The 55,538-nt window shown below is 68.7% G+C and carries 51 protein-coding genes, 8 pseudogenes and 1 CRISPR repeat array (1 of these 60 running past the window's edge); of the genes and pseudogenes, 27 read left to right on the top strand and 32 right to left on the bottom strand.

All coding sequences use genetic code 11. The features are described 5' to 3' along the window. From cas7e to cas2e, 4 genes and pseudogenes are all read left to right on the top strand, one after another. Window positions 1–783, top strand: a pseudogene (gene cas7e / locus ACF1BE_RS31370) (type I-E CRISPR-associated protein Cas7/Cse4/CasC) (it extends 412 nt beyond the left edge of the window). 62 nt (window positions 784–845) lie between these two features. After that, window positions 846–1,019 (top strand): annotated as a pseudogene (gene cas6e / locus ACF1BE_RS31365) (type I-E CRISPR-associated protein Cas6/Cse3/CasE); the annotation flags it as partial. Between the two features lie 4 nt (window positions 1,020–1,023). Then, on the top strand, window positions 1,024–2,010 hold the full coding sequence (gene cas1e, locus ACF1BE_RS31360) for a type I-E CRISPR-associated endonuclease Cas1e (protein WP_392202384.1): 987 nt from the start codon (window positions 1,024–1,026) through the stop codon (window positions 2,008–2,010). Beyond that, complete coding sequence (gene cas2e, locus ACF1BE_RS31355) at window positions 2,007–2,354, top strand: type I-E CRISPR-associated endoribonuclease Cas2e (RefSeq protein ID WP_392202383.1); 348 nt, start codon at window positions 2,007–2,009, stop codon at window positions 2,352–2,354. Before cas1e ends, cas2e begins: the two co-directional genes overlap by 4 nt. Window positions 2,355–2,449: 95 nt before the next feature. After that, window positions 2,450–3,028: a CRISPR direct-repeat array (repeat unit 28 nt; unit sequence GTGCTCCCCGCGCCCGCGGGGATGGTCC). 38 nt (window positions 3,029–3,066) lie between these two features. Here the strand turns inward: cas2e and ACF1BE_RS31350 are convergent. Both ACF1BE_RS31350 and ACF1BE_RS31345 read right to left on the bottom strand, forming a co-directional pair. Beyond that, window positions 3,067–3,940, bottom strand: a pseudogene (locus ACF1BE_RS31350) (IS982 family transposase); the annotation flags it as partial. Between the two features lie 112 nt (window positions 3,941–4,052). Beyond that, complete coding sequence (locus ACF1BE_RS31345) at window positions 4,053–4,562, bottom strand: DinB family protein (protein ID WP_345584165.1); 510 nt, start codon at window positions 4,560–4,562, stop codon at window positions 4,053–4,055. A 219-nt stretch (window positions 4,563–4,781) separates the two neighbouring features. On the opposite strand from ACF1BE_RS31345, the gene ACF1BE_RS31340 reads away from it, so the two are divergent. After that, window positions 4,782–5,159, top strand: a complete 378-nt coding sequence (locus ACF1BE_RS31340) for a hypothetical protein (RefSeq protein ID WP_392202382.1) — start codon at window positions 4,782–4,784, stop codon at window positions 5,157–5,159. 211 nt (window positions 5,160–5,370) lie between these two features. Then, a complete protein-coding gene (locus ACF1BE_RS31335) occupies window positions 5,371–5,496 on the top strand; it encodes a LexA family protein (protein WP_392202381.1) in 126 nt (41 codons plus the stop codon). A 446-nt stretch (window positions 5,497–5,942) separates the two neighbouring features. On the opposite strand, the gene ACF1BE_RS31330 is transcribed toward ACF1BE_RS31335, so the two are convergent. Genes ACF1BE_RS31330 through ACF1BE_RS31300 form a run of 7 tightly spaced genes read right to left on the bottom strand, consistent with a single transcriptional unit; the run spans window position 5,943 to window position 16,855 of the window. After that, window positions 5,943–6,725 carry a hypothetical protein gene (locus ACF1BE_RS31330; protein WP_392202380.1) on the bottom strand — a complete coding sequence of 261 codons (783 nt, stop codon included), beginning with the start codon at window positions 6,723–6,725 and terminating at the stop codon, window positions 5,943–5,945. Further along, window positions 6,722–10,111, bottom strand: a complete 3,390-nt coding sequence (locus ACF1BE_RS31325) for a thiopeptide-type bacteriocin biosynthesis protein (RefSeq protein WP_392202379.1) — start codon at window positions 10,109–10,111, stop codon at window positions 6,722–6,724. Before ACF1BE_RS31325 ends, ACF1BE_RS31330 begins: the two co-directional genes overlap by 4 nt. Window positions 10,112–10,129: 18 nt before the next feature. After that, complete coding sequence (locus tag ACF1BE_RS31320) at window positions 10,130–11,683, bottom strand: MBL fold metallo-hydrolase (protein WP_392202378.1); 1,554 nt, start codon at window positions 11,681–11,683, stop codon at window positions 10,130–10,132. Next, complete coding sequence (locus ACF1BE_RS31315; protein WP_392202377.1) at window positions 11,680–13,032, bottom strand: TfuA-like protein; 1,353 nt, start codon at window positions 13,030–13,032, stop codon at window positions 11,680–11,682. Before ACF1BE_RS31315 ends, ACF1BE_RS31320 begins: the two co-directional genes overlap by 4 nt. Then, entirely contained in the window at window positions 13,029–14,336 is a 1,308-nt protein-coding gene (locus ACF1BE_RS31310) for a YcaO-like family protein (protein ID WP_392202376.1), read from the bottom strand. Before ACF1BE_RS31310 ends, ACF1BE_RS31315 begins: the two co-directional genes overlap by 4 nt. Beyond that, on the bottom strand, window positions 14,333–16,444 hold the full coding sequence (locus ACF1BE_RS31305; RefSeq protein ID WP_392202375.1) for a B12-binding domain-containing radical SAM protein: 2,112 nt from the start codon (window positions 16,442–16,444) through the stop codon (window positions 14,333–14,335). The genes ACF1BE_RS31310 and ACF1BE_RS31305 overlap by 4 nt, the downstream gene beginning before the upstream one ends. Before the next feature lie 57 nt (window positions 16,445–16,501). Further along, on the bottom strand, window positions 16,502–16,855 hold the full coding sequence (locus ACF1BE_RS31300) for a hypothetical protein (RefSeq protein ID WP_392202374.1): 354 nt from the start codon (window positions 16,853–16,855) through the stop codon (window positions 16,502–16,504). An 860-nt stretch (window positions 16,856–17,715) separates the two neighbouring features. Between ACF1BE_RS31300 and ACF1BE_RS31295 the strand changes: the two genes are divergently transcribed. Continuing rightward, on the top strand, window positions 17,716–19,083 hold the full coding sequence (locus tag ACF1BE_RS31295; RefSeq protein ID WP_392202373.1) for a hypothetical protein: 1,368 nt from the start codon (window positions 17,716–17,718) through the stop codon (window positions 19,081–19,083). A 310-nt stretch (window positions 19,084–19,393) separates the two neighbouring features. On the opposite strand, the gene ACF1BE_RS31290 is transcribed toward ACF1BE_RS31295, so the two are convergent. Further along, window positions 19,394–20,193, bottom strand: a protein-coding gene (locus ACF1BE_RS31290; protein WP_392202412.1) for an IS5 family transposase whose coding sequence is annotated in 2 segments (ribosomal slippage) — window positions 19,394–19,845 and window positions 19,845–20,193 — 801 coding nt in all. Because the reading frame shifts where the segments join, the coding sequence is not laid out codon by codon here. A gap of 36 nt (window positions 20,194–20,229) precedes the next feature. Between ACF1BE_RS31290 and ACF1BE_RS31285 the strand changes: the two are divergent. After that, window positions 20,230–20,709: pseudogene (locus tag ACF1BE_RS31285) on the top strand (transposase family protein); the annotation flags it as partial. A 130-nt stretch (window positions 20,710–20,839) separates the two neighbouring features. Here the strand turns inward: ACF1BE_RS31285 and ACF1BE_RS31280 are convergent. Together ACF1BE_RS31280 and ACF1BE_RS31275 are read right to left on the bottom strand one after the other, a co-directional pair. Then, complete coding sequence (locus ACF1BE_RS31280) at window positions 20,840–20,965, bottom strand: hypothetical protein (RefSeq protein ID WP_392202413.1); 126 nt, start codon at window positions 20,963–20,965, stop codon at window positions 20,840–20,842. A gap of 162 nt (window positions 20,966–21,127) precedes the next feature. Then, window positions 21,128–21,571 (bottom strand): transposase family protein, encoded by a 444-nt coding sequence (locus ACF1BE_RS31275; RefSeq protein WP_392202372.1) that lies wholly within the window; start codon window positions 21,569–21,571, stop codon window positions 21,128–21,130. Between the two features lie 72 nt (window positions 21,572–21,643). Here ACF1BE_RS31275 and ACF1BE_RS31270 point away from each other — a divergent pair, with 72 nt between their 5' ends. Continuing rightward, complete coding sequence (locus tag ACF1BE_RS31270; protein ID WP_392202371.1) at window positions 21,644–22,030, top strand: hypothetical protein; 387 nt, start codon at window positions 21,644–21,646, stop codon at window positions 22,028–22,030. 37 nt (window positions 22,031–22,067) lie between these two features. On the opposite strand, the gene ACF1BE_RS31265 is transcribed toward ACF1BE_RS31270, so the two are convergent. From ACF1BE_RS31265 to ACF1BE_RS31250, 4 genes and pseudogenes are all read right to left on the bottom strand, one after another. After that, window positions 22,068–23,963 (bottom strand): serine/threonine-protein kinase, encoded by a 1,896-nt coding sequence (locus ACF1BE_RS31265; RefSeq protein WP_392202370.1) that lies wholly within the window; start codon window positions 23,961–23,963, stop codon window positions 22,068–22,070. Window positions 23,964–24,331: 368 nt separating this feature from the next. After that, window positions 24,332–26,152 (bottom strand): annotated as a pseudogene (locus ACF1BE_RS31260) (ATP-binding cassette domain-containing protein); the annotation flags it as partial. Window positions 26,153–26,167: 15 nt separating this feature from the next. Next, a protein-coding gene (locus ACF1BE_RS31255) for an IS5 family transposase (protein ID WP_392202369.1) occupies window positions 26,168–26,976 on the bottom strand; the annotation gives its coding sequence in 2 pieces (ribosomal slippage) (window positions 26,168–26,656 and window positions 26,659–26,976; 807 coding nt in all). Window positions 26,977–27,161: 185 nt separating this feature from the next. Then, window positions 27,162–27,596, bottom strand: a complete 435-nt coding sequence (locus ACF1BE_RS31250) for an Rrf2 family transcriptional regulator (RefSeq protein ID WP_392202368.1) — start codon at window positions 27,594–27,596, stop codon at window positions 27,162–27,164. Between the two features lie 123 nt (window positions 27,597–27,719). On the opposite strand from ACF1BE_RS31250, the gene ACF1BE_RS31245 reads away from it, so the two are divergent. Continuing rightward, window positions 27,720–28,469: an SDR family NAD(P)-dependent oxidoreductase gene (locus ACF1BE_RS31245; protein ID WP_086741804.1), complete on the top strand. Its 750-nt coding sequence runs from the start codon at window positions 27,720–27,722 to the stop codon at window positions 28,467–28,469. On the opposite strand, the gene ACF1BE_RS31240 is transcribed toward ACF1BE_RS31245, so the two are convergent. The 3 genes and pseudogenes from ACF1BE_RS31240 to ACF1BE_RS31230 form a co-directional block, all read right to left on the bottom strand. Next, on the bottom strand, window positions 28,457–29,119 hold the full coding sequence (locus ACF1BE_RS31240; protein WP_392202367.1) for an FHA domain-containing protein: 663 nt from the start codon (window positions 29,117–29,119) through the stop codon (window positions 28,457–28,459). The genes ACF1BE_RS31245 and ACF1BE_RS31240 overlap by 13 nt on opposite strands. A gap of 35 nt (window positions 29,120–29,154) precedes the next feature. Continuing rightward, a pseudogene (locus ACF1BE_RS31235) lies at window positions 29,155–29,681 on the bottom strand (transposase). Continuing rightward, window positions 29,678–30,154 (bottom strand): winged helix-turn-helix domain-containing protein, encoded by a 477-nt coding sequence (locus tag ACF1BE_RS31230; protein WP_392202366.1) that lies wholly within the window; start codon window positions 30,152–30,154, stop codon window positions 29,678–29,680. Before ACF1BE_RS31230 ends, ACF1BE_RS31235 begins: the two are co-directional and overlap by 4 nt. A gap of 657 nt (window positions 30,155–30,811) precedes the next feature. Here ACF1BE_RS31230 and ACF1BE_RS31225 point away from each other — a divergent pair. Together ACF1BE_RS31225 and ACF1BE_RS31220 are read left to right on the top strand one after the other, a co-directional pair. Next, the gene (locus ACF1BE_RS31225) at window positions 30,812–33,235 is read left to right on the top strand and encodes an SdrD B-like domain-containing protein (RefSeq protein ID WP_392202365.1); all 2,424 of its coding nucleotides are present in this window, start codon (window positions 30,812–30,814) and stop codon (window positions 33,233–33,235) included. 300 nt (window positions 33,236–33,535) lie between these two features. Continuing rightward, window positions 33,536–34,216, top strand: a complete 681-nt coding sequence (locus ACF1BE_RS31220) for a hypothetical protein (RefSeq protein WP_392202411.1) — start codon at window positions 33,536–33,538, stop codon at window positions 34,214–34,216. Between the two features lie 7 nt (window positions 34,217–34,223). Here ACF1BE_RS31220 and ACF1BE_RS31215 read toward each other — a convergent pair whose 3' ends face one another. Further along, window positions 34,224–35,558 carry a right-handed parallel beta-helix repeat-containing protein gene (locus ACF1BE_RS31215; protein WP_392202364.1) on the bottom strand — a complete coding sequence of 445 codons (1,335 nt, stop codon included), beginning with the start codon at window positions 35,556–35,558 and terminating at the stop codon, window positions 34,224–34,226. Between the two features lie 87 nt (window positions 35,559–35,645). Here ACF1BE_RS31215 and ACF1BE_RS31210 point away from each other — a divergent pair, with 87 nt between their 5' ends. Further along, window positions 35,646–36,803, top strand: coding sequence for a Dyp-type peroxidase (locus tag ACF1BE_RS31210; protein WP_392202363.1), 1,158 nt, complete (start codon window positions 35,646–35,648; stop codon window positions 36,801–36,803). A 35-nt stretch (window positions 36,804–36,838) separates the two neighbouring features. Here the strand turns inward: ACF1BE_RS31210 and ACF1BE_RS31205 are convergent. Continuing rightward, window positions 36,839–36,940, bottom strand: a pseudogene (locus ACF1BE_RS31205) (VOC family protein); the annotation flags it as partial. A 261-nt stretch (window positions 36,941–37,201) separates the two neighbouring features. Between ACF1BE_RS31205 and ACF1BE_RS31200 the strand changes: the two are divergent. Next, window positions 37,202–37,510: a hypothetical protein gene (locus tag ACF1BE_RS31200; protein WP_392202362.1), complete on the top strand. Its 309-nt coding sequence runs from the start codon at window positions 37,202–37,204 to the stop codon at window positions 37,508–37,510. A gap of 605 nt (window positions 37,511–38,115) precedes the next feature. On the opposite strand, the gene ACF1BE_RS31195 is transcribed toward ACF1BE_RS31200, so the two are convergent. Together ACF1BE_RS31195 and ACF1BE_RS31190 are read right to left on the bottom strand one after the other, a co-directional pair. Next, entirely contained in the window at window positions 38,116–38,514 is a 399-nt protein-coding gene (locus tag ACF1BE_RS31195) for a hypothetical protein (protein WP_392202361.1), read from the bottom strand. Next, window positions 38,514–38,789: a hypothetical protein gene (locus ACF1BE_RS31190; RefSeq protein WP_392202360.1), complete on the bottom strand. Its 276-nt coding sequence runs from the start codon at window positions 38,787–38,789 to the stop codon at window positions 38,514–38,516. Before ACF1BE_RS31190 ends, ACF1BE_RS31195 begins: the two co-directional genes overlap by 1 nt. A gap of 279 nt (window positions 38,790–39,068) precedes the next feature. Here ACF1BE_RS31190 and ACF1BE_RS31185 point away from each other — a divergent pair, with 279 nt between their 5' ends. The 4 genes from ACF1BE_RS31185 (at window position 39,069) to ACF1BE_RS31170 (ending at window position 41,563) form a co-directional block, all read left to right on the top strand. Further along, entirely contained in the window at window positions 39,069–39,449 is a 381-nt protein-coding gene (locus ACF1BE_RS31185; protein WP_392202359.1) for a DUF6354 family protein, read from the top strand. Beyond that, on the top strand, window positions 39,446–39,850 hold the full coding sequence (locus ACF1BE_RS31180; protein WP_392202358.1) for a hypothetical protein: 405 nt from the start codon (window positions 39,446–39,448) through the stop codon (window positions 39,848–39,850). Before ACF1BE_RS31185 ends, ACF1BE_RS31180 begins: the two co-directional genes overlap by 4 nt. Next, window positions 39,847–40,839, top strand: a complete 993-nt coding sequence (locus ACF1BE_RS31175) for a hypothetical protein (protein ID WP_392202357.1) — start codon at window positions 39,847–39,849, stop codon at window positions 40,837–40,839. Before ACF1BE_RS31180 ends, ACF1BE_RS31175 begins: the two co-directional genes overlap by 4 nt. 100 nt (window positions 40,840–40,939) lie before the next feature. Further along, window positions 40,940–41,563: a hypothetical protein gene (locus tag ACF1BE_RS31170; protein WP_392202356.1), complete on the top strand. Its 624-nt coding sequence runs from the start codon at window positions 40,940–40,942 to the stop codon at window positions 41,561–41,563. A 44-nt stretch (window positions 41,564–41,607) separates the two neighbouring features. On the opposite strand, the gene ACF1BE_RS31165 is transcribed toward ACF1BE_RS31170, so the two are convergent. Continuing rightward, window positions 41,608–42,087 (bottom strand): HIT family protein, encoded by a 480-nt coding sequence (locus ACF1BE_RS31165; protein ID WP_392202355.1) that lies wholly within the window; start codon window positions 42,085–42,087, stop codon window positions 41,608–41,610. Between the two features lie 62 nt (window positions 42,088–42,149). Next, complete coding sequence (locus ACF1BE_RS31160; RefSeq protein WP_392202354.1) at window positions 42,150–42,425, bottom strand: hypothetical protein; 276 nt, start codon at window positions 42,423–42,425, stop codon at window positions 42,150–42,152. Window positions 42,426–42,875: 450 nt separating this feature from the next. Here ACF1BE_RS31160 and ACF1BE_RS31155 point away from each other — a divergent pair, with 450 nt between their 5' ends. Together ACF1BE_RS31155 and ACF1BE_RS31150 are read left to right on the top strand one after the other, a co-directional pair. Then, window positions 42,876–43,034 (top strand): hypothetical protein, encoded by a 159-nt coding sequence (locus ACF1BE_RS31155; RefSeq protein WP_392202353.1) that lies wholly within the window; start codon window positions 42,876–42,878, stop codon window positions 43,032–43,034. A gap of 37 nt (window positions 43,035–43,071) precedes the next feature. Then, entirely contained in the window at window positions 43,072–43,206 is a 135-nt protein-coding gene (locus ACF1BE_RS31150) for a hypothetical protein (protein WP_392202352.1), read from the top strand. A 34-nt stretch (window positions 43,207–43,240) separates the two neighbouring features. On the opposite strand, the gene ACF1BE_RS31145 is transcribed toward ACF1BE_RS31150, so the two are convergent. Both ACF1BE_RS31145 and ACF1BE_RS31140 read right to left on the bottom strand, forming a co-directional pair. Further along, window positions 43,241–44,467: a pentapeptide repeat-containing protein gene (locus ACF1BE_RS31145; RefSeq protein WP_392202351.1), complete on the bottom strand. Its 1,227-nt coding sequence runs from the start codon at window positions 44,465–44,467 to the stop codon at window positions 43,241–43,243. A 301-nt stretch (window positions 44,468–44,768) separates the two neighbouring features. Next, complete coding sequence (locus tag ACF1BE_RS31140) at window positions 44,769–45,380, bottom strand: class I SAM-dependent methyltransferase (protein WP_392202410.1); 612 nt, start codon at window positions 45,378–45,380, stop codon at window positions 44,769–44,771. Window positions 45,381–45,656: 276 nt separating this feature from the next. On the opposite strand from ACF1BE_RS31140, the gene ACF1BE_RS31135 reads away from it, so the two are divergent. Further along, on the top strand, window positions 45,657–45,914 hold the full coding sequence (locus tag ACF1BE_RS31135) for a hypothetical protein (RefSeq protein ID WP_392202350.1): 258 nt from the start codon (window positions 45,657–45,659) through the stop codon (window positions 45,912–45,914). Window positions 45,915–45,951: 37 nt separating this feature from the next. Then, a complete protein-coding gene (locus ACF1BE_RS31130; RefSeq protein ID WP_392202349.1) occupies window positions 45,952–46,332 on the top strand; it encodes a hypothetical protein in 381 nt (126 codons plus the stop codon). Between the two features lie 282 nt (window positions 46,333–46,614). Here the strand turns inward: ACF1BE_RS31130 and ACF1BE_RS31125 are convergent, their stop codons facing one another. Then, window positions 46,615–47,364, bottom strand: coding sequence for a transposase family protein (locus ACF1BE_RS31125; RefSeq protein ID WP_392202348.1), 750 nt, complete (start codon window positions 47,362–47,364; stop codon window positions 46,615–46,617). 354 nt (window positions 47,365–47,718) lie between these two features. Between ACF1BE_RS31125 and ACF1BE_RS31120 the strand changes: the two genes are divergently transcribed. Continuing rightward, entirely contained in the window at window positions 47,719–48,177 is a 459-nt protein-coding gene (locus ACF1BE_RS31120) for a hypothetical protein (RefSeq protein WP_392202347.1), read from the top strand. A gap of 12 nt (window positions 48,178–48,189) precedes the next feature. Next, a complete protein-coding gene (locus ACF1BE_RS31115) occupies window positions 48,190–48,429 on the top strand; it encodes a hypothetical protein (RefSeq protein WP_392202346.1) in 240 nt (79 codons plus the stop codon). 288 nt (window positions 48,430–48,717) lie between these two features. On the opposite strand, the gene ACF1BE_RS31110 is transcribed toward ACF1BE_RS31115, so the two are convergent. Together ACF1BE_RS31110 and ACF1BE_RS31105 are read right to left on the bottom strand one after the other, a co-directional pair. Continuing rightward, window positions 48,718–48,990 (bottom strand): hypothetical protein, encoded by a 273-nt coding sequence (locus ACF1BE_RS31110; RefSeq protein WP_392202345.1) that lies wholly within the window; start codon window positions 48,988–48,990, stop codon window positions 48,718–48,720. A gap of 266 nt (window positions 48,991–49,256) precedes the next feature. Then, a complete protein-coding gene (locus ACF1BE_RS31105) occupies window positions 49,257–49,601 on the bottom strand; it encodes a hypothetical protein (protein ID WP_392202344.1) in 345 nt (114 codons plus the stop codon). A 737-nt stretch (window positions 49,602–50,338) separates the two neighbouring features. Between ACF1BE_RS31105 and ACF1BE_RS31100 the strand changes: the two genes are divergently transcribed. From ACF1BE_RS31100 to ACF1BE_RS31090, 3 genes and pseudogenes are all read left to right on the top strand, one after another. After that, window positions 50,339–51,292 (top strand): NucA/NucB deoxyribonuclease domain-containing protein, encoded by a 954-nt coding sequence (locus tag ACF1BE_RS31100; protein WP_392202343.1) that lies wholly within the window; start codon window positions 50,339–50,341, stop codon window positions 51,290–51,292. 102 nt (window positions 51,293–51,394) lie between these two features. Beyond that, window positions 51,395–52,387 carry a DUF6924 domain-containing protein gene (locus ACF1BE_RS31095; protein ID WP_392202342.1) on the top strand — a complete coding sequence of 331 codons (993 nt, stop codon included), beginning with the start codon at window positions 51,395–51,397 and terminating at the stop codon, window positions 52,385–52,387. A gap of 1,099 nt (window positions 52,388–53,486) precedes the next feature. Beyond that, window positions 53,487–54,303, top strand: a pseudogene (locus ACF1BE_RS31090) (IS5 family transposase). A gap of 201 nt (window positions 54,304–54,504) precedes the next feature. Here ACF1BE_RS31090 and ACF1BE_RS31085 read toward each other — a convergent pair. Next, on the bottom strand, window positions 54,505–54,969 hold the full coding sequence (locus ACF1BE_RS31085) for a hypothetical protein (protein ID WP_392202409.1): 465 nt from the start codon (window positions 54,967–54,969) through the stop codon (window positions 54,505–54,507). An 8-nt stretch (window positions 54,970–54,977) separates the two neighbouring features. Next, on the bottom strand, window positions 54,978–55,403 hold the full coding sequence (locus ACF1BE_RS31080) for an IS5 family transposase (RefSeq protein ID WP_392202341.1): 426 nt from the start codon (window positions 55,401–55,403) through the stop codon (window positions 54,978–54,980). Between the last annotated feature and the right edge of the window lie 135 nt (window positions 55,404–55,538).

Here is a 55,538-nt window from a genome sequence, read left to right as displayed (position 1 = left end):
TCGACGCCCTGGCCCGCCTCGCCGTCGACGGCGCCGCCGACATCACGGCCTACTTGGGGGGACAAGAAGAACAAGGGCAAGGCCAAGCAGCTCGCCGACAGACACCACTCGGTCGACATCGCCCTGTTCGGCCGCATGGTAGCCGACGCCGCCGACATCAACGTCGACGCCGCCGTCCAGGTCGCCCACGCCCTCAGCGTCCACCGCGTGGACAACGAGTCCGACTACTACACGGCCGTCGACGACAAGAACACCGGCGAGGAGACCGGCGCCGGCATGATCGGCACCGTCGACTTCAACTCCGCCACCCTCTACCGCTACGCCGCCCTAGGCGTGCACCAGCTCGCCGCCAACCTCGGTAAGGGCCTGCGTGAGGACGAGCCGCGTACCGACCCGGTCCGCCGGGCCGTGGAGGCCTTCGTCCACGGCTTCGTCGCCTCCCTGCCCACCGGCAAGATCAACACCTTCGGGCACCACACGCTGCCCGACGCCGTGATCGTCAAACTGCGCACCACCCGGCCCGTCAGCTTCGTCGCCGCCTTCGAAGACCCGGTACGCGGCGAGACGGGCGGCTACGTCCGCGAGGCCTCCGAGCGCCTGGCCCAGTACATCCCCGACATCGAACGCGCCTACGGCGATGAAACCACCACGCTCACCTGGGTGCTCCGCGTCGGCCCCAACACCCACAAGCTCGCCGGCCTGGGCACCGAGGCGGCGAATCTCACCGAACTCCTCGCCGCCGTGGGCCAGGCCGTCACCGAACGCCTGGAGAAGCCCGCATGAGCGTGCTGACTCTCCTCCTGGCCGGCCCCCTGCAAGCCTGGGGGGCCTCGGCCCGCTTCACCCGCCGCACCAGCAGCCGCCGACCGCCCGTCAGCCTCGTCACCGTCACCTTCGACGGCCACCTCGAAGTCACCGACCCCCACCTGCTGCGCCGCGCCCTGACCCAAGGCATCGGCAAGGCCAAGGCCTACGGCTGCGGCCTGCTCACCCTCGCCCCGCTGCCCACGGCGAGGTGAACCGGTGACCACCGTCTCCCGACGCCCCGCACTCACCCCACGCCACCTCACCCGCACCGGCGAACGGCTCTCCTTCATCTACCTCGAACGCTGCACCGTCCACCGCGACGCCAACGCCATCACCGCCGAAGACGCCGACGGCACCACCCACATCCCCGCAGCAACCATCAGCACCCTCCTCCTCGGCCCCGGCACCCGCATCACCCACCAAGCCATGAGCGTCCTCGGCGAAACCGGCGCCGCCGTCTGCTGGGTAGGAGAACAAGGCGTGCGCTACTACGCCGGCGGCCGCGCCCTGACCCGCTCCTCCACACTCGCCGAAGCACAAGCTATGCAATGGGCCAACCCCCGCAACCGCCTCGCCGTCGCCCGCGCCATGTACCGACTGCGCTTCCCCGACGAGGACCCCATCGGCCTCACCCGCAAAGAACTCCTCGGCCACGAAGGCAGCCGCCTCAAAACCTGCTACCGCGCCCAGTCCGCCCGCACCGGCATCCCCTGGCGCGGCCGCCGCTACACCCCCGGCGACTTCACCAGCGGCGACCCGGTCAACCAGGCCATCACCGCCGCCGCCCAGTGCATGTACGGCATCGCCCACGCCGTCGTCGCCTCCCTCGGCTGCAGCCCCGCCCTCGGCTTCATCCACTCCGGCCACGAACTCTCCATCGTCCTCGACATCGCCGACCTGTACAAAACCGAAATCGGCATCCCCCTCGCCTTCGACATCGCCGCCCAGGACGAACAAGACATCGGCCCCCGCACCCGCCGCGCCCTGCGGGACCGCATCAACGAAACCGCCCTGCTCGACCGCTGCGTCAACGACATCAAACGCCTCTTGCTGCCGGAAACAGCCCCTGCGGAGACCACGAACGACGACCACGACGTCGTCACCCTCCACAGCGACGGCGGCCGCACCATCCCCGCCGGCCGCAACTACAGCGACGGAACCGACCCTCACGATGTCCACGACTACCCGGACCTCACCTGGTGACCGTCATCGTCCTCACCAACTGCCCGCCCGGCCTACGAGGCTTCCTCACCCGATGGCTCCTCGAAATCTCCGCCGGCGTCTTCATCGGCAACCCCTCCGCACGCATCCGCGACCTGCTCTGGAACGAAGTCCAGCAGTACGCCGGCCAAGGCCGCGCCCTCCTCGCCCACACGACCAACAACGAACAGGGCTTCACCTTCCGCACCCACGATCACGCCTGGCATCCAGTCGACCAAGAAGGCCTCACCCTGATCCGCCGACCCACCCAGAACCCGTCCAGCACCACGACCACGCCTCGGAAAGGCTGGAGCAACGCCTCCAAACGGCGGCGATACGGCAAGTGAAAATGCCCGATTCTCGGTTTTTATAGAGCTTCGCCGGAATCGGTGAAGTGGTTCACGGCAACCTGCCTGTATGACAAACCCGCAGGTCACGAAGAGTGCTCCCCGCGCCCGCGGGGATGGTCCCCAGTCGCCCCGGTCCGCGAGCGCTTCCTCCACGTGCTCCCCGCGCCCGCGGGGATGGTCCCAAGCGCGATCAGGCCCACCTCGGCCACACTCGGTGCTCCCCGCGCCCGCGGGGATGGTCCACCCCCCGGCGGTAATCGGTAACGGATCTCTTCGTGCTCCCCGCGCCCGCGGGGATGGTCCCTTCGGCGCCAGCAAGACGTACGCCTCGGTGGCGTGCTCCCCGCACCCGCGGGGATGGTCCCGCGTCCGGGTACGGGGTCGTCAGCTTCCAGCCGTGCTCCCCGCGCCCGCGGGGATGGTCCTCTCGGCCGCCAGGGCGGCCGAAGTGCGGGCGTAGTGCTCCCCGCGCCCGCGGGGATGGTCCCACGAACGAACTCGGCGCGTGGCTGATCAATGGGTGCTCCTCGCGCCCGAGGGGATGGTCCCGCCATGGCGGCACAGCGCTGACACCCCGGCTTGTGCTCCCCGCGCCCGCGGGGATGGTCCCGCGAGAAAGCCCCGGTGCACTCCTGCCCGGGGGTGCTTCCCGCGCCCGCGGGGATGGTCCCATCCCGTCGTGGCTAGATGATCGATTCCAAGGTGTTCGGTGGTCATAGGCGGTGAGTGCGCGTCTGGCCGTTTGGCCGGTGTGGTCGTTGTGCCTGATGGCGGCGGTGAGAGCGAGGATGCGCTGCAGGACGCGGACGGCCACGCCGCCGGGGGTGCGGCCGCGATGTCGTTCGAGGTCGAGCTGGCCCTTGAAGGGTCTCGTTGACCGACTCGATGACCTGCCGCAGCGGCTTGAACAGATGTGATCCGGGCCGCTCGGCCTCGCTCTTGCGGGTAGGCCGCAGCAGCCGGATGCCCAGATGGGTCAGGTGCTGCTCGAAGTCGCGACCGAAGTAGTTCTTGGCGCCGATCACGGTCTGTCCTGGCCGTTCGTCGGTGAGCTGTGATTCGACGGCGAGCAGGTCCAGCAGCGTCTCGCGCTCATCGGCCTTGGCTCCAGTCAGCGCGAAGGCGATCGGCAGGCCGTGCAGGGTGCACACCAGGTGCAGCCGTAGTCCCCAGAAGTAGCGCGAGTGGCTGGCGCAATACCCGTACTGGGCCCATCCCGCCAGGTCGGAGCGTTTGACGGTCTCGCGGGAGCGGCCGCATTCGACCGGCGTGGAGTCCACCACCCACACATCGTCGGTCCACAGCGTGGTGTCGCGAGCCGGCGTGCGGGTAAGGCGCCGGATCAGATCAGCCGCCTTACGCAACCGCTTGTTGTTGCCGGGCTGCTGGGGCAGGTAGGGAAACAAATGACGCAGGTGAGCGTGGGCGTGCCGCAGCCACCGGGCCTCGGAGGTGAAGCCCGACATGGCTTGCATCATCGCCAGCGTCACCAGCTCCGCGTCGCTGAGCCGCGGCGCGATGCCCACGGCCGGCCGCCACGGGGCCCACTGTGGCGATTCCTTCAGCAGATCGTCGGCCTTCACTTAGAGTGCGGTGGCGAGGGAGTCCAACTCTGTCTTCACACACTGACGTTGGGCCCCCTTTTTCCAGCCGCGCAGGCGATTCTCCGGAAAAGATCGGCACGCTCCTGCGGACTCAGGCGCCCACGGTCCCGTCGACACCCTCACGCAGAAAGTCTGCGTGCCCGTTGTGACGGCCGTACTCCAGGAGCACGTGCACCATCACCATCCGCAGCGAGACCTCCTCGCCCCATCGTGGCTGATACCCGGCCTGGTCCAGGGATTCAGCCTCCCGCTCGATGCGGCGCGAGTTCTCCACCTCGGCCTCCCAGGCTGTGAACGCCTCGTCCCTGGTCGACGCGCTCGCGTCGTACGCCGCCTGGAAGTCGATCTTGTCGGACCAGACCAGGGGCACGTCGTTGTCCTCGAACACTCGACGGAACCAAGCACGCTCCACCTCCGCCATGTGTCGCACCAAACCGAGCAGTGAAAGCGTGGACGGCGGCATCGACTGCTGTCGCAGCTCCTCGTCGGTAAGCCCTTCGCACTTCATGGCGAGGGTCGCGCGGTGGTAGTCGAGGAAAGCCCGCAGCGTGTCACGTTCGCTTCCGAAACTGGGCGGTCCTATGCGACTGTCGCTGGTCACTGGCCATGCTCCTTATCGGTGCCTGCATGCATGCAGGGCCAGTATCTACTCCCGTCGGCTGTCCCCAGACGCGGGCCGTCAACCCGACCTGACCGTCACCACGGAGGTCACCAGTCACAGGATCAGCAAGGCTGATCGCTCACCCGTAGCCAACCACCCCATGGAATCGATCATCTAGTCGGCAACGAGGCCATCCTGCGCGATGCACTGCTCAAAAGCATGCGGTTGTTGCACGACCGGGCCGCCGACTCCGGCCTCGCGTCCCGACCCGTCCTCGCGGTGGACCTCACCTTGGAGGTCTGGCGTAGTGGATATGAGCTGCCGGTGATCTCCTCCGGCAGCGACTGGATGGGCTGGGCCGTCCTGGCCGCAACGGCCCCTCGGCACGAAGAGTCCGGCACCATTGCAATCTACGATCCGCGATCCGGCAGCGCCATGACGGCGTCGCCCGGGCTGCCGTGGGGACGACAGTTCAGTATCCGCCCGAAAGCCGGGTTGTTGGCGGTTGCCCCCGGGTGGTTGACGGCGGCCGTGCAGCCCGTGGAAGCGGGGCAGACGGTGGCGGTCGTCTCCGCTCGCTCTGTGCACGACGTCTAACCTAATGGTTCTCATGGGCATCCGCGCTGATTGAATGGCGAGCCCACATATCGCGGGCCGCTCAGCCAGATCGGGCAACTCTTCGTGTTGGGGAAGCTCGCGATCCTTCGGCATGTGACGAACCCCCCGGGCACTCCTGCAGAGCTGGGCACAATGTCCCGCGGGTTTGTTCTCGAAGTGCAGCCGGATTGCCCGAACCCGTCGGTTTCCCGTGGCCGGTGACTCCATGAGCGACGCGACGATCTACGACGGCGACATCGTGACCGTACGACGGCAGGACAGCGCTGACCACGGCGACATCGTCGCTTCTAGCTGGGGCAACCGTCGTGCAGCGTGATCCGGTGAGGATCAGTGCAGCTCAGCAGCAGTGCGAAGGAGGTTACCGCCTGCAACAGGTGTGGCGCTATCACCCCATCAGGTATGGGGTGCGCCGTCCCAAAGAGGCCTGGCTCGATACCAAGGCGATGTGCATGCGCTGACCCCAACCAATCGACGAGTTCAACCGCCAGGCCATGGCCGACTACGGTTTGCCGCGCATTCCGCCGTCTTCCTCGGAGGCCCACGTCTGTTCTCGGCCTGGCGGACCTCGCTGCCGTCGGCGCGCAAATGCTTGCCGGCCGCCTGGGACTACGTTGCCGCGTCGCTGTGGCGGCGCGCCGGGCTGGGGATCGGCGAGACGAGACCGGGATGTTCGCCATCCGCGACTGGCGGCTCGACCTGGCGAGTACGGCAAGCTGCACGTCCGGCTGCCCGCGAAGGTGGCTGGCCTCCCGGCCCCGCCGGTCACCTCCGTGGCAACGCGAGCAGAGCTACCGTCTCCGCGCGGCGCCCGGCGTCCGTACCGCCGAGGCGGACGGCCTGGATGTGGCAGAGCCTGGCCACCACCGGCGTCCACACTTCCTCGGCCGGGACGCCGGCCAGACGGGCGACGCAGGAGGACCAGGTGTGCAGGCCCATCGCGAGTTCGACGGGCAGGCTAGGCCCGGGAAGTTGGGGGAAGACCGCAGCGGCGGGCGGCTGTGAGGGCGTGGGAGTGCCGGAAGCACGGTGGCCGACGGTGGCTTCGAGCCAGGCAAGGTGCCAGTCTGCCGCGGCGGACCGGTGGCGCTCCGGAGCCAGCCAGGAGTAGAGGCTCGTCATTTCGCTGGCGATCACGTTCTGCGGCGCGTACCCGCTCGGGCCACCGGAGCCGGACGTCAGGAGGCTGTGCGCACGGGTGCTGGTCGCCGCCAGCAGATCGCCCCAGACGAGAGGCGGGCGGCTATAGGGGAACATGCCGAGACTGCATACCGCCGCACAGGGACGGGGCTGCGCGGCGGTGACGAGTCCGCCCCGCAAGGCGTCGATGATCCAATTCAGTTGGGCGTCGAGGGGTTCGGCGATGGGGACGGCGACCTCCATCGAGGCGCCTCCGTCGAGCAGGTCGACCCAGAACCACGGGGTTCGCGCCGCACTGGCGACTAGGGCCAGCAGCCGCCCCCGCGCGGACGCCGACGCGCACCGGACCCGCCAGGCGTGCCAGCCTGGCCAGGAGGGCTGGGTCTGCCGGGTACGGGAAAGCGTCACGCGTTCTCGCCCCCTGGTACTTGTGAGCCGTACTCTTGGCGGTAGGCGGAGTCCTCGCACGGGGAGAGTCCGGCCCGCACCACCGGAAGGAGACGCTCGGGGGTGAGCGCCCATCGGTTCCAGTGGAAGAGCACCAGCGCTGTCGCCCAGGCCCGTACTGGGAAACCCTGCGCGCGCCGGAGCAGGGCGGCGGCGTCGCCCGTGCGTGCCGCCCACCGCCGGGCACGGACCAGGTAGGTGTCGGCCACCGCGTCACCAGTGACCGGCACTCGCCCCGCCAGAAGCGAGCTCGCTACAGCGGGGTCCACGTACGGCGGGCTGTCGGGGGCGACGTCTGGACCGCAGACCGTGCGCAGGGCGTGGTCGAGACGCAGCCAGAGGTCCCGGAGCTCGTCCGCGTCATCGGCGATCCTGGACAGCAGCGTCTGCGCGGTGACGAGGCCCACCAAAGGGACGAGCGAGGTTCCTCCGCCATCCGAGCAGGTGTGCCACGATGCGGCGAGGCGGCTGTCGGCCGCGCAGTGGGTGTGCGCCAGATCGAGACCGGCCGGTCCGCCGAAGCGATACGTCTCGGGTTCGTACACGCCGGTCGTCCGCAGCCCCGGGAGCCGGGCGGGCGGCGTCGTGTCCGCCATCGCGCGGCGCAGCGAGCCGGGATCCGGAGACTCCAGCCGCAGCCGGATCCCCGGAGGCTTGTGCAGGAACCACCAGCGGGAGACAAGCCCTTCGTCCTCCCAGCGCGCGACGCCCTCCCGCAGCCGGGACCACCCGGCCCGGTCGGCTGGCAGAGCGCAGTCGCACTGCACCCAGGGATCGCCCGCTGCCCGCAGGTTTTCCGGCCCGCACAGCGCGAGGTACGGATCGAGCATGGGCCGCTTGCCCGCGTCGGGGCGGTGCCCGGCGGGCGCTTCGAACGTACTCCATGCCACGGCCGCCTCCCATAGGTGTTCGCGTCGTTCGCCATCGACCAGCTGGCGCCGGGGGTCCTTCCGGCCGGACACAGGGGTGATGACTAGCGGTCCGGGGTCGGCCGGGGTCACCAAGGGCATGAGGGCGTCCAGGGCAAGGGGGCTCGACGGCGGCATGGCCAGGGGGGTGGCGGCCGGGTGCTCTGGACGGACCTGCACCAGGGCGGGCAGCCCCATGTGCCGTACCGCCTGTCTCCAGGCGAGGTAGCGGGCAGGACCGGAGAGGCGGATCAGCCCGGCCACCGCAGTCGGGGGGACGGTCCAACGGCGGGTACCGATGCGGATGCCGCCACGTGTCCTGACTTCGGGGTGGTGCCGCCAGACCTCGCGTTCGGCTGGCAGTGCTGGCAGCCCGAGCGACAGCCATTCCCAGCCGTGGCTCATGGCGGCCGTCCACAGCAGATGGCTGAGCGGATCCCGGTGGCCCGTCTCGGCCGCCGCGTTGTAGACCGGCATCAAGCGTCGGGATGGCTCCTGGGCGTCCACGCACCAGACGCGGCCGTCGTCGTCCACTGTGAGCATCCACCGGTCGGCCGAGGCCTGCCCGGCGGCCGTCAGGTCGAGCCGCGCGCCGGTCAGGTCGGGGCGGACGGCCGTGCCCGGCTCGGCGCAGTCGCGGCCGACGACCTCCACCGCCCGGCCGAGCAGCGCCGCACGGAACGCCGTCCGCTCCGCCGCTCCCGGCCGGTGCCGGGAGTGGAAGACAGCGGGCTGGGGACGTCCCCACAGGAAGGCAAGGCGCCCCCTGCCGTCCGCGGTAAGCACGGCCGCGCCCTGCCCGCCGCTCGTCGGGCGGGGCATCGCGGCGAGCGTGTGGACGGGGCGACCCCGGTCGGCGAGCAGACGTTCCTCCCACAGGTCGCAATCCTCCTGCACCCCCAGGGCGGTGAACGGCCGCGGGCCGAACCGTAGGTCGAGGACGCCAGGGCGGGTGTCCGGGCTGTCGGCGGTAGCGGGCCGTCCGCCGGGGTGGTGCCGTGCGGCCTGTATGGCGTCCCAGCGGCGCATCGCCTCTCCGAGCGGTACGGGCGGCAGGCCCGCGAGCGCCTCGGCCAGTTCCCCGACCGACGCGAGCCGGTACCGTTCGGCGGTCGCGTCGGCCCCCGCGTTCGCCAGCGCCTCGGCGATCGTCTCCTCGGCGGCGCGGTCGTCGGCCGCCGTCCAGGACAGGCGGAATGCGGCTCCTGGCTCCCAGTCGACGGTGACGACCGTGCCCTTCGGCGCGGGGACGTCCGCGAACGCGAACAGCTTGGCGGCCTCCCTGTCACAGGCCCGCACCCGTTCCCGCACCCGTCGTGGGGACCACTCGGCCAGGCCGAGTGCCAACTCTTCGCACAGCGCCCGGATCCGCTTTACCGACAGCTCCCAAATCTCCGCGTCCTCGGCCCCGAGTCCGGGGGTGACGGCCTCCAGGGCCTGCCACACGTTCTCCGCAGTGCCGGGGAGTCCCGCGCATGGTTGAAGGAGCCCGCGCGCCACCAGGGCCCGTAGGACACGTTCGAGTGGAGGCCGCGCCGCGGTGTCGTCCCCGGCCAAAGCGGCGAGCAGGTCCCCGGGGTCGACGGTCCGGCCGCCGTCGCAGGCGGTCAGGACGGCGTCCATCAGCGGCTGTCCCTCGACGCGGCTCCACTCCGGGCCGTCCGGCCCGAATGATAGCCACCACCAGGCGTCCCCCTCGCGGTGGACGCTCGGGTCGCGGCGCAGCCTGCCGCGCAGGGGGTCCCGGTGGGCGAGTGTCTCGGCGGCGGCGCGGAAGGGTGCCAGGCGCACCCCGACCTCGTAGCGGGTCCTTTCCGGGCGTTCTGCGCGATGCGGGTAGACCACCCCGGACCACAGGCCCTGCGGTGTGGGGCGGGCGCAGGCCCGGCTCAGAAGCCGCCAGAGGGTGTGCTCCAGCCGTCTGCGTCTGGCCGGGCCGTCGTCGCCGCGCCGCGACCGTTCCCAGGCGTCATAGACGGAGGGGCTGCCCGCTGCCAGAGCGGTCAGGAACCGGTCGGAGCGGGCGATCCGCCGCAGCAGGGCGCGCTGCCGGCTGTCCTCGGCCGTCCAGGCGGCGGCGAACTCCTCAGTTAGGGCGGCCAGGCGTCGTCGCTGCTCCAGGTCGTCCCGGATCCGCTGGCCCACGTCGCCGTGGGTGTCCAGGAGCGTGGTCACCGACGTGTCGCAGCTTACGGGCTCCGCGCTGGCGTGCAGGGCGCGGCGTAGGGCCAGCACGGCGTGGCGTTCGCGCCGCGGCAGATTGGGCACCACCGGGAACAGGGCGTCGGTGAGCTCACCGCTGCGGGTGGTGATCTCCTCGCGCAGCGCGAGGAGCTGGTCGGCCCGGCGGGCGAGAGCGTAGGCGGCGAAGGAGTCGAGCAGGTCGATCGGCCAGCCCGCGACTCGGAGGACCGGCGCGCCGATCACTCTCACGTCCATGTCCCGGTCCGTCCGCGGTCAGTGGACATCCGCCGACTCCGGTACCTCCTCCGGCCAGGGCCATCTGTGGCCGGGCACCCGCACCAGGCGGCGCTGGCCGCGCACCTGCGCCAGGGAGTCGCCGGGGCGCAGAAGACACACCTCCACGCCGGTGGAGCTCACCTGACCGTCGAGCAGCGACGAGCGGCACCGCGCCGTCCGCGCCACGCACTCGGGGAACGGGTCGATTCCAGCGATCTCTTTCCCGTGTCCGTCCAGCCTCGGTCCCAGACCCATGTTCCAGTGCCACGGCGCTCCGCCGTCGGCGTATGGGACGACAGCCCGCGCGCCCCAGCGCTCGGCCAGGTCCAGCGCACCGTCCGCGTCGGTCATCAGCTGCATGCGGCAAGCCCACAGCTCCGGTGGCACGAAGGGCAGATAGCGGGCGATGGAGGAGAACAGCAACTGCACCGGGTACATCCGCCAGCCGCGGTAGCCGGCGAAGACCAGGTCGGGACCGCCCAGCCGGGTACGTGCCTCAAGTGCCACATCGCGCATGTCCCCGCGGTTGTCACGCCCCGCGTCGGCGAGGAAGACGGAGCGGGAGCGCGGTGTTTCGACCAGATAGGTGTTCCCGACGTTGGTGATTTCCGGGTGCAGTCTCTTGGCGTCGGTGGGCTGTTCCCCGTAGAAGGGCAGGGCGGTCACCGTGATATCACCGACCTGCCATGACGTGTGCCAGGCGAGTGGTACGACCGTGGTGAAGCCGAGCTCGGTCAGGCGCAGGGCCAGGTCGGCGGTCAGGATGCTCTCCCGTTCGACCACGGGGACGACGACGGGCGTGTCCGGCGGCAGCCGGAGCAACGACGCGGGGTCGAAATGGTCCGGGTGACTGTGCGTCAGCAGGACCGCATCGACACGGCCGAGGTCGGCGGGCTGCATCGGCTGATAGGTCTCCGGGTAGACGGCGCGGCGGGCGGGGAGCCAGGGGTCGACCAGCACCCGCGCCTGGTGCCCCTGCGACAGGACGGTGTTGTGGCCGCAGAAGGTGACGTCCGCGTCGTCCAGTTCTGGAGCGCGGCAGCCGGGTGGCACCGTGGCAACCAGACCCTGTTCTCGCAGACCGGCCAGCAGGGTGCGCATGTCGGGGTGCAGCTCTCGGGCGGCCGCCTCGGTCACGCCGTCGTTGCTCAGATCGGCGATGAGCGCGTGGGCCGGCGCCCAGTGACTGTCCGGCAGGCGGAGCCTGACGAGTGCCTCGCCGTCTGCCAGGTCCTCGCGGCTCAGCGTGAGCAGGCGCGGCCGGGCCAGCGCAGGGTCAGGGTGGCGGACGTCCTCGTGTAGGTGCCAGTCGCCGTCGGCCGCCACGTCGGCGACCGCCCGGAACGCTTCTCCCCGTACCACCTCAGCCAGCAGCGCGGGGGCTGCCGCGACCAGCGAGGCGTGGCCATGGGTTTCGGCGTGCTCGGCGAGGGGTGCGTACAGCCGGCGCACAGCGAGTTCCGGATTGGCTGTGACCGGGCTGCCGAAGCGTGTCCGGTCCTCGTAGGTGACGTTGATGCTCACATCGGCACGCAGCCACGTCCGTTTCATGCGTTTTCCTTCAGGCTCCGGTACACCGCTTCGCGGGCCAGCATCCGCCGAAAGGCGTCCTCATCGCGGTGGCCAGCGGTCTTGGCCCACCGGTCGACATGGGACGGGACGGGGAGGCCGTGCCGATCGAACCACTCCCGGTACAGCTCCCGCGTGCCGCCTTCGGCCGCTTCGGCCGAGGGGTTCTCCAGACCGGCGGTGGCGAGCGTGCGCTGCTTGTCCTCGGCCCGTGCCGCAAGCCGGCCGAAGCGGCCTGTGACTCGGAGCTGGTCGGGCAGGTGAGCGAGGACATCCGCCCCGGCACGCGTGGCGACCAGCGCGGCTGCCGCGTCGGTCCTGACCATGGCGTTGAAACCGTCCAGGTCGAGGTGGTTGTGCACCAGCCAGGCGTCGAATGCTGCCTGGTCGGTCAGTCCGAGGGCGGCGCATAGGTCGTTGGCGTACTCGCGTACTGCTGCGACGTCGGGCCGCAGTGCGCAGCGTTCCGCCTCGGCGGAGGTGAGGGCGCGGATGAGGGCCCCGCGGTAGGCGTCGGTGAATTCCTCCGGCTCCAGGAGCAGTTCCTCCAGGATCAGGTGCATGGTGAGCGCGCCATGGTCGCCGGTGGCGGGGGCTGGGCCGGCGCTCCTTACGAGGTCGTCCCACCACAGGGTGTGCTGGAAGGCCCAGGGGACGCTGACGGGTTCCGGCGGACTGGTGCGTAGCAGGTCCATCAGTGCCAGCGCATCCTGCCGCTTCTGGTCCACCCGGCCGTGCGGAAGCCAGGCGCGCAGTGCGGCGGCGCTGTCGGCGAGGCCGCGCTCGCTCGCCTCCCCGAGGAGGGCGGGCCAGGATCGCTCAGGGTAGAAGCGCCGTTTGGCGAGCGCTGCGAGGATGTCGGCGTCGTAGCCGCCGATGATTCCTGCGCCTGCCGCCGCCTGCAAGGTGCGGCGGATGTTGACCATCGCCTCGGACGCCGCCCTGTAGCCGAGAGCCTGTTCGGTGTGAGCCACCGCGACCTCGTCGTCGTCGGTGAGCGTGCCGGCGGCGAACTGCTCGAAGATCCAGCCGACCCCGACCATACCGAAGGCCCGCAGCTCCGCGGCCCGCAGCGCTCCCATGCTGGAGGCGCCGTAGACGGGGATGCCCTCGTGTAGGGCCCAGAGGATCTCCTTGTGCCACACCGAGGGCACCCGCTCGAAGTAGCCGTCCACGACGGCCAGAGCCCGCGGTCGTTCCCTGGCCGCGCGGTACACGTCCCCCTGCGCAGCCGGCGGCAGCACGATGGCGTCCGGGAGGGCATCGGTAACAGCCTGCGCCGGCAGCGTGGGCCCCACGAAGACACAGACGGTGCCATGCAGCTGGCTCATCGGGCGTCCGCTTCCTGCTCGGAGGCGGTGGGGGACGGGGTGGCGACGCCGCCGCGCAGTGCCCGGGCCCGTGGCCCGGGGACCCAGCCATCCAGCATGCTCGCCGACTCCAGCCCGGGGACAACCACCCGCACGACCGGGATGCGTAGATGCGGCAGGGTCAGGTCGATGGCGAGGACCTGGGTGATGCCGGCGTTCTTCAGTCGTTCCAGCAGCCAGGCCAGGTCTGCGTCGAAGGTGTCGGCGTCAAAGCTTGGACCGGAGTCGAAGGACTGGGCGGGGGTTCCCTGCAACAGCGCCCGCTCCCGGGCCAGCACATCGGGGTTGCGCACCCGGTCGTAGTCGTCGCGGGCCACGTCCTCCCTCGACCCGGCGGTGATGGTGAGCCGGCTCTGTGCCGCCTCGGTCAGCGCCCGCAGCAGCGCCACCGTACGCACCGGATGACAGCCCATGCCTGCTGCCGAGTGCATACGGCGGAAGGGATCGTCGTCCTCGGTGACGACGCAGTAGAAGGAAGGCACGCCGATGTCGGCGGTCGTCGTCTCCCACACCGCCACGTCCACACCGGCCCGCTCGTACGAGTCGAGCACGGTCCGTGCGTCCGGGTCCCTCACCGTCGCCAGATCGATGCGGGTGGTGGCGGCCGCGTCCGGGTCTAGCAGATGCCACAGGGTGGTGGCGTCGCGCTCGATCACCTCGCAGATGCCGTGGATCACGGCCTCGATCACATGGTTGCCCGAGGCCAGTCCGTTGGACGAGGCCAGAAAGCAACCCGCACCAGTGGGCCGGGGCAGAGTGAAGCGAGTGTGGACCAATTCGTACGGCACCCAGGTCGCGGTCTGCCCGAGCAAGTCCCAGCTCTCCGTCCACAGCAGGTCCAGATGCGGATGGAACCCCGACCCGGCGTCGACGGGCAGCGCGGTGACATCGGCCGTGGTGTGCCCCCAGCGCAGTTCCTCGTAAGTGGCCAGCTTCACCGGCGCGGCGATCCGCTCGGCGTGCCAGGCCTCAACGGACTCCATGACCGCGGAGGCCCGCGCGGCGGCGAGATCTACGCCCTTGCCCTGCGAGACCGACAGCGAACGGGAGTTCGGCCGGGTGACCACGACGACCGGGATGCCGATCTGGTCGAGCCCGGTGACGTCCGCAACGCGGGTGATGCCCATCACGTCGAAGAGGGAGCTTACGCGGCGGACGGTGTCCTCCGGAGGGACACAGCGGTGGGTCCCGCCCTTGAAGAGCTTGGGGACAGGGGCCGAGCCCGCCGCGAGCAGGTCCCGCAGGGCGGTATTGACGCTGCTCACGCGGCGGCTCCGATCTTGGTGTAGGCGTCGGGCACAAGCCACAGCACGCCGGCGGCCAGCAACTCGTCGATCATGCCTTGCAGTTCCTTGGCGATCACCGCCCGGTCGTGGGCGTCGTGGTCGCCACCCGGAGCGACCCGGGAGGCGAGCGTGGTGAGCAGGTCGTCGACCGTGCACGGTTCGGCGGGCCGGGCAAGCAATTGCAACAACTGCCTTGGCGTGCACACCCGCCCTGTGAACGACTCGGCGGCGAAACCGTCGCTGGCGGGCCGAAAGTGCGTGCTGCGTGGCCACTCCAGCCGAAACCGCAGCGGGTCCCCGAGAGGTGGCAGGCACAACTGCCAGGGGAACCGGTCAGTGCCGTAACGCTCGGCATACAAGATGGCGTACTCCTCGAAACTCGGCCACAGGTGCGCGGGGAACTGCCGGTGCACCGGGAACTGGGCCCGCAGGACGGCGTGGAAGTCGGCGATAAGCTGCTGCGCCCGTTGCGTGGACAGCCCTCCGGCCGATGTCCACGACTGCACCGATAGCGGAAAGTCGGCACCGGCCAGTTCCTCCGCGTCCATCTCGATGCCGAAGCGGTCCGCCTGCTCGAAATAGTCGGTCCGCACGTCGAGGCTGAAGCCGTGCACGTCGAAGCTGTGCCGGGGGTCGGCGAGCACATCGGAGTGGTCAAGCAGGAATGACAGCGTTCGCTGGGCATCCTGCTCTGTCTCTTGAGGGAATCCGACCATGCTGAACAGGTGCAGAGAGATCCCGGCCTCGTGGACCGCGCGCAGGACCTGGGAGGCGACGGGCAGGCGGACGCCCTTGTCCATGTGGTCGAGCATGCGCTGGGAACCCGACTCCAGGCCGAAGAACAACTTGCGCATCCCCATGGCGGCTAGGCGTTTACACGTGGCGGCGTCGAAGCCGGGCTCCAGCCGGGCGTAGCCGACCAGCGACACGTCCAGGTCCCGCTCGGCCAAGGCCTCGCCTAGTCTGAGGAGGAAGCGGGGAGAAAGCGCCTCGTCGGTGATCTCGTAGTGCCGACAGCCATGGCGTTCCGTCAACCGGGCGATGTCCTCGGCGACGACAGCTGGCGGGCGCGTACGGTACGGCCGCGGGGCGACACGGTTGATGTGCGGGATGTCGCAGAACCGGCACTTGTTGAAGTAGCAACCCTTGCCCGTGAGAATCGGCAGGACCGGGGCCGGGGTGAGGTAGCGGTCGAGGGGAAGGCCGTCGTAGTCGGGGGTCGGCAGGGCCGCCACGTCCTCGGCCACCACCCGCCCCGCAACCGGAGCCCCGGACGCGTCGAGTGCGAGGGTATTGGGCACTCCGCCCAGGTCCCGGCCGTCCGCGAGACGCTCCATGATGCCCAGCAGGGCGGTCTCCCCTTCGTACGGCACCAGCGCGTCGCAGAACAGCGTGAAGAAGTGGGGCCGCCGCAGGAGTGCCGACGCGAACTTCGCGTAGACGGTGCCGCCGATCACGACGGTGTGGCCCGCGCTCTTGCACCGCCGCGCGAGCGTCAGGCCTGGAACTACCTGCTGGTGGTTGACGATAGAGATGCCGACCACATCCGGACGCACGGCCGCCAGATCGGCGAGGATCCCGTGCTCCCAGTGGTGCTCGAAGACGTTGACCGCGGGGTCAGCGGTCACCCGATCCAAATCCGCCATCCGGGCGGTGTCGACAGCGTCGACCGCGTAGGTCACAGGCGCGATGTCCCAGTCCACACCGTGAGCGGCCCCCACCATGCGCAGTCCGTGGGACAGCGCCTCACGCGCTTCGGCGAGGGCGAGCGGATGGTAAAAGGCCGATGGGTCGCGGAGTGTATCGGCGGCCCCCGGAGCGAGCTCCAACGTCCGTTCGGTCATGGCCAGGACCCGGTCGAGCCGGTCCCGCTCGCTGGCCGGGGCCTGTCGAGACCGGCGGTCGCGACAGACTCCGGCCGCCCGCTCCAGCGCGGCGGGGCGCAGCAGCGCGTCAACCGCCTCCACATCGAGGTCCCGCTGGGTCACCTCGACGCCATTGCGGCGCAGATGGGATGTGAGGGATGGAAGGGCCAGGTGCGGGCTGCGGGGGTCGGCTGCCGGTGGGAACAGGAGTACTGCATGCACGAGGGCGGTCTCCAGGGGCCAAACGACAGGGGGAGGACGGTGGGAGTGGCGGTCAGGTCAGCGCGAGACCGTGCCCGGATTGACCCTGAACTTGGCCAGGCCCATCGTGCCCGGGCACATGACCGTTCCTGAGGCCTTCCAGTTCACGTCCTCGGCCAGGTCGGCCCGCTGGAAGGGCCCCACGAACGACTGCGCCTGGGCCGCCTTGCCCGTGCCCATCCGGAAGCCGTTGCCCGTGATCTCCTCGCCGCCGGCCACCTGCACCGCGTCGAGCAGATTCGCACAGAACTGCGCCATATCGGGCTCGGTTACCTTGCAAGCCTCCAGCATCTCGTCGCGCAGGAAATAGAGCGACCCGTCCTCGCCGCGGATAATCGTGCCGCCTACGTTGTTACTCTTGTTGTCGGCCATTCCGTGTCCCTCCTGATCGGCGGATCCGTCTCACGAACGGTCCACATGTAGACACCTCTACGCATTCCACGGGCATATGTCCGTTTAGCGGGGCTGTCCGGGTGGCAGGGCGGCTCAGACCCGACAACCAAGCCCCGCCCATGAGAAGACGGTTCCCCCCTCGCGACCGTCCGCGGGCGTGGCGTTCACGCGCCGGGCCGCGCGCCCACCTTCGTGCCGAGGCACATCGAGACACCCCGTCGCTGGGCCAGCGCCGGTCGCCTCCATGATGCCGATCATGGCCCAGCGGATCATGGTCTCGGCATGGGCGGGATGGTGCGCATAGTGGCGGGCCAGGCGACGGTGAGTGGTCAGCCAGGAGAAGGTCCGCTCGATCGCCCACCACTTGGGCTGGACCTGGACACTCCACTGACCGGGGTCCTGCGGACGATCTCTAGTTCGCGTTCAGTTGATCGAGATGACTGGAAGGCTTATCCGGAGGAAGATATCTTCAAAGCCGGTCAGCGGAGCTATGGGTCAGGCACTAGAAGATTGCTGATTCAACCGAAGGATCCCCAGCCAGCAGACGAAGGCTGCCAGCATGCCCGACTTTGGGATTCCCTGCACGCCGAAAGCGGTGCACCATGACATTGGATTGGCGCGAGAGGCCAGCGGTCTCACCGAATAGTGGATTTTTCATCCAACTACGGACTGGCGAGACAGGAAACTTCGAAGTCGTCATTCCCTGGCCCGACGGCGGCCTGGCTCATTATTGGCGAAACAACGAATCCCCGGCTCTGGTGTGGCATGGTCCGACAATCTTCGCACAAGGCACCCGATACATCGGAGCGTCGCTGATCGAGTCAGACAACGTAGCATTCATGAGTGATCCGCGGAACAACCTTGAAGTGGCCGCTACCAGGGAAGACGGTGTGGTCGAGCATTGGTCGCGCGAGAACGGGGGAGCACTTGTCTGGTCAAACTTCGGAACAGTGCTGACCGGTGCGGCTGGAGCAGCGGGCATCTCATATTCCGGTGCAGAGTTCGCCGAAGGCGTTTTAGGCATAGACCTTGAGTCGCACCTGGAAAACGAATTCTATATCGTGGCGCCACTGGCCGGTGGCGGATTTGTAATGCTGAAGCGCAAGAACCCGGCAAGTGGAAATACCGCTGTACCGTCATGGAGTCGAATTTCCGGTCCTGGTTCGAACGAGACATTCGGGGGCACTATTCTCGTCGACCGTAACTTTGTGGGAGCGGGACTTGCTCACACAACGCTATACAACCCAACCGGACAGGCCAGCTGGAAGGAGATGCGCGAAAATTGGACTCCCCTGGTGGGCCGTGGTCAAGTAATGATCACGACCGTCTCGGATCAGGGCGCACTTCACATTTACACCTGGGCCAGGGTTACTTTCTCCGCGGGTGTGGACTTTCTAGCCGACGGCAATTGGGGGTGGAATGAGGGTCTCACGATCACCCAGCCCACCGAATTCGGGCATGTGCTACGCCCATTTCGCGGCAGGCCCTGCCTTCTGCAGGGCGACTATGACCTCAACGAAGATGACTGGCTCCCGTTCGATTCCGTCCATTACGGAAATTTGGAGCTAGTAGCTCCCGCAAAAGATGGTGGAATCCTCCATTTCTGGAGAGATAACGGCGATGTAGGGGACTCGCGAAAGCTTCAGGATGGCTGGAATTACGGTGGAAAGATAGGGGCGGCGATATACGATGAGGTTTCGCTCCTCCAGAGCAACTTCGGCGATGCGGAGCACGGCCCTCTGGAAATGGTGGCACGGCATCACGGACAGAAAGGTTTCGACTTTTTCTGGCGTGACGATTCCATGACCTGGCATGGTCCGACTGATGTCAGCACAGCGGAAGGTCCGACGGGTACTATCACCCAGCCCCTGTCACCCCTCTCGTCGGATGACAGTATCAGAGCGCTTCGATCAATCAATGTCGATTTCAGTGTGCCGCGTGACGAGCTCAAGCAGTGGCTCGAAGATCCGCAATTCACCCCATACCCCGCAATTGCGTCGGCCCTGTTCGGGCTCATGGGAGGCAGGAAGCTAAAGGGGCCGATATTCATCGACGTCATCGTCTTCAACTACGAAAATACGCCTGGCGTCATATCTCCGCGCGCAGCGCCTGACGTCCGTATTGACATCCTGAAGAAGGCCATTCTTAAGGGTTACAACGTCAGGCACGGAACCAGTGAAACGACCTTCGACACGCTCCTAGTGTGACAAGGGGCGGACGCTGATGGGCTCCTCGACGCCAAGTTCCTTCACGGAGGCGATCAGCTTGGTGCCTGGCTAACGAGCTCGTGCACGGTAGGCGGTGAGGCGTCAAGCTTCTGATCGTCGATCATGGTCATGTGGTGGGGAACGCGTCTCGTGCAGCGATCATCAGCGACCGGAGGATCACGGGGCTGTCGGCCAACGTGATCGCTGAACTCGTCGCAGAGCTGGGCCCGGTGTGGCACGAACGACACCAGGCCGAGCTTGCGTCCCGGCCGCGGAAGCGTGCTGTGGGCGCGAGGGCTAAGAGGCCATCTCATTTGGCGAGCCTGCGGTAGCAGATCAGAGTGCATGCCAGGCTCGTGAAGGCGAGGAAGTGCTCGGCTTTGCGCTCGTAGCGACGATGGAGACGACGGCATCCGGCGAGCCAGGCCATCGTGCGTTCGATGGTCCAGCGGTGCCGGCCGAGCCGCTGCGAGGCCTCGACTCCCTTGCGGGCTATGCGGTGCCGGATGCCCCGCTGGGATAACCATCGCCGCAGGTGGGAGTAGTCGTATCCCTTGTCGGCGTGCAGTTTGCCGGGCTTGCGTCGACGGGGACCTCGCCGGGATCGGATCGGCGGTATGCCCTTCACGAGCGGGATCAGGGCCTGGCTGTCGTGGACGTTGGCACCGGAGATGCCTACAGACAGGGGCAGACCGGTCCGCTCAGTGATCAGGTGGATCTTCGAGCCGTACTTGCCCCGGTCGACAGGATTCGGACCCGTCAACTCCCCTTTTTCAGGGCCCGCATGTTCACCGAGTCGATCGCACAGCGAGACCAGTCCAAGTTGCCGCGGGACCCGAGTTCGTCGAGGACCAGGCGGTGCAGCTTGGCCCACACGCGAGTCTTCGTCCACTCGGTGAACCGGCGGTGCGCTGTCGCTCCGGACGGTCCGAACGACGACTTCGGCAACTGCTGCCACGTGCAGCCCGACGTCGCCACGAACACGATCGCCGCCAGCACCTCACGGTCGCCGTGCCGGCGTCGGCCGCCACCTTGAGGCCGCGATGGCGCCTCCGGCACGACCCGCTGGAACAGTTCCCACAGCTCGTCCGGCACTAGCCGCTCAATGATCCCCACCACAGCCGACAGCCTACTCAGCCAAATGAGATGCCCTCTAAGCACCGGTTGGTGTTCGTCGACCGGCTCCTGGCCACGCTCGTGCACCTCCGGCATGCCACCACGCACGACGTGCTCGCCTGCTGGTTCGGGGTCGACCGCTCCACCATCACTCGGGCCATCGGAGAGATGCGGCCCATGCTCGCCGAGCGAGGGTGCACCGTCAGCCCGGGGGTGCGGCTGCGGACTCTGGCCGAGGTCATCGACCACCTCGGTGCCGACAGGAAGACCGGCATCATCGACGGCACCGAGATCCGGGTCCGCCGGCCGGCCGCCGGACGCAAGGACCGGGACAAGTTCATCTCCGGCAAGAACAAGCGGAACGCGGTCAAGACCATGGTCGTCACGGACGGGGGCGGCCGCGTGCTCTTCTGCAGTGCGACCAAGCCCGGCAGCTGCGCGGACATTACCCACGCCCGCCAGTTAGGGCTGGTCAAGCTCCTGGCCGACGGACCCGCGGTGGAGATCCTCGCCGACGCCGGCTACCAAGGCTTGGGCGCCCAGACCGGCGGCCGGGTAATCACACCAGCACCGCAAGTTCAAGAAGAATGCCCCGGACTGGTACGAGGAGATACACGCACGACAGCGCAAAGCCCACTCCTCACGCCGCATCCGCGTCGAGCACGGCATCGCCCACCTGAAAAACTGGCGGGCCCTGGCCCGCCACCTCGGCCGCCGCGAGCACATGAGCGACACCGTTCAGGCCGTCGCCGGACTGCTGTCCCACCAACAGACCGCGGACCTGACATCGGCACGGCAGAGGTGAACACCAAGCCCCGCCGACATCCTCGACACCTTCCTGCCTACCGTGCACGAGCTCGTAAGAGGTGTCCCGTAAATGATCTCTGAATCGCCTTGGGCAGGGCTGGCCGCCGTATGGCCCGCTGATCTATCCGGCGAGGGCGAGGTTGTACATTCGGGCTATGCCAAGCATGGCGTGGTGGACGCCGTCGCCTTTGAGGCGGCAGTCGCGGAGGATCTTCCAGGCCCGGGTGGGGACCAGGGTGCCGTCCACGATGAGCACGGTGTCCTTGGCGAACCGCTTGCGGGGCTGAAGGGCGATCATCGGCCCCAGGTGGTCGATGATCCGGTCCGCCGCGGACTTCGAGACCCCGAACAGCGGGGCGAGCTGCCGCATGGTCAGGTTCATGCGCCAGTAGGCCGCGACCAGCAGGGCACGGTCCTCCAGGGGAAGGCTCCACGGCCGGCCCTTGCGAACGGCGTCCGCACCCTGGCGCCGCAGAAGGGTCACCAGCTTCCCGAACTGCCTCGGGCTCAGCCCGCTGAACGGGGTTATCCAGGACAGTTCCGACGCCGTGATCACACCAGCCACAACAAGATCATCTCAGTTGCAGACGCTGCCCCATGTCCTCGATCCTGTGTGTTCGGCAAGCGGGGAGGGCACATGGGGCTGATTCTTTTCCCAGGCGACGGAGACAACAGCAGTCCGGATGTCTCCTGGTCCTACAGCGGCTTTGCCGCGTTCCGGCGGCGTCTGGCCGAGACCGAAGGGGTCGTTCTCTCCGAGATGCGGGGCTTCGACGGCGAGCGCCCGTGGAGCGAGGAGGTGTCCACCGCTCTGAAGCCACTCCTCGATCATCCGGATGACGGCGGTGACGACCTCTCGCCTGCCGAGTGCGCGTCGATGCTGGTCCGGCTGGAGGCGATCAAGGACGAGTGGGCACGGGAGGACAGTGACCAGCTCCTCCAGCAGCACATCGAGGACGCCCGCCAGCTGACGGACGTCCTGCGGCTCTGCATCGAGAAGGACGTCCCGCTGGCGTTCCTCTGAGGCCCAGCAACCACGGAACGCTCTTACGGGACAGCCCTTACCTCGAGGGCTGGGTTGACGGCGGTGAAGTGACGACACTGAAGGTGAGCGGCTTGCCGTCTGTTGAGACCACGTCACATTGTATGTAACGGAAACCTGCCTTCCAGTCTTCCTCGGCGGGTGTAGACCCATTGATGCTGTAATTTCCGTGCGCGTAGGTGGAACCGTATTTATTCTGGCAGAGAATGTCTTCTTTCGTGGTGGCTGACTTGTATGTCATTCCGTTGGGTGCTCTGACGAATCCGACAGTCTGCCCGTCGTGTGTAGTGCCGCATTGAGTTAGGATCGCGTTTGAATTTATATTTCTCCAGCAGTCGCCGATTGTCGTGATGCTAATGTCGTCAGGCTGGCCAAACTTACGGAATTGGCTAACGTTGTCCGCGAGTGGCACTGTTTTGTTGAAGATCAGGCAGACAGTGTTTTGGACGCCGTGGTACCAGCCTTGTTTGCTGGGTGGGATTGCGTACGAACGGGCATCGGCCATCGCGCCCACTGTCTCTGCCAGCAGCATTTTGCATCTGCTGTCGCCGCCCTTCTGTGCGTCGTCTAGAGAGCTCGAGGGATCGTAATTGAGTACCTGCCCGTCGTGAGGGCCGGTGCAATTAGTGATTCCCAGATATGGCAGCCCATTGAATTTTTCCGAGGTCCAGGAAGCGTTGACACAGACGCCTAGGTTCAGTTCGTCATTGAGCCCGACGGCCTCTCCGTACGGCATCACGCGGCCGCTCGGGGTCGTCCTGGGCGAGGGTCTGTGTGGACCGTTAAGACCTGTCACCACTGCCCAGGTTCCGCCTCCTGTGAGCAGGAGTCCAGCGGCGGTGAGGGGAATGATGCGGCGTTTCGTGGAAGTTTTCTGTTGACCAGGTGCGCGATGGGGCAGGCGGGGCTCCCACCTGTGGCTCCGGGTTTTCTTCGGAGTTCCGGGACTGTGCGATCGTTGTGGGCCTGGCTTCGGGGTGGGGGGCTGTGGGCGCGATGATGGCTTGACGGGCTGTGTGATAGTTACCTTTTGCGATCGCGGGCTTTCGGCGGTGAGTTTGGTGAGCAAGTAGGTTGCGGTGTCGGTGTCCAGTCTTTGAGCTGGGTCTTTGGCCAAAAGGCTGAGGAGGACGCTGGTCAGGTTGCCAGCGCGGCGGGGTGGTGTGGGTTCCTCGGTGAGGAGCGCGGTGAGGGTGGCGGCGTAGGAGCCGCGGTCGAAAGGGCTCTGGCCTTCAGCGGCGTAATAGAGGGTTGCACCGAGTGAGAACAGGTCCGATGCGGGAGTTGGTTCTGCGCCGCGGGCACGCTCCGGGGCCAGGTAGCCAGGGGTTCCCACGATGCCGGAGGCGGTGGTGAGGCGTGGTTCGTCGACGTCTTGTTTGACTGAGATGCCGTAGTCGCCGAGCAGTACACGGCCGAATGCTGTGTCGTGGGGTTCTTGGGGCGTGGTGCTGGTCAGCAGGACATTAGAGGGTTTGACGTCTCTGTGCAGGATGCCCAATTGATGACCTGCGGCGAGGGCGTCGAGCAGTGCTAGGCCCATCCTGGCAGTGTCGGCTGGTGGTAGTGGCCCGTCGTCGCGGACGACCGCTTCAAGGTCTCGGGCACCGGGCACGTATTCCATGACGAGCCATGGCAGGCCGTGGTCGATGACGCTGTCATAGACCGTGACCACGTGGGGGTTCCCGCGGAGGCGGGCGGCATGCCGTGCCTCGCTGCGGGCTCTGGCGATGCGTGCGTTCAGCGCCGGTTCTGGAAGCTCCGGCGGCACGGCGATTTCCTTGAGGGCGACGTCGCATGCGAGCTCCTGGTCGTGGGCGAGCCAGACACGGCCCATGCCGCCGGCTCCCAAGCTGCGCAGCAGCCGGTAGCGTCCGGCGATCACTCGGCCGGCGGCGTCACTTGTTCCCACCATGCCACCCTTCCGTCTCGTTCGACCCCAGGGAAAGCGCAACCGGTGGTCTGGAGTGCTGCGGGCCTTCGCGACCGGGTCCTGACAAGCTTTCGGCAGGGTGTCGGCTATCCGAGCTTCGTGCAGACGGTGCAGCAGCCTGGTCGGGCAGGTTCAGTGGCCGGGCATGTTCTACGCGAAGGCTCGGGCATCTGGAGACATGACTATCCATGTGATCGTTCGGAACGGCTGGAGCACGCCGTACGGAGGAAGGCATTCACGCGTCCGGCGGCCGCCCGCTCGGTCAGGTGGCGCTGTCCTCCAGGGCACGCGGCCCCTCGTAGGCAGTGCCCCAGCCAGAGGCAAGCCAGCAATCGCCGTCAAACCTTCTCTTACTTCCTCATCGTGGCAGGCTCCTGCTGCCGCAGCAGACGGCCCACCGTGATGGCGAAGACGACCGCGAGCAGCATGCCCATGTTCCGCAGCCACACGGCAGAAGAGTGCTAGAAAAGCGGATCGGTGAACTTCTGGTCGCCCGGGATGAGCGAGCCGAGCTGTACCGTTCCCGCGATCGCGGCGAATCCCCACCGGGAGGGTGCCAGCCACGCCAGGTACTCGACCACAGGCGTACTGCCCAGCGACATGAAGCCGCCGCATAACACCAGTTGGACGACTACGAGGAACACAAGCAGGGGCATGATCACCTCCTCGTTGCGCACGAGCTCGGAAACGAGGAGGCCGAGCAGCATAGCCGTGAAGGCCAGCAGCATGACGGCCAGCGTGACTTCCGCCAGCGGAGGCATGAGGGCTCCGTGGCCCCCCGGCGCGCGCAGATCGACGCCGAGGAGAGCCACCAGCGTGAGTACGGCGGCCTGGATGACCGTGATGACTCCGAGCACGAAAATCTTAGACACCACATACGCCGATCGGGAGAGACCGACGGCTCGCTCCCGCTGGTAGATCACACGTTCCTTAACCAGCTCGCGCACCCCGTTGGCGGCCCCCGTCATTACTGCGCCGATGCACAGAAGGAGCGGCGCATTCAACGCGTTACCGGGCGCCAGCCGACTGCCGACACCAAGCCGGGTCATGAAGCCCATAAGGATCGGGAGCGCGATCATCACATCCCGGAAGATCCGGTCGGAACTGAGAACGGCGGCGTATCGCCGCACCAGCGTCCCCAACTGCGCTCCCCAGCTCTGGCGCCGTGGAGAGGGGCCCGCCAGGTTCGGCTCGGGCCGGCACACGGGCGACTGCATGTTCAGACTCGTGATGTACCGCTGGTTCTGGGGCGAGCACCGGTATTCCTGCGCCCACGCTCGGGCGCTGTCCGCCTCGAATGCCTCGAATGCCTCCGGCCAGTCGTCGAAGCCGAAGAAGGGCAGGGCTTCCTCCGGAGGCCCGTAGTAGGCGACCTCGTCCCCCGGCGCCAGTACGAGCAATCGGTCACACAGTTTGAGGCTGAGCACGCTGTGCGTGACGACGATGACCGTGCGTCCGCCGTCGGCGAGGTCGCGCAGCATGCGCATCACGGAGCGGTCCATGCCGGGGTCGAGCCCCGAGGTGGGCTCGTCCAAGAAGAGCAGGGACGGCTTGGTTAGCAGCTCAAGCGCCACACTGACGCGTTTGCGCTGGCCGCCGGAGAGGCTGTGAATCGGCTGCTCGGCGCGCGCCTGAAGGCCCAGCTCCCGGGTGACCTCATCCACCCGGGCCTCCCGCTCTGCCAAGGCTGTGTCCTGTGGAAACCGCAATTCGGCCGCGTAACTGAGGGCACGGCGCACGGTGAGTTGCGTGTGCAGGATGTCGTCCTGCGGGACCAGTCCAAGGCGCTGACGGAGCTCTGCGTAGTCACGGTAGAGATCGCGCCCGTCATACAGCACGGCGCCTTGGTCGGCCGGCCGCAGACCGGTAAGCGCGTTGAGAAGGGTAGATTTTCCGGCGCCGCTGAGGCCCACGATCGCCAGCAGGCATTTGTGACTGACAGGAAAGGACACCTCGTCCAGGAGCACGCGGTCGGTATCGACGACGACCGTGAGATTCTGCACGTCGAGGGCGATCTCGCCGGTGTCGACGTACTCCTGGAGGTCGTTGCCGACGATACAGAACGCAGAGTGACCGATACCTATGATGTCGCCCTGGGTAACCAGAGCGCGGTCAACAGGCTGGCCATTGAGGAAGGTGCCATTGTGGCTGCCGAGATCGGCAATCTCATAGAGCTCGTAACACGATCATGGGTGGGCCTTCTTGAGGCGTCTCCAGCAGATGAGGCTGCAGGCCAACGAGACGAAGGCGTTGTGGAGTTCGGTTCGGCGTTCCCAACGGACGGCAAGGCGTTTGAACTGGTGGAGCAGGGCGAGGGTCTGCTCCACGACGTAACGGAGTTTGCCCAGGCCCTTGATGTTCGGGGCGCCCTTGCGGGAGATGACCGGCAGGATCCGCCGCTTGCGCAACTTTCGGCGGGCGGGGTTGGAGTCGTAGCCCTTGTCACCGAGGAGCGAGTCGGGGCGGCGGCGTGGCCGCCCGGGCCGTCCGGCCACGGGCGGGATGCCATCGACCAGGGGGAGGGTCTGGGTGACGTCGTTGACGTTGGCCGCGGTGGTGATGACCTTGAGCGGGGTGCCGCGTCCGTCGCAGATCAGGTGGTGTTTGCTGCCCGTCTTGCGGCGGTCGACCGGCGACGGACCGGTGTCGGCGCCCCCTTTTTCGCGCGGATGTGGGAGCCGTCCACGCACGCGCGGGACCAATCGAGTTCGCCGGCTGCGTTCAGCTCGGCGAGCAGGATGCGGTGCAGTTGGTCGAAGACTCCGGCCTGCTGCCAGCGGTCCAGGCGCCGCCAGCAGGTCTGTCCCGAGCCGAATCCCAGCTCTAGCGGCAGGAGTTGCCAGGCTATGTCGTTGTAGAGGACGTACAGGATGCCCTGCAGACACAGCCGGTCCGGTACCGGCCGTGGGCCCGGCGACTTCTCTGGCCAGGGCGGCAGCAGCGGCTCGATCAGCGCCCACAAGTCATCGTCCACGATCCATGGCCGGGTGCTCACATCCTCCCGAACGGCGGAATCGTCACATCGGTCACGCCGGACAAGGGCACTACAACAAGATCAAGTTACGAGCTCGTAGGACACGGTCTGATACCGCAACGGTCTTCGGCGTGACTGGTTGCCAGGCTGTTCGCCGGCCTGGGCATGGATGGGGATCTTGGTGATGTCAGGGCGTAACGGGGAGGCTAGCGAGGTGCCGCGAGTACGTCCCGGAGTACGTTCGCGAGCGTGACGCGGGCCAGCTCGTTTCTCAGGGTCTTCTCGATGCCCTCGTAGATGCTCTGCATCGCCGGCTGGATGCCGTGACCCACCACGCATCCCTGATCCGGGGTGGTGCGGTGCATTGCGAACAGCGGGCCGGGTTCCACTGCCTCGTACACGTCGAGCAGGGTCATCGACTCCAGCTCGCGTGCCAACGACCAGCCCGCGCCCACGCCCCGCCGGGACTCCACGAGCCCGGCCCTGCGTAGCTCGCCGAGCAGCCGTCTGATCACCACTGGGTTGGTGTTCGCGCTGGTCGCGATCTGCTCGGAGGTGGCGACCTCATGGCCCTGGCGCTGGTAGAGGCCGATCCAGGCCAGCGCGTGGGCGGCGATGGTCAGCCTGCTGTTGGCGCTCATGGACTCCTCCTCTCGGCCGCAACGCTTCATGTTACGGCAGTCGTAACAGTGAAGGTTGCAACAGCCTGTCGTAACAATTAACGTTGCGACTGCCGGGAAGGGTCAATCAACGAGGTGAGAAGAATGAGCAAGCCACTCACGGGCAAAGTCGCCCTGGTCACCGGGGGGTCGCGCGGACTGGGAGCCGCGACCGTACGACTGCTGGCCGAGCAGGGCGCCGACGTCGCCTTCACCTACGTCAGCTCCGAGAAACAGGCGCAGGCCGTCGTCGACGAGGTGCACGGCAAGGGAGCCAAGGCCGTCGCCTTCCAGTCGGACCAGGCGGACACGAGCCGGGCGCCGGCGCTGATCGACGACGTGGTCGCGCACTTCGGCGGCCTGGACATCCTCGTCAACAACGCGGCGATCTCCGTGGCTGGCACGGTGGACGACCCGGATGCCGACACCGCCGCACTGGACCGGATGCACGCCACCAACTACCTCGGCGTGATCGCCGTCATCCGGGCCGCCTCCCGAGTGCTGCGCGCGGGCGGCCGCATCATCACAGTGAGTTCCGGACTAGGCTCCCGGGTCGGCGCCCCCGGCCTTGCCGACTACTCGGCGACCAAGTCCGGGATCGAGAGGTACACCATGGGCGTCGCACGCGACCTCGGGCCCCGGAACATCACGGCCAACGTCGTGGAGGCCGGACTGATGGAGGGCGGCATGCAACCGCCGGACCCCGAGACCCTCAAGGCCCTGGTCAGCTCGCTGTCCCTGCAACGCATGGGGCACCCCGACGAAATCGCCGCGGCGATCGCCTTCCTGGCGAGCCCCGCCGCGTCGTACGTCACGGGCGCAGTGCTGGACGCCCACGGCGGCTACAACGCCTGAACCCGAACCCCTGCCGCGCGCTCCGAAGGACATCGCGCCTTCGGAGCGCGCACCGCCAACGACCCGCGTGTGCGTGAACACACCTCAAGAAGCCCGGATCGTGATCGTGTTATGAGCTCATAGGTGCCATCATTGTGCGCACGCAACTCGGCATGCCGGCGTGAGACGACCAGATCGTCGATAACGAGGTCGTTTTCGCTGCTGCGGCCGATGCGCACGGTCCGTGCGGGCATAGGCTGGACAGTAGTCGGTTCGCGGAAAGTCCCCGTTGCGGCGGGCATGAGCACCCCCGAAGGACCCTCCGGCGAGTAGCCCGTCATGCCAGAGCGCGGCCGGGCGGTGACGACCATGCGTGGTCCGTCGTCAATGTTGTCGAGGCGGATGACGTTGCCCGGCCAGAGAACCGCCGTGTGGACTTGGCGTCGGTTGGCGAAGGTGCCGTTCTTGCTGCCCTGGTCCTCGATAGTCCAGCGGCCCGCCCTGGCACGCAGCAATGCGTGATGCCAGGAAACGCGTGCATCGTCGAGAACGACATCGCTAAGCGGGTCCCGGCCGACAAGGTATTCCCGACCCGGACTGAGCACCGTCGTACCTGTGTCGGTTTCGAGGAGGAGTTCGGGCGCGTTCGCCGCGCCGGGCCGCTCTCCCATACCGGAACCCTACTGAGCTTGCATGCGTGATGTCGTCATGGTGGCTGGCGTAGGAGGCCGGTGCAGGTGAGGCAGCCGTCGAGGACGTCGTGGCGGTATTGGAGCTGGCGGGGGCCGCGTCGGACGGCAGTGATCAGGTCGCCGGGGTCGGCGAAGGCGCGGTTGGCCACGGTGGTGCGTCGTAGGACGGACCAGATGCCCTCGACCGGGTTGAGGTCGGGTGCGTAGGGCGGCAGTTGGAAGACAGTGAGCCAGTCCCGGTCGGCGATGTAGCGGCGCATGCTGGCGGTGAGGTGGGTGTTCAGATTGTCCCAGACCAGCACGATGGGGCCGCCAAGCTGCTGGTGGGCGGTCTGGATCAGGTCGCGGTAGTCCCTCCAAGAGAAGCTTTTGCGGCCATCGGGCCGGGCGTCCGGGCAGGGCCGGTAGATCAGCCGTGAGGGTTCGCCGGTCTTGTAGCAGGTCAGGGCGGCCACCGATAAGCGTCGGCGGGAGCGGCCGTGCACGCGGACCACGGGGTGTGGCCGCGGCGGGACCAGGTGCGGGTGGTCGGCGGCGTCATCGAGAAGCCGGCCTCGTCCTCGAAGACGAGCCAGGCGTCGAGCGCCGCCACGGTCCTTCCACCTGGGGCCAGGTCTCCTTCATCCAGCCGGCCACCGCCGCCTCGTCTCGCTCGATGGCACGGCGGGCGGGGACCTGGCAGGTCCAGCCATGCCGTCTGAGCAGCGCGGCGACGCCCTGGACCGTGTAGCTCTTGTGGAACCGCCGCCCGATCAGGGTCTTGATCCTCGACAGCGTCCAGGTCTGGTCGGGCCAGCCATGCGCGACCGGGCCCTTGAGCAGCTCCCGCTCGAGGGCGGCGAAGAGTTCGTCGCTGAGCAGTGGCAGCGACGCCGGCCCCTTCGAGGCCAAGGCTTTCGGCCCGCCCTGCGACCAAGCCTTGCGCCAGCGCTGTACCGACCGGACGCTGACCCGCAGGTCGTGAGCGATGACCACGTTCTCGTCACCCTGCCGGAACCGCTCGGCCGCCTCCAACCGCAACTTCTCGCGGAAGACCGCCGTTCATCGGTCAACCCGCCCCCTTGCGCATACCTCATGCAGTCGGCATACCGCAGGGATCATGGACCGTCAGCCCTACCGACACCACGCTTTGAAGGTCAGTAACTGGCCATGTAGGACACGGTCTTAGCCGGGCAACCATCACGTACGGCCTGGCGCGAGGCCCAGGTCCACGGCGTCGGGCTCGGGCACGGTGGGGGTGGTGTCGATGCGCCGCTTCAGTTCGAGGAGGCCGGCGGCGGCGAGGGGGGATAAGATGTCGCGCGCTGCTCGCGATGGCGGTCGGCGAGGTCGGGGTGGGGCGAAGGCACCGTGATTGAGCTGCAAAGACACACGACCCAGGGCGGTCCTGCCCGGGGTCGTGAACGCGCGTCGGCCTTTCCTAGCCTGCGGCGCTTACAACTCACCCGCAACATCCTCATATGATCACCATGAAGCGGTCCACGTAACAGCGGTGGGCCGTTTTTCAATTTCCTGGATGTTCGCGGCCGGCATCCGGGATTTCACGACAAGAGAAGTGTGGAGTGTGATGCCATGAACCGACTTGGCAGAGAAGCGCGCCGGTTACCCTGGAGGCTTGCGGAGCCGCCGGCGCGCATCGCGTTATCTGTTCTTCTGCTGGCGGGCGGCGCCGTGGGAGCGACGGCCGGACCGGCCTCCGCTTCGACCGACGACGGCACGCTGACGGTCGAGGTGCTGCGCGACTTCTTCGGCACCGGCGTCATCAACGCGACGATGGACGTGCCGCAACGCGGCATGAAGGTGAAGATCTCCGACCCCGCCGGACACGTCGTCGGCGGCGTCACGGACGCCACCGGAAAGGTCGTGGTGTCGCCGTCGACCGAGCTGAGCGGCGGCCGGTACCGCGTCGACGTCAGCGTCCCGGCGCCGTACAACGGCTATCTGCAGGCGGCGCCCGCGTCGACGGCGCAGAACCACTTCGACAGCTTCACGTCGTTCGTGGACGTGTCGGGCGGAAAGAACGCCTCGGTGGTGACCGGGGTGTGGGATGCAGCCGACTACGCGCTGCCGGACTCCCGGTACTTCGTGCCGGTCCACAACGGCGCCAACGGCACCGACAACCGGGCGCTGGTGGCGTTCGGGACGAACGTCCGGGGCACGTGTCCCACCGATGTGGCGTGCCCGACCACGCTGGCCACGCAGGCCCAGGTGGGCACGACGTTCGGGTTGGCGTACGACACGGCCCGGACCCGGCTGTTCCAGAGCGCGTTCGCCCGCCGGTACGCCCCGTACGGACCGCAGGGCGGGGACGCCATCTACACGGTGCCGGTCAACGGCTCGGGTGCGCCCCAGCTGTTCGCGCGGGTGCCGGACGCCGCAGTGACGCGGCACGACACCGCCAACCTGATCAAGGACCCCGGGTTCACCGACGTGCCGGGCAAGGAGAGCATCGGCGGCCTGGCCCTGTCGGAGGACGGATCCACGCTGTACGCGGTGAACCTGCGGACCCGCAGCCTGGTGAGCTTCGACGCGACAGGGGCCACCGCCGCGGCGCCCAAGTCGACGGTCCCGATCCCGGACCCGGGGTGCGCGAGCCCCGAGGACTGGCGGCCGTTCGGTCTCCAGACCCACAACAACACGCTGTACGTCGGCGGCGTGTGCAGCGCGGAGAGCACACAGCAGCGCGCGGACCTGAAAGCCTTCGTCTCCACCTACGACGGCAAGCGGTTCACCACGGTGCTGAGCCACCCGCTCACGTACGAACGCGGCAGCGTCATCGGTTCCGGTGACAAGGCCACCCACTGGAACCCGTGGAACACCAGCCTGGACACGTGGGACGACCGGCAGACGGGCAACCCCTTCATCGATCCGCAGCCGGAGCTGTCCTCCCTCGCCTTCGCCCGCGACGGCTCGATGATCCTCGGTTTCCGCGACCGGTTCATGGACGTGCTCAGTTGGGGAGGGCTGGACCCCCGCCCGGGGAACGACACCCCGGAGAACGGCATGTCCGGTGGTGACATCACCATGGTCTGCGCCACTCCCACCGGCGAATACCAGTGGGAAGGCACCGGGAGCTGCCCCAACCACGCCACCCCCGCCAACAGTGGCGGCCAGGCCGCCGATGTCGTCGAATACTTCCCGGGCGACTCCTTCGCCAGCGCGCACCACGAGACCGCGCTGGGGTCGGTGGCCTACATCCCGCAGCAGCAGTGGGTCGTCAGCACGGAGTTCGACCCGGTCGTCAACGTCGCGACCTCGGGGACCGGGTACCACAACATCACGACCGGTGAGGGCCCGGGCAACAACCCGACCGCCAACGGGTTCCAGTTCGTCAGCCGGGAACAGGGTGGGTTCGGCAAGGCCGGTGGGCTCGGTGACATCGCGTACGCGGCGGCGAACGCGCCGATCCAGATCGGCAACGTCGTGTGGTTCGACGGCGACCACAACGGGATCCAGGACCCGGGGCACGTGCTGCTGCCGGGGGCCACGATCAACCTGCTGGACGCGGACGGCAAACAGGTCGCCACGACCAGGACCAACGCCGCCGGCGAGTACTACTTCGGCGGTGTCAGCGCCGCATACCAGCTCACGCCCGGCGCGAAGTACACGGTGCAGTTCGACGTGTGCACCGCGGACACCAGCCAGGTGCCCGAGCAGCCCCCGGCGAGCGAGCTGAGGTTCACGCTCCCGCGGGCCGGCGCCAACCGTGCGCACGACTCCAATGTGACTCCGCCGACCACCGGGCCTTTGTGCAACGGCTACGCGCCCGTCACGGCGCCGGACAAGCCGGGCGGGGTCGACCACACGATCGACGCCGGGGTGTACATCCCGAAGGAGACGCCGACCCCGACCCCGACGCCGACTCCCACGCCGACACCGACTCCGTCGTCGACGCCGACGCCGCCCGGGGCCTCGACGCCGCCGTCGCCCGCGCCGTCCGCGAACCACCCGGCCCCGGCCGGTGGAGGCGGGGGTTCCCTTGCGAGCACCGGCATGTCCGGGCTGGCGGAGATGATCGGCCTCGTCGGTCTGCTGGTGGGTGCGGGCCTGGTCATCGCGTTCGTGACCCGGAACCGTCGAGCCCGGCAGCACTGAACGAACCGCACAACGGTGATCCGCCCGTCCGTGATCCGGACGGCGCGGACGGGCGGATCACGCCTCGGCCGGTCCACGAGGGCCGGCCCGGCGTGGTCCGCCACCGGAGTGCCGAGTGCCGCCGAGAGCCCGCTGCGGCCGGACGGTGTGGAGATCGAAAGGATGAAGCGGAGCGTGTCAGCGTCAAACCGCCTGCGGGGCGCGAGAATCCGGCAAGCCCCACCGGGCCGTCCGGCCGGCCGGCGCCGATGGCCGCGGTCGCGCCGGGCCGCGACCGTCATCGGCATCGTGGTCGTCGCGGTGGCCGCGTTCCTGGCCGTCGACGGTGGCTCCGGCGCCGGCGGCCGGCGCGCGCTGACGACGGAGGAGGCGAACCGGCTGGCCATCACGCGATTCCGTAACTACCAGGCGCACGGCCGCGCGGTGACGATCACCGTGCCGGGCACGGCCGGCGGGCTGACCGTCACCGGGTCCGTCGACTACCGGCGCAAGGTCGGTTACGGCGTGGTGCACGGCACCGGGCGCGACAAGTCCAGCGACGGGCTGGTCCAGTGGACGCCCACCTCGGTGCACGTCCTCCCGATGTCGGACGCCCCGGCGCACGCACCCGCGTCGCCGCCCCGTTCGGGCTGGTACGACCGTCCGCTGCTGTCGTCCGGCAGCGCGCTGGACACCTCCCTGTCCATCGTGCTCGGTCTCGGCGGCGACCGGCCGGACAACGCCGAACTGCTCCCGCAGAACGGCGCCGCCTGGTGGGGACGGGACCGGGCGCACGGCCACCGGGTGGACGTCATGACCGGACCGTCCTCCCCCGGCCGTTCCGGTACGGCGGGCAACGTGCGCTACTGGATCGGCTCCGACGGCACCATGTTCCGGGTCCGCGCCAGCGTGGGTTCGCAGCCGGAACCGGTGGTCATCGACTTCGACACCCACACGTACGTTCCGGTCGAGCCGCTGCCCGGAACCACCCCGGCCCGGTAGCCGCTGTTCAGGACGTCTGCACCCGTGCGTTCGCGGAGAGCAGGGACGCCGGCGGCAGCCGGACGCCCTCCGTCTTCGGCAGGGCCGGGACGGCCGGGACGACGGTGGCGCCCGCGGTGGCGGCGTCGGGGAACTGCGGCTGCGGAGCAGGCGCCGCGACCTCGGTGAACGGGATGCCGCCGGGTGCCTTCGGCGCCGTCCACGTGCCGGCCGGCGAGGACGACGCGGCCGGACGCGGGCAGGCCGCCCTCTTCGCGAGCCGGGCGGGCACGGTGGTGCGCAGATCGTTGCCCCGCAGGCAGTTGCCCCGTCCCCGCGTGGCGGTGGGGAACGTCCAGCCGACGTCGACGCCGTTGCCGGTGAACGTGTTGTCCACGATCTGGTTGCCGACCGGAGGCAGGTCGGCGGTCGCGGTGATCAGCAGTCCGGCGCTGTGGTTGCCGACGATACGGTTGCGGACGAACCGGTTGCCGCTGCCGCCGTCGATGCCGACGCCGATGCCCCACCCGCCGTCGGCCTGCTCCGGGGTGGCCGTCTGCTGGTTGGCGGCGATCAGGTTGCCCGCGATGACGGAGCCCTGCTGCGGGAGCAGTTTCTCCTGGTGGTCGGAGTTGGTGGTGAGTCCGACCCGGTTGCCGACCAGGCGGTTGCCGACCACGTACATGTCCTCGCTGGCGTTGGTGCCCTCGTAACCGACCGCGTTGAGTTCGGCGACGTTGTCCCGCACCACGATGTTGCACGGCTTGCACTGGCCGACGTAGATTCCCGAGTCGGCGCCGCCCGACGCGTACGAGTGCTCGATGACACCGTTCTGGGCGGAGAACGCGTAGATGCCGTACAGGCCGTTGCGGGTCGCGGTCACGTGGGAGACCAGGAACGACTTCAGGAAGGTGACGGGCTCGTCGCCGGTGTCGTAGCCGCCGTTCGCCCCCGGCATGCCGGCGGCCGCCTTCGCCGAACCGGTGACCAGGATCCCGTTCTGCGTGTTGTTCTCCACGGTCAGGTTCTCCACGGCCACCCCCGGCGCCGAGACGACGACACCGTTCGGCTGCTGCAACCGCCCGTCGATGACGACCTTGTCCCGGGACACACCGCGAAGCGTGACGCGCGCCGTGCCGATCCTCACCGACTCGTGGTACACGCCCGGCGCGACCAGGACCAGGTCACCGGGCCGGGCCAGGGACACCGCGTCCGAGATCGTCGGGGCATCGGCAGGTACCCGGATCGTCACGTGCGCACCGGCCGGACGCCGGCCCTTGCCCGATCCGCCGTCGCCGCAGCCTGCCACCAGTGTCAGCGCGCCCACTACCGCCGCCAACACGCGAAGAGCTAATCGAGGCATGATCCCAGTCTGGCATGGCACCCAATTCCACGCCAGAAAGGCCAGGTTGAGCGGCACACGCGATTCCGGTGTGGCACTCTGCACCCCATGCGCCGAGCCGACCGCCACCCGTCACGCCGTACGTTCCTGGAGGTCACCGGCGCCATGATGGCCGCCGGCCTGACCGCCGGGTGCACACCGGACTCCGCCCGGCCGGGCCGGCACGCCCCTGCCCCGGGGACCACGCCGATGCCGGTGCCGGCGACGGGCCGCCGTCAGGCGGGCATCACGCTGCCCCAGTCCGCCCAGGCCAACCTGCTCGCCGTCGTGGCCGACCTCGATGCCACCGTGGCTCCCGGCCGGCTGCTGGCCGAACTCGGCCAGGCCATCCGCACCCTCACGGCGGGGACCGACAGACGGCTGCTGGGCCTGCCGCCGGGCGACCTCACCGTGACCGTCGGCGTGGGCCCCCGGCTGGTGCGCCGGGCCGGTGCCTCGCTGCCCGGCGCGGCCGACCTCCCGCGGTTCTCCCGCGAGCGGATCGCCCCGCGAGCACGCGGTGGTGACCTGCTGATACAGATCTGCGCCAGCGACGCGCTGCTCCTACCGGTCGTCGCCGCCGCGCTTCTGGACCAGGCCGGTGACCGCGTCCGCGAACGCTGGCGCCAGTCCGCCCACCGCGGTGCGAACGTGTCCGTCGGCAACGGCCTCACCGCGCCGCGCAACCCGCTCGGTTTCATCGACGGCATCGTGGGCCCGCACACGACCGCCGAACAACGACGCGACCTGTGGCTGGCGGGGCCCCCCGCGGTCGCCGGCGGCACCCTTGCCGTACTGCGGCGCATGGAACTCGACCTGCCGCGGTTCGCCGCCCTGTCCGTGGCCGAACAGGAGGCGGTGTTCGGACGGCGCCGGGCCAGCGGCGTCCCCCTCTCCGGCGGAGCCGCCGCCCTGGGCCCGGACCTCGGAGCCAAGACCCCGGACGGGCGCTATCTCGTCCCCGCGGACGCCCACGTGCGCAGAGCGCACGCCACCGCGGTCGGGGTCGGGCTCATGCTCCGCCGCTCCTACAGCACCGACGAGCCCGCCCCCGGCCTGCTCTTCATCAGCTTCCAGAACGACCTGCGCACCTTCACCGCCACCCTCACCCACATGGAGACCTCCGACGCGCTGCTGCCCTTCACCACCACGACCGCCAGCGCGACGTTCCTGATCCTGCCCGGCTTCGACCGGCAACACCCGCTCGGTTACCAGCTGTTCGGCTGACCACGCAGACCACCACGCTCCGTCCGGGTCCGGAGTCAGAGGGGTTTCAGGCGGCTGCGCAGGAGGCAGAACTCGTTGCCCTCCGGGTCGGCCAGGACGTGCCAGCTCTCGGTGCCGGTCTGGCCGACGTCGGCGGGAGATGATCTTCATGTCGGTTCTGTGGCATGGGCCGTGCCTTGGGTGTCCAGCGGGGTGGCACCGTGGTCCGGCTGTCGGCCGCGTGGCGCGGGGGTCGGTCGCATCCGTGGTCCGGTGGCTGTGTCCCGCGGGGCGGAACGACGGGTGCGATCGCAAGGCCAGGGCGTGGGACGTTCTCCTCTGGCGAGCCTGTCCGGCGTGCGGCGGGGTGAGGGTGGGGCGGAACTCGGCCGCCCCGCGATAGAGATCGGACCCTCTTGATGGACCTGCTGGAGAAGTGTCGTGCCTATGCCCGGGCTGATGAGGCACGCGATGTTGGGCTCTATCCGTTCTACCCGGCCTTTCAGGGCCCGTCCGAGGGCGGTCAGGCGGTGCTGGACGGCGCCGAGGTCTGCATGCTCGGCAGCAACAACTATCGTGCGCTGAGCGAGAATGCGCAGGTGATCGGTGCCGCGCAGGACGCGATCGCCCTGTACGGGACGTCCGCGACCGGATCCCGAATCTCGAGGCGGACCTCGCCGACTTCTTCGGCTACGAGGCGGCCCTCATCTTCAGCACGGGCTACATGACCAACCTGGGCGTCGTGTCCGCCCTGGCCGGGCGCGGCGACCAGGTGTTCCTGGATGAGAAGGCGCATGCCTCGCTGATCGACGGCGCCCGGCTGGCGGCAGCCTCCGGCGCGGTGGTGCGCGGGTTCGCGCACAACGATCCCGATGATCTGGCCCGTCAGCTGGCGGCGGCGCCGACGGCCTCTTCCTTGGTCGCCACGGACGGGGTGTTCGCGATGGAGGGCAACCTGGCTCCGGTGGCCGAACTCGTGGCGGGGTGCGAGGAGTTGGGGACGGGACCGGGGGACGGCTGGGAGGGCGGTGTCGACTGGGAGGGCTGGCTTGACCACCGGGAGATCCGGCGACGGCTCGACCAGGGCGCCGTTTCCATCTCACCGGCGATGCGGCGCAGAGCGAGCAGAGCAGTGGGCAGGAGGACGTTGACGTTCTTCCCACGGGCTCTACCGGCGGCGGCGGTCAAGCCACCAGGCGAGCCGGTGAGCGGACTCCACGCGGTCACGGGGGACACCGGGTACACGAAGCCCCAGCCGCCCCTGGACAGTCAGGAGCGGGTGCAGCCGGAGCAACGCGACGATCGTGTCGATCTGCCGCCGGGCGGCTGGCGGTTACTGGTCGGGGTGGACGGCTTGGATGCCGGTGCCGGCGTAGGCCTTGGGGGTGAGGGTGAGCAGGTACCGGCCGGTGGGGTGGGTGGGGGAGGGGCGGGCGGCGTGGATGGCGTGGACGGCGGCCCAGGAGTGTCCGAACCGCAGCAGTTCGGTGGCGGTGACAGCGGCGTCGGTGTCGAGCGCCTCGATCCGGATGAACCGCAGTCCCTTGATGTAGCCGAGCAGGCCGGGCCGTTCGGCGTCGCCGGCCGTCAGCGACAGCACCGGCGCGTAGAGGTCGCCGAGTCCGCCGGAGGCCTGGACGTAGAAAGCGGCGACCGCCTCGTTAAAGGTGTCCTTCGGGTCGTACAGCGCGCCCGCGGTCGTGTGGTCCAGGACGACCGCGATCCCCGCCACTACGCAGCCGCCCGCGAGCTGTGCGCGGCGCCGCCCAGACGCTCCAGCAGGGCCTTGGCCTTCGCCTCGGCCTCCGGGCTCGGCGCGCTGCCGAGGGCGGAGGCGAGCTCGGCACGGGCCAGCTCGGCCCGCTCCGCGTACTCCCCCTGCGTCGGGGTGCCCTGCGCGAGGTCCTCCACCAGGCTGCGAATGGTGGTGCCGTGCTCGGCCGCCAGCTGGGCGAGCCGGTCCCGCGCGGCCGTGCTCACCTTGATGCTCGTCTCGTCTGCTGCCATACCCCGACTCTACCGCGTTCCTCTACCGCAGGTAGAGGAAGCGCACCCAGACGGCAGCGTGGTTCGCCGGTATGCCCAGAGACGCCTCATGCCCCGGGGGCGAGGGCACACCTTCCGCACGTGGTCGGTGCGCCAAATGTGCGCCCTATGAGCGCTTCATTGCCATGTGCCCGCCATGGCGCTGGAGCCGTCGAGCTGCGGAGATTGGTTGATTCCCGACACTCTCCGGCGCATGCGCAAGGACTTGGCCAGGACGGACCGGGAGCACAGGGGGAGAAGATGACGGGGAAGATCCCGCCGAGCACGGGGCGCACGGTGGAGGAGGGGCAGCTGTACCGCGATCTGGACCGGTACATGGCCGACCGGGATCGGCGGCTGCGCGTGGGCCCCGTCGGCCCCGACGGCCGCGCCGCGTACGTGGTCGAGCACGACCTGCACCTGGACGGCCGACCCGTCGGACGCATCACCCCCATCCACGTCGGCAACCTCGGCAATCCCCGCAAGTTCGAACTGCTGGAGGAGTCCGACGCCGTGGCCGCCGACCCGCGCTACACCCGGCTGCTCACCGCGATGGCCGCCGTGCACGGCGCCGCCGCCACCCCGCGTGACTACGCCCGCGCCGCCTACGACGCCCTCGGACTGCGGGAGGGCCTCGCGTGAACCACCGTGAGGCGGCCGGGGGACCTCCCAGCCCCGAGGGGCACGCGGGCCGCGAGCCGCTCGCCACGGCCCGCGGCCTCATGGAGGCCGAGGCCGCCCGGGGCGGCATCACCGCCGCACAACTGGTCGGCCAACTCGCCGCCACCAGCCGTCGCCGCCCTACGGTCGACATCGCCCCGCGCGGCACCTCGCTGCGCCGGGCTCTCCCGCAGGCGGACACCGCCCTCCCCGGAGGCACGCCCGTGTTCGGCAGCGCCGGCCGCGAGAACACCAGTCCCGCCGCCCGGGTCCGGAACCTGCTCACCGCGGCGGGCATCGACTTCGAGGAGACCGTGCGCACCGACGGGTCCGGCACGGAGATCACCGAGTTCACCGGCAGCTGGCCGGAGGATGACGCATGAGCGCCACCCCGCAGCGACTCGAGCTGCGCTTCCCTCCGGTCGAGAACGGCCTGGACTACCTGGTCGACGTCACCAACCGACTCACGACACCCCCGGGCGTGGACCCCACCCCACGGGACCTGAAGTACGCGGTGCGCAGCTTGCAGGACGTCACCGAGACCCTGCTCAAGGCCCGACTCCGGCAGGAGCACTGGGCGCTGGTGTTCGCCAAGCCCGACGGCGCCAGTCGCGCCCAGTATGACCAGGGCGACTTCGTCACCTGCACCCTGACCGAGACCATGGGTCGCCTTCAAAAGATCGCCGGGCTGGCGCTGCCGGCCAAAGGCGTCGCAGCGGTCAAGAGGCTGGCACGCGACCGCAACGCGCTGGCCCACTGGGGCCTGACCTCGAACGCCGCCGCGATCGAGGCCCGCGCGGCCGCCGTGCTCGACTTCCTGCTGGTCTTCCTCGACACTCACCTGCTGCCGGGCCTGAGCGCGGCCGAGACCGCCGAGGCGGAGACCACCATGAACCTGGTGCGTTCCCAGCTGCGCGGGATCACCGCCTACGTGGACAAGCGCACCGACGACATCCGCTCCGTCCTGGCCCCGCTCACCGCCGTCACCGTGGAATGCCCGGAGTGTGCCCAGCCCGCCCTCGTCGCCGGCGGCGGGCAACCGGCCTGCCGCTTCTGCCTGGTCGCCTGGCAGGACCCGGCCGCGGCGGCGCGCGACTACGCCTGGATCGTGCGCGGCCAGACTCCTGACGACCGGGTCGAGGGACTCCGCCCGGTCCAGCTCTGCCCGTCCTGCGAGGAAGAGGCCCTGATGCTCGAGGCCGCCACCGTCGCGGCACAGCCGGACACCGTCCGGCTGTGCCTGGGATGCGGGACCGACCACACCGACACCAAGCTGGATTCCTGCGAGGGCGGGTGCGGCTGGCTCCTGCCCACCGACTTCCCGGGATCGTTGTGCGACAACTGCACGACAGCCGCATGGGAAAGGTTCTGATGGCCCAGACCGACCGCCAGCCCACCGCCAACCGTCGGGAGCCGGACGGGCCGCAGCTCGTCCGCGTCCGCGGGGTGTGTCGGGTGCGGGGTGGGAGCGGGTGGCGTGGGCGGCGGAGGTGTTGCGCGGGGAGTTGGAGCGTCCGGGTGGGTATCACCGGGGGCGGGCCCGCGGGATCGTTGAGCGGCTGACGGGCACCGTGCTGGGCGGGGTGCGGGAGCGGGCGCTGGATGTGTGGGGGTCGGTCTACGGGCTGGCGTCGGGCATCTTGCACGGCCGGGCGGCCGGTCCCGGTGACGCTGTCCTCCTCTACACCGAACTCCTGGGGGCGGCGCGCGAGTTGCTGGTGCCGCTGCCGGAGCGCGCGGCCCGTGCCCTTGAGCTCGCCGCGCTTGAGGGCCCGGGTGCGGCCGGGGCCGCCGAGCTGGCCCGCTGGTGGGACCTGCGAGCCGTCGACTTCTTCTTCCGTTCCGGGCCGGCGCCGGTGTGGCTGGGTGTGCTGCAGGAGTACGCGCCGCACCTGCTGCTCCCGGACCGGGTTGCCGGCGGGCGGTGGCCGGCCGCTCCGTTCCTCGACCATATCGCCGGCGTCGACCCGGGCGCGGTCCGGGCGTGGTCGACGGCACCGCTCACCATCGTCGCGCTTCTCGCGACCCCCGAAGCCGCCCGCCCTTCCATCCCCACCGCCAGCCCCGACATAGTTCCGCTGCGAAGGACTCAGTGACCGTCGTCCACTGACCGTCACTGATCACCGAGCCCGCCACGCCGTCAGCCCCTCGAACGCAACCGATCCAGTTCGCTCCCGATCCCGTCCCGCAGCACGTCATGCTGCGGACCCAGCCTGAAGCCCTCGTCACTCCACCGGTCGCCCGGATACAGCCACACAGGCTTGCCCATCAGATCGGCCGGCTCCCACTCGAACCGCGGCCAGACATGGGCATGCAAGAACGGGTCGGTGTTCCCCAGAATCTCCAGGTTGACCCGGCGGAAGTCGGGGTCCAGGCGCCGGCAGACGCGCTCAACGGCTTCTCCGAGCCGGTCCATGTCGGACAGAAACGACAGCCGCCTCGCCCTCGGCAGATCAGACAGCCGCTGAACACCTGGCTCGTCCACGAGGAGAACCGAGTAACCCGGCAAGAACTGAACGTCGCCGATCACCGCGAACCCCGACTCAAGCCGCCGCAGCACGGTCGGGTTCTCACCTCGCAGAGCAGCCCCAATCCGATCCATCCGCCAGTCACCAGTCATGGCCCCAACTTAGCCACCGATGATCAAGGCCCGCTCTTCGCTCCCCAACCTCCCCACATAAATCAAGAACCAACCAAGTGAGGCGAGGAGCGACCCTGGCCGTTTTCACGAATCGCCATCAACGGCCGGGCGCGGAATCGGTGCGGGCCGGCGAGGGCTTCACGACTGCGGATCCGGCAGTGTTCCCGGCTTGACCGCTTCACATCCGTGCACCCCGCGTCCTGGAGGGTCTGTTTCTGTCTCTCCCCGCTGGGCTTGTCGTAGGCGACAGCCGAAGCGTGCGCCACGCCGTCGGCATCGGTCCAGGTCAGTCCATAGTTGCGCATGGTGATTGTCATACGGGCATCATCGCGCCCGGCACTGACAATCCGGCTGGGCCACTCTGATCACCCGTGCCCAGGTCCGTGAACGGTTCAGCGGGACTTTCCAGCCCGGTGCCGCCCCCTGCCCGCGCTGTGACGGCGCCCGGCCGAGTGCCCCGCCAGCCCACGACCGACCTGGACAGGTAGGCCCCCAGACGCGCCGCGTCGCTCAAGGCGCCCCACCCGCGGTGGTCACGCCGCCCAGCGAGATCCCCCACGGCCCTCAGCAGGACACGGGCCAGCAGATCCGCGACACCCTGCCGCCCGCCCCGCCCCCGGCACCGTCGAGCCCGCCCCGCGCCCGGTAGGCGAGGAGATGCCACCGGAACTGCTGGCGTGGCGACCCACCACTGCCGCCGCATCAACGCCTACCTCGCCCGCGCCCAGCACCTACCAGACCCTGCACGGCGACAACAACATGAAGCAGTGGCAGCGCCTGGCCTGTGCGCCCTGACCGACGCCCTCGCCCACAACCACCTCCTGGTCGGCACCCTCACCGCCTACCTCCAGCGCCACCTCGACGCCGACCTCCACCATCACCCGCTCCCCGCTGACCATCAACGCGGCCGCCCGCATCCACCATGACGGCGACACCGAGCAGGCGTGCCGTCGCACGGCCGCCGTGCTGGACGGGCTCCCGGACGCCTACTGCACCGGGCTCTCCCAGCGCCGCGCCCTGAACCTGTACCGTTCGCTCCCCGCGCACCACCACCGCGAGGGTGCCGTACGCGAGCTGCGGGACGTCCTAGCAGCCTGAATGCAAGGCCCCGTCCCAGCCCCGTCCGGAGAGCTCACCCCCGGGAATGGCGCAGGTCCGCGCCCTCCAGGTCCGCGCCGTGCAGGTTCGCGCCGTGCAGGTCCGCGGCGTACAAGTTCGCGTCACTCAGGTCCGCGCCGCTCAGGTCCGCGCCCGCCAAGGTCGCGCTCTCCAGGGCCGCGCTATGCAGGTTCGCGCCGCTCAGGTCCGCGCCGTTCAGGAGCGCGTCCAACAGGTTCACGAGCTCCAGGTCCGCGCCCTCCAGGTCCGCGCCGTCCAGGTGCGCGCCCTCAAGGTCCGCGCCCTCCAGGTCCACGCCGATCAGGTTCGCGCCGATCAGGTTCGCGCCGTGCAGGTTCGGGCCGCTCAGGTGCGTGGGATCGCTGAACAGGTCCTCGCTGAGGTCCTCGCTGCTCAGGTGCGCGTCGAGCAGGTGCGCGTCGAGCAGGTTCGCGCCGCTCAGGTCCGCGCTGCTCAGGTACGCGCCGCTCAGGTCTGCGTCCCTCAGGTCCGCGCCGTTCAGGTGCGCGTAGCGCAGGTCCGCGCCGTTCAGGTTCGCGCCCTTCAGGTTCGCGCCGTCCAGACGCGCGTAGCGCAGGTGCGCACGGTGCAGGTCCGCACGGCGCAGGTCCGCACGGCGCAAGTCCGCACGGCGCAAGTCCGCGCCTTTCAGGTGCGCGCCTTCCAGGTGCGCGCCGTTCATGTGCGCAAAGGTCAGGTGTGCATCGGCCAGGTTCGCTCCGTGCAGATCCGCGTGTGTGTTCCTGTCTTTGGTTAATGGGGCGACGAGGATGGCCAGGGCGGCGGCCACGTCGTTGACCGGGTGTTGCGGACCGTTGGTGCCCTTCTTCGGCAGGGGGGCGTGGCTGCGGACGTAGGCGGAGATGACCTGGACGACGGTGGGAGCGTCGCGGGGAGAGTCCTGGGCTATGCGCTGCAACGCGTACAGGCCGCCGATCCGCACCTCCTCTGCCTCATCGCCGAGGTTGGCGACGGCCGCAGTGTAGCGATCGGTGACCTGGCCGTCGCGGGTCAAGTGCTGCTCGCCACTGGCCTGGCGCACCGTCACCAGGGCGGTACCGGCCGCTACCAGCGTGGAGATGCTCACCAGCAGCGAAACCGACCGTTCTAATCGGGTCCACCACCGACCATGCTCGGCCGTGCCCGTCGCGGGCTCTGGCTGCCGGTTTCGGTGCGACCGGCCGGCAATGCGGTGCAGTTGCGCTGTACGCGCCTGATCCCTGGAACCCTGTGTGGTCATGTCCGCACTTCAGCAACTCCGAACGCATGCGCGGGTGCAATCAGTTGCACCGTGATAAACCCGATATGTCCAAGGCGGCCGGTCAGGGGCCGTTTGTCGTCACGGCGGCGGTGCCTCGTCGGCGCGGCCGCCGGCGCCGAGGGCCCGCCGCGGTGCGGGAGGGGTCTTTGTGTGGGCTCCGAGGACTCCGCGGGCGCGCAGCTCGGCAACGTCCGGGGGTGGATGCCGGGCAGATTGTCGATCGGCGTACGCGGAGGCGGGGCGGGCGAGCAGGTTCGCGGGCAGGAGCAGGGCTTGCGCGTCAGTGTCGAAGCGCGGTCACCAGGAGCGTGTCGGCGGCGCGCGGCCCGTCCCCAGCAGGCAGGGTCTCGGTGGTGATCTGGGTGAATCCGGCCTCGTCGAGGAGCTTGGTCCACACCTGTTCCTGGAGGACCCAGCGCCGCATGGTGGCCGCCTCACCGTCCGAGGTCTTCGCCCCGATCTCGGTGTGCTGCACGTCGGGGTGAGCGGGGTCGCCGCCGAGGTGGTGGCCGAGGGTGGAGAACACCAGCCGTCTGCCGGGGCGCAGCGCGGCGGCCGCCGCGGGCAGCAGTGCGCGGGGATCGGTGAAGTCGACGGCGCCGAAGACGCTGTAGAGCACGTCGTAGGCGCCTGCCGTGGCGTACAGATGCCGGGATACGTCGCGGTGGACCAGGCGCAGCCGGGGTGTGAGGTGACCGTACAGGTCTTGAGCCATGCTGTGCTGGGCGGGTGAGGCGTCGACGGCGATGATGCGGGCGGGCTGGTGATGGACGGCCAGGTGAGCGGGGTGCCGGGCCGAGCCGGCGCCCAGGTCGCCGACACAGAGCCCGGTGATGTCGCCGAGGACTTCGGCCCCGGGCCCGCTGTCCTGGCCCCAGTTCCAGCGGACCATCGCCGCCGCCGACGCCGCCCGCGTCCGCGCCCTGCTGGCGCGGCTCACGGCCGACGCCGGCGCTGGGTGCGCTCCGGCGTAATGTTCCCTGCGTGCCGGGCCCGGCGCCCGCGAGTGCGCCGTGCCCGGCGCCGGGTTCGCAGACGGATCGCAAGCGCGGGCCGCTCGCGTACAGCAACTGTCAACCCGGAAGGCCCGAGCCGTGAATACGGCAGCCAGCACCACGACCGTCAGGACGAAGACGGGCGGGACCGCCCCCTGACGCGCGCCGCCGTCATGGAGGCATCCCGCACGGAACCCAACTACGCCGCCTACGCCCCCAATGACGTCTGGGTCGTCGCCGACATCGGCGGCCGTCTCATCCCGGTGATCCCGTTGGTGCGCGCTGCCCTTGGCGCCGAACCGCACAACACCAATGAGGCCGAAGTCAGGATCAGGGAACTCGGGTTCCAGATCTTCATCAAGCGCCTGTACACCCCGGGCGGGCAACCGGTCCGGCTCACGCGGACGCAGCTCAAGGACGCTCGCCCGTAGTCAATCGCAGGCCGGCCTGCGGGACCTCGATGCGGTGGTGAAGCGCGCCATGGGCAAAAGTGCGCTCACCCTGGGCGTGGCGTTGGCCGATGCGGACAGCGGCCGGCCCACGCTCGTGCACTCGCTCGAGATGGGCAAGGCGGAGGTGAACAACCAGATTCTTGCGACCCGCTTACGGGTGGCACTGCACCACCTCATGGACGGCGGCCCGGCCCCCGCGGACGGCGACTGGCCGCGCATGCTGCGGATGGTGCCGGACCTGCGCGACCGCGAGAGCCCCGCAGACCCTGACTTTCTTCTTCCAGGCGGTCACCACAGGCAGGGCCCGGCTGCTTCGTCGCAAGGCGTCGTCACGGCCCCACACGAGGCAGCCCGCCGTAGCCCGGGGCGCTCTCGGTACGACCATGACACCGGCTGAACTCGATCAGGGGGATTGGAATGAGAACGATGGGAACACAGACTCCATGACGAACTCCGATGATGAAGCGCAGACGTCCCACGCACCGGGATCCCAGCCGAGCGTCCACCCGGGTTCCGACGAACCGCAGACGATCACGGCGCCGACACCGCCCGTCGCGTGGAGCAGTGGCGCTCCGGACCAAGCCGACCTGGCCGATGAAGAGGACGAGTCGGAACGGCCCCGCACTCGCGAAAGGTCGGAGACTACGCCCCACAGCGACTGAGCCTGCATTGAGCCCTTTCAGCGTTGCCGCTCAAGGGTGAGCACGGCCGCGGCGATTGACGACATTCGATTCGGGCTGCACCGGGCCCTGCGGAAGACCCGCCACGACTTCAGTCGTGCGACGCCACGCTCCACCGGCGCCCGTGCCGCCGACAGCGCGCGGTTGACGGTTTGCTGGGTTGGTGTGAGCTCCCGGCCCGGTGGGCGTTTGAGCGGTGTCGTCACCCACGGGCCGGCTCCTATGTAGGCGCGGTCGACGAGGACTGGAATGCCCTGGCGTTCGCAAATCCGGATGATCCGGTGGGTGCGGGCCGCGGTCAGGTCGTGCGCGCGTCCGGGCAGTGCGGGTGAGATCCACAGCAGACGTCCGGCCGGATCGGTCACCAGCTGCACGTTCACACCGTGTCGGCGGTGCTTGTGGGAATAGTCGGCCCGGCCGTCACCGACCCGATCGCACTCCGCGAGAGTGCCGTCGAGCAGGACGTAGTCGGGATCGGTCTCGCGCAGCACCTTGAGCAGGCCCGGTGCGCGTTCCGCGAGCAGGCTGATCACCGCAGTGGTGTAGGCGTGGGCGGTGCCCACCGAGATACCGAAGCCGACGGCGATCTGGGTGAGGGTGTCGTGCCTGCGCAGGTACACCAGGCCGACCAGCGCACGCTGGTGCGGCGGGAGCTTGCATCGGCGGTCACCCTCGCGGGTGACGATGAGCATGGTGACCCACTCGACCAGGGCGTGGGGCAGGTCGAGTGCGGCAGGATGGGGAACCAACGCGGCTCCTGTGCCTGTGGGTTGAGACTTCGAACACCTCCCCCAACGGCACGGGAGCCTCGTGCGTTGCGCACACCGCCAGCATCACCCGATCAGTGGCCGTGCTGAAAAGGCTCATTGACGAGCCCTTGACCGGCCACGAGGAAGGCGGCGGTCATCCGTCGCGCAGGTGGTTTTGTTCACGAATTCTGTTCTGGCAGCAGATGTGCACCGCTCCGGGAGGCGCCCCGTCCGGGCCGTGGTTGATGTTCAGGAGAACGGGAGGCACCTCGTGTACCCATCCACCGGACGGCCAGGGCGAGGAACAGCCGAGGGTGCGTTGAGCTGTCAGGCCCGCCGGGCAGACTGTCGCTCATGACAGAAGCCGGGCTCGATGCGGCCGCCCGCTCCCTGCGGGCCTGGCTCAATCGACAGCAGTTCAGTGACCTGTCTACCCCCGAGGTGACCGCCTTTTTCACCGACTCGGTGGCCGCCTGGGCGATCGGCCAGGGATATGAAGTCCAGCGGGAGGTAGGGCTGCCCACCGCCACTCGGCAGAACCGGACTGGGCGCCTCGACCTGCAACTGCGGCACCGTTCGGGTAAGGGGCGGCTGATCAGCATCGAGGTGGATCGGGGTACGAAGGAGTGGTCCCTCGAAAAGCTCGTCCGGGCTGCCGAGCTTGGCCACCTGGCGCTGTGGCTTCGGTGGAGCCGCACCCCCGTCACTCTGCCGATCCCGCCCACAGTCCGGCTCATCCGGGCTCAGGTGCTTAGGCGTACCACACTCACGCGGGCGAAGGTCTACTCGCTCCGGCCGGACAATTGCGGGTAGCAGGCTGGACACATGGCCAGTCGCGTTGAGAAGTACCTCGCACGTCTTGATCGAATTTCCGGGAGGAAGGAGCCCCGCTTCTTCCCTGTCGAGTCGACCAAGCAGGGGCTGCGGGGCGTGACGGAGATCGTTTACGACAGCCTGCCGGACGGCAGGGCCCCGGAGTGTTCCCAGAACATCTGGTTTGATCACGTGATGCCGTGGTTTGAGACGGTCGGCAGGGAGTCAAACAAGTTCGTCCTGCTCGGCTGAGTCGCGGCCCGTCTGCGGTATGGCTTCCCAGTGCTCGCCCGGCCACGGTAACGAATTCCGTGCTGCTGGCGACCCGGGCACGGAGAGCTGCTGAGCGAGCTGGGGGATCGAGTTCGGCGGCGCTGCCAGCTGTGTCTGGACTGTCGTTCACGATGGGCGCATGCAGCCGGAATTCGTCACCTATGCTGCGGAGAACTTCAGCTCCTCGCTCCGCGACGTCGTCTGGGCCTACCAGCCGAACCCGGATGTACGCTTCATGCAGCGCGCCCTGCGCGCAGCGAATCCCGCTTACCAGTGGCGCAGTTCCGTGAACGGCTGTGCGAACCATCCGTCGTCCAGGACGCGGTAGGCCGGGTCAGCCTGGGACAGGAACTTCTCATACGCCGCACGGCGTATCTCCCGATGGTCGATCTCTCGCCGCTCGGCCCGTTCCTCACGGGCCAGGGCACTCTGGTGCCGTAGCTGCCGGCCGGTCACCCATGCCGAAGCGACGCCTGCCAACCCCGCAGCGCTCAGCGTGGACAGGGACGTGATCAGGGCAACCGCGACTGTGTCGTTCACGGCGCTCATATTTCCTTGTCAGCAGACTCTTCGGCAGGGTCCCGGACACGGCGCAGAGTATTGCGGGAACGTCCGTTTGGTCATGTGATGCCGTGAAGCTTGAGGATGGTGGCGGGAGTGGTGTGGGCGCGTCTGGGGCTGACGGTGTTGGCCCAGCCGACGGCCCGTAGCGTGCCACGGACGATGTCGCCCAGGACGGCTATGACGGCGGGGGTGTTGCGGGTGCGGATCGTGCGGGCGTCCTCGCCGAAGGCGACGTCGCGAATTCAATGGACGGAGTTCTCAATGGTCCAGTGGTCACGGGCCCAGGCGGCGATCTCGGCGGGGGTGGCCTGTTCGGCGGACAGGTCGGTCACCGCCGAGATCGCCGCGATGTCCGCGACCAATGGGAACAGCAACTCCTTCAAGGCGGCCACGCCAAGCAGATCGGCGACGGAACCATCACCGACGAGCGCGGCTCCATCGGCAACGTCTTCTACGTCATCGACCACATCGAGAAGATCGGCAGCCCGGAGGTCGTCAGCAAGACGAAGGCTGGGACCACGCATTCGCACCGCACCAGCCCACTGGTAGCGGAGGGCCGTACCACCGTGGTCCGGCCGCCGCTGCATACTGCCTCTCCCTCCACCACCTCTCGCGCCCAGTGGTGGCACCGTCAGAGTGGCGATGTCCCGTCCACGCCTGCCGCCGACAGCGCCTCCCTTCCCGCAGGCCCCAGAGCCGGAGGAGCCGGCGCAGGTGCTCCACCTGATGGCGGCGCTGTAGGAGTCGGTACAGAAGCGCCAAGGCCTCCCGCACCGGGGACGCGGGCCCGGCACGAGTGCACGAGCTGCTGCAGACGCAGAAGAAGACGGCCGCGAAGAAGCAGCCGGCCAAGAAGGCCGCGGCGAAGAAGTCACCGGGTCGCTGGCCGCGCAGCGCGTAGCTGTACCCCGGGTCGGCCTGCGGCGCGGCCCGTCCGCTGGACAAGAAAAGGAACGAGACCCGGAGCGTCATGGCGGTGACCACCGCGCTGGGCACGGCCACTGACCGCCTCACCTGGTATTGCAAGGCGCCGGCCTTGTGACCGGGGCCTGCGGGTGGGTCGGCGGTAACCCCCGCAGGAGGAATTGCAAAGCTTTTGATGGTGACGGCGTGTCCGCCTGTGGCGAGTCGCGTTCAAGTCAACAGCCTTTAATGGCTGGCAGGTTGAGGCGAGAAAGTCCTAGGGTGGCGATGCCTGCCGCCGCAGCGGTTTGCAACACGGTGCGGCCGTGAATAGCGGCAGGGAAGGGGGACCGTTTCCTTGAAGCAGACAACAAAGCGGCTGTTAGCAGGTGCATTCGCAGGCTGTGTACTGGCCGGGGGCATGGCGGGTGAGGCCGCGGCCGAGCCGACACCGGTGAAGCACACCCTGCGCGTAGCGCAGCTGGGCTCCGTCAAGACCGTCCAGGTCAACGCCTCCGGGGCGAGTTGCCGCATCGGTTACATCACCATCACCCGCACCAGTATGTGCCTCGACGTCGCCGCCCGCGTGGACCTGCTCCTCAACGGCAGGCCCGTCGGCTCCGCCAGCTTCGAGATCAAGCATTCCATGGGCCTGAAGTCGAGCAAGCTGAAGTGGGGCGAAAGCTTCACCGTCGGCAAGGCCACGCTCGTCAATGCCTCCGGCATCCAGGTCAACGTCTCCGTCGGTGCCGGCAGAGCCGTGAAGACCAGCGTCAAGTACCCCCAGGGATCCACCCTGGGACCCGTCCGCAAAGGCACCGTCAGCTACACAGCCACGGTGAAGAAGAAAAAGACGCTGACCACTCCGGCGTCCTACCGCTTCACCTTCACCAAGCCCGGCTACACCGGCGGAGACATCACCTACGCCTCCGCCAAGTTCCGCTGCGACGACACCTTCTGGGCACGCAACAACCGCACACGCGTGAAGAACCCGGGCTGCATCTTTCCCGGCTTCGCTCCCACCTTCACCCTCTCCCACACCGACTCCAAGGTGAAGGAGTCCGCCAGGCACATCGCCGACGCCCAGCGGGCCATCACGGGGCACCCCGGCGCCTCCACACCGCTGCACCGCATCACCGACAAGACCACCATCGACAAGCACCGCACCGCCATGTGCGGCAGGATTCACGCCCCCAGCGGCAAGGACTGCGACGAGTACCCGTTCGCAGCCACCAAGGAAGGCGGAAACCCCCGGCGCGGCAGCACACGCATCATCTCCGCCAGCGACAACCGCACCGCCGGCGCCCGGCTGGGCGGCTTCTACAAGAGCCAGCGCGTCCTCAACGGCGACGCCTACTATGTGCACATCAAATAGCACCGCCGCAGCTCATCGATGATCTGGGTGCTGCTCCCCACCGGCTGGGGAGCAGCACCCAGCGCCGTACACGGGGAAAGACGAGACGGAGTTGAAGACGGCGTGACCACCGAAACCAAGGACCTCTACGTCGAAGACCATGATCTTCTCATCGACCCCATGCTGCAAGGCGTCATGGAGTTCCCCGAACACTCCAGCATCACCAACAGCCTCATCGGCTTCCACAAGGACTTCGGCACCATCCTGACCGGCTTCGCACGCGGCTATGCCCGCGTCACCGTCGAAATCCGTGACGAACAGCCCGCGCTGGACATCGAGAGCTGGGACGACGTCCTGGACATCTCCGCCGACTTCATCCGGGGCCAGGCCTTCGTCGCCAGCTATGACAAGGCGTTCACCACCAACCTCGCATTCGACGGTCCCGGAACCTACCGGATTCGCACCCACGCACGCGGCCGCGCCGATGCCAAGGACGCCGCTCTGCCCCGCAAGCCCCGCCCCTCGAAGACCAGCCCGCCACTCGAGACGTACCTCGTTCAGGTGTGGAAGGCCCCGACCGCCCCCGAGCAGATCCACAAGAGCAGCAGCCACACCACCCTGCCCGCAGCCCACTACACCGGCCCCAACGCCTCGCCCTACCAGCCGGCCGTCGACGCCCCCAAAATCCACGCCGAGGGCGGCGGCATCGTCCTCCTCCGCACGTGCTTCACCGCCCCCCAGGCGTGGCACAACCTCTTGGACTTCATCGACCACGGTGGTGAGGACGGCGGCTGCATCGACGTCACCCCCATCGACAACTCCGCCTACGACAGCCTGACCGACGACCAACTGCGCACCCTGATCGACCGTGACGACAACGACTGGCCCCATCACAGTGTCCTTCTCGTCGCCGACCAGCAGGCCCTCGCCTCACCCGGTCTGCCCCTGCTCGCCGTCGACAACCCGCCCGGTGAACCCGCACCGTCCTTCCGTATCCCGCGGCAGTACCTGGAAAGCTTCGTGGTCAACATGGATCTGGGAAACACCGATTTCCGTGAGTGGTCCCGCGACGCCGACGACGACGGCATCTACCGAGAAGCCGCCGATGGCGCATAGGCGGGAAGCGACGCGATGACCGCCTGCCGCCACCCCGTACGCCCCTGATGGGCCGCTGCTCGGCGGGCAATGTGCGCTTGGGCCAAGGCACCGCGGAGTCGACCGCCTCGTCGAGGACCTCGTCCGCAGCGAACTCGCCGCCGGCGCTCGCCAGGCCCGTCGCGGCGGATTGTCGCACCGTCGGTAGCGGCACACCGTGCTCACCTGGCAGGCCGGCCGGCTCCGCGAAATCCTGGGCCTCCGCCGCGGCGCACCGCACGGCGTACCTCCGCCGTGCCTCCTCCCGCTCCTACGCCACGACGGCAGGCGACCGGGCAGCCGTCTTCGGCGCGAGCCAGGTCCAGCAGAGTGCCGGCAGTGAAGCTGACCTGGACGCACGGCAAGACGGCCACCTCAACGGCCTCCTTGCCGGGCGGGACGGCGGCGATCGGCTGATGCACAGCGCCCGCCGCGTCGGCGCAGACACCGATCAGCGTGATCAGGGCGGCGAGCAGCCGCGCGTGGCGGCATCGGCGGGCGGGCAGGGCCCACGGTCCGCTGTCGCGGTCACCCCCGCACTATGCCGCGCGAGAGCCACTCGCGGGGGCCTCATCCCTTTTCGATTCCCGATCCGGCCAGACGCGAGCCGGGGTCCACAGTACTCAGGTGCCGCCCCGGGTCAGGACGACGTCGCCCGCGCCCTGGCCCTCCGCGCCGCGCTGGACGCGGCGAGCGCTTGGTGGCGGGCCCGCCCTCGCGGCCGGGCTGCCGCCCGGCGCGCTCGACGACGCCGGTGCCTTCGTGGACATCGCGCTCCCGGACGAAGTGTGGTTGTCCCTTGGACGCGTAAGCGCGGGCCCAGCACCCCCGCGCCGGCGGGGAGGACCTGGGCGGCGCGCCGCTTCAAGACTCGGCGGGCGGAACACCGCCGCCTCGGCGGAGAGGACGCATCTTTGAGCTTCGAGCCCGCGGAGACCGAAACACTTCCGCGTCGGCGGGGAAGACGTGCATAGCTGGCGCGCGATGTGGTCGACCACTGGAGCACCCCCGCGTCAGCGAGGAGGACGCATTCTTGTCCTTTAGACCGTGTCCTACGTGGTGAGGCGGACGTTGTCCCGGTATGGGGCGGGGAACGTGGGGATGGATCGTGCCGGACGGCTTGTGGGAGATCGCCAAGCCGCTGATTCCGAAGCAACGGACGCGGCCGCAGGGCGGTGGAACGCAGAACACACCTGATGAGACGGTGTTCGCAGCCATCGTCTACGTGCTCGTCAGCGGGTGCGCCTGGCGGTCGCTGCCGCCCTGCTTCGGGATATCAAAGTCGACCGTCCACCGCCGGTTTCTGATCTGGTCCAGGGCCGGCGTCTGGGGGCGGCTGCACGAAGCCGTACTGCATCGTCTCGACGATGCCGGCCTCTTGGACGTCTCGCGCGTCATTCTCGACACCGCCCACGTCAGGGCTAAAAAGGGGGCGAACACACAGGTCCGAGTCCCGTGGACCGGGGCAAGCCGGGTTCCAAGATGCACATCCTGTCGGACGCGAACGGCCTGCCCGTCCTTGTCGGCGTCTCCGCCGGCAACGTCCACGACAGCGAAGGACTGAAGCCGATGGTGGAGGGTCACCAAACGAGACACGACCCCACCGAGGCCGCCACTTCAAGCCCCAGCGCCTCCATGCCGACAAAGCGTATGACCAGGCCGACCTGCGCAGATGGCTGCGAGGGAAGCGCATCGGCGTGCGGATCGCCCGCAAGGGAATCGAATCCAGCGAGCGATTGGGACGCCGGAGGTGGGTCGTCGAGCGGACGATGTCCTGGCTGTCCGGCTACCGCCGTCTCAGCCCTCGCTACGAGCGCGATCCCCGCAAGTACCTGGCCCTTCTCGGTCTCGCCGCCGCCCTGTGCTGCTACAAGCGCCTCGTCCGCCTCACCACGTAGGACACGGTCTTAGTGGGTTGAGGTGGCTCTCCGCGGGGTCATCGGCAGTGGCACTGAAGCGCGCATCCCCCGGCGAGGCCCCGAGGATATCCGTCCAAGGTCTCCCCGAGCATGCTGTTTCCCGGACCCGGAACGCAGTTAACGTGCTCGGGCCTCTTATCAGGTATCCCTGGGAAGGCGGGTCCGGGGCGGCGCCAAGGTCTAGGGTCTGTTGTGAAAGTGCTGGTCACAGCCACTCGTTGATGGCTGGGACCAGCACGGTCGCTTCGTAGCGGACGGCGAGTTTGTCGTACCGGGTGGCGACGGCCCGGTGACGCTTGAGCCGGTTGATCCCGCACTCGACCGCGTGCCGCTGCTTGTAGTCGTCCTTGTCGAACGCCGGTGGACGCCCCCCATACGATCCGCGCTTGAGGCGGTTGCGGACCCGATCCGCCGGAACCGGGATGGTGGCCTTGATCCCTCGTCTGCGCAGGTAGGAGCGATTGCCACGGGAGTCGCAGCCTTGTCGGCCCGGACCCGGTCCGGGCGCTTGCGCGGCCTGCCGAGCCCCAACCGGGGAACCCGGATGGCTTCCAGGACCACCTCGAACTGCGGGGAGTCGCCCCGCTGCCCGGCCGTGATCACGACGGACAAGGGCTTCTGCCCCTGCTCGACCGCGAGGTGGATCTTGCTGGTCAGTCCGCCGCGGGAGCGTCCGAGGCCGTGGTCGGCCGGCTCGACGAAGATCCCGCCGGGCGGTTCCTTCTGCAGGTCCCCCTTTTCACCGCTCCGGCGGCGTGCTGGTGGGCCCGGCAGACGGTGGAGTCGACGTTGACATCCCAGGTGATCAGACCCTCCGCGTCCGCCTCGGTCTGGAGCCGGGTGAGGATCCTCGCCCAGGTGCCGTCCCGCTGCCAGCGCCGGAACAGGTCATACACCCGGTCCCACGGCCCATAACGTTCGGGCACGTCCCGCCAGGGAGCACCGGTCCGCGTCCGCCACCGTATGCCGTCTATCAACTGCCGCCGCGTCCACACCTGCGGCCGACCCGGCTTGATGCCCGTCGGCAGCAGGGGCTCAAGCCGGGCCCACTGGCCGTTCGTCAGATCCCCACGTCCCACAGGACCGGATCATCAACGAACAAGATCCACTTTCGCAACAGACCCTAAAGGGTGTTGCACAAGGCCGTGATCAAGCAGCCGGAAGCGAGAGGCTGGGCTTGTCGGGTCATGCGGCGAGGGCGAGGTTGTGCATGT

It is taken from the genome of Streptomyces sp. NPDC014991 (assembly GCF_043080665.1).
Lineage (GTDB): Bacteria > Actinomycetota > Actinomycetes > Streptomycetales > Streptomycetaceae > Streptomyces.
The sequence above is the reverse complement of the archived record's forward strand: the minus strand, read 5'-3'. Positions and strand labels throughout refer to the sequence as shown.

What these genes read in the sequence shown, in the direction of transcription:
- ACF1BE_RS31160 (WP_392202354.1), bottom strand. Translation starts at nt 42,425, where the DNA reads ATGACAATCACCATGCGCAACTATGGACTGACCTGGACCGATGCCGAC.
- ACF1BE_RS31175 (WP_392202357.1), top strand. Translation starts at nt 39,847, where the DNA reads ATGAGCGCCACCCCGCAGCGACTCGAGCTGCGCTTCCCTCCGGTCGAG.
- ACF1BE_RS31145 (WP_392202351.1), bottom strand. Translation starts at nt 44,467, where the DNA reads ATGACCACACAGGGTTCCAGGGATCAGGCGCGTACAGCGCAACTGCAC.
- ACF1BE_RS31300 (WP_392202374.1), bottom strand. Translation starts at nt 16,855, where the DNA reads ATGGCCGACAACAAGAGTAACAACGTAGGCGGCACGATTATCCGCGGC.
- ACF1BE_RS31115 (WP_392202346.1), top strand. Translation starts at nt 48,190, where the DNA reads ATGGCCAGTCGCGTTGAGAAGTACCTCGCACGTCTTGATCGAATTTCC.
- ACF1BE_RS31165 (WP_392202355.1), bottom strand. Translation starts at nt 42,087, where the DNA reads ATGACTGGTGACTGGCGGATGGATCGGATTGGGGCTGCTCTGCGAGGT.
- ACF1BE_RS31100 (WP_392202343.1), top strand. Translation starts at nt 50,339, where the DNA reads ATGGCGGGTGAGGCCGCGGCCGAGCCGACACCGGTGAAGCACACCCTG.
- ACF1BE_RS31340 (WP_392202382.1), top strand. Translation starts at nt 4,782, where the DNA reads ATGCGGTTGTTGCACGACCGGGCCGCCGACTCCGGCCTCGCGTCCCGA.
- ACF1BE_RS31265 (WP_392202370.1), bottom strand. Translation starts at nt 23,963, where the DNA reads ATGGTGGGAACAAGTGACGCCGCCGGCCGAGTGATCGCCGGACGCTAC.
- ACF1BE_RS31135 (WP_392202350.1), top strand. Translation starts at nt 45,657, where the DNA reads ATGGAGGCATCCCGCACGGAACCCAACTACGCCGCCTACGCCCCCAAT.
- ACF1BE_RS31270 (WP_392202371.1), top strand. Translation starts at nt 21,644, where the DNA reads ATGGGGCTGATTCTTTTCCCAGGCGACGGAGACAACAGCAGTCCGGAT.
- ACF1BE_RS31120 (WP_392202347.1), top strand. Translation starts at nt 47,719, where the DNA reads ATGACAGAAGCCGGGCTCGATGCGGCCGCCCGCTCCCTGCGGGCCTGG.
- ACF1BE_RS31200 (WP_392202362.1), top strand. Translation starts at nt 37,202, where the DNA reads ATGGACCTGCTGGAGAAGTGTCGTGCCTATGCCCGGGCTGATGAGGCA.
- ACF1BE_RS31295 (WP_392202373.1), top strand. Translation starts at nt 17,716, where the DNA reads ATGAGTGATCCGCGGAACAACCTTGAAGTGGCCGCTACCAGGGAAGAC.
- ACF1BE_RS31315 (WP_392202377.1), bottom strand. Translation starts at nt 13,032, where the DNA reads ATGAGCCAGCTGCATGGCACCGTCTGTGTCTTCGTGGGGCCCACGCTG.
- ACF1BE_RS31105 (WP_392202344.1), bottom strand. Translation starts at nt 49,601, where the DNA reads ATGCAGCGGCGGCCGGACCACGGTGGTACGGCCCTCCGCTACCAGTGG.
- ACF1BE_RS31215 (WP_392202364.1), bottom strand. Translation starts at nt 35,558, where the DNA reads ATGCCTCGATTAGCTCTTCGCGTGTTGGCGGCGGTAGTGGGCGCGCTG.
- ACF1BE_RS31185 (WP_392202359.1), top strand. Translation starts at nt 39,069, where the DNA reads ATGACGGGGAAGATCCCGCCGAGCACGGGGCGCACGGTGGAGGAGGGG.
- ACF1BE_RS31250 (WP_392202368.1), bottom strand. Translation starts at nt 27,596, where the DNA reads ATGAGCGCCAACAGCAGGCTGACCATCGCCGCCCACGCGCTGGCCTGG.
- ACF1BE_RS31190 (WP_392202360.1), bottom strand. Translation starts at nt 38,789, where the DNA reads ATGGCAGCAGACGAGACGAGCATCAAGGTGAGCACGGCCGCGCGGGAC.
- ACF1BE_RS31140 (WP_392202410.1), bottom strand. Translation starts at nt 45,380, where the DNA reads ATGGTCCGCTGGAACTGGGGCCAGGACAGCGGGCCCGGGGCCGAAGTC.
- ACF1BE_RS31325 (WP_392202379.1), bottom strand. Translation starts at nt 10,111, where the DNA reads ATGGACGTGAGAGTGATCGGCGCGCCGGTCCTCCGAGTCGCGGGCTGG.
- ACF1BE_RS31240 (WP_392202367.1), bottom strand. Translation starts at nt 29,119, where the DNA reads ATGGGAGAGCGGCCCGGCGCGGCGAACGCGCCCGAACTCCTCCTCGAA.
- ACF1BE_RS31210 (WP_392202363.1), top strand. Translation starts at nt 35,646, where the DNA reads ATGCGCCGAGCCGACCGCCACCCGTCACGCCGTACGTTCCTGGAGGTC.
- ACF1BE_RS31245 (WP_086741804.1), top strand. Translation starts at nt 27,720, where the DNA reads ATGAGCAAGCCACTCACGGGCAAAGTCGCCCTGGTCACCGGGGGGTCG.
- ACF1BE_RS31320 (WP_392202378.1), bottom strand. Translation starts at nt 11,683, where the DNA reads ATGAAACGGACGTGGCTGCGTGCCGATGTGAGCATCAACGTCACCTAC.